At 35.0% G+C, this 51,535-nt stretch carries 53 protein-coding genes and 1 tRNA gene; 39 read left to right on the forward strand and 15 right to left on the reverse strand.

What is annotated here, in order from left to right; genetic code table 11:
* The 6 genes from RST01_RS16075 to RST01_RS15030 form a co-directional block, all read left to right on the forward strand.
* Positions 1 to 1,147: hypothetical protein (locus tag RST01_RS16075; protein ID WP_186806992.1), on the forward strand; the 1,147-nt coding region annotated here is incomplete at its 5' end.
* A gap of 363 nt (positions 1,148 to 1,510) precedes the next feature.
* Complete coding sequence (locus RST01_RS15010) at positions 1,511 to 1,816, forward strand: hypothetical protein (protein ID WP_147198054.1); 306 nt, start codon at positions 1,511 to 1,513, stop codon at positions 1,814 to 1,816.
* Between the two features lie 553 nt (positions 1,817 to 2,369).
* Positions 2,370 to 2,606, forward strand: coding sequence for a hypothetical protein (locus RST01_RS15015; RefSeq protein ID WP_147198056.1), 237 nt, complete (start codon positions 2,370 to 2,372; stop codon positions 2,604 to 2,606).
* 608 nt (positions 2,607 to 3,214) lie between these two features.
* Positions 3,215 to 3,493 (forward strand): hypothetical protein, encoded by a 279-nt coding sequence (locus RST01_RS15020; RefSeq protein WP_066787858.1) that lies wholly within the window; start codon positions 3,215 to 3,217, stop codon positions 3,491 to 3,493.
* A gap of 189 nt (positions 3,494 to 3,682) precedes the next feature.
* On the forward strand, positions 3,683 to 3,883 hold the full coding sequence (locus RST01_RS15025; protein WP_147198058.1) for a cold-shock protein: 201 nt from the start codon (positions 3,683 to 3,685) through the stop codon (positions 3,881 to 3,883).
* Positions 3,884 to 4,122: 239 nt separating this feature from the next.
* On the forward strand, positions 4,123 to 4,830 hold the full coding sequence (locus RST01_RS15030; protein WP_147198061.1) for a CPBP family intramembrane glutamic endopeptidase: 708 nt from the start codon (positions 4,123 to 4,125) through the stop codon (positions 4,828 to 4,830).
* A 318-nt stretch (positions 4,831 to 5,148) separates the two neighbouring features.
* Here RST01_RS15030 and RST01_RS15035 read toward each other — a convergent pair whose 3' ends face one another.
* On the reverse strand, positions 5,149 to 5,541 hold the full coding sequence (locus RST01_RS15035) for a DUF1259 domain-containing protein (RefSeq protein ID WP_147198063.1): 393 nt from the start codon (positions 5,539 to 5,541) through the stop codon (positions 5,149 to 5,151).
* 169 nt (positions 5,542 to 5,710) lie between these two features.
* On the opposite strand from RST01_RS15035, the gene RST01_RS15040 reads away from it, so the two are divergent.
* From RST01_RS15040 to RST01_RS15055, 4 genes are read left to right on the forward strand one after another with little or no spacing between them, the layout of a single operon-like run.
* A complete protein-coding gene (locus RST01_RS15040; protein ID WP_147198065.1) occupies positions 5,711 to 6,322 on the forward strand; it encodes a histidine phosphatase family protein in 612 nt (203 codons plus the stop codon).
* Positions 6,323 to 6,378: 56 nt separating this feature from the next.
* A complete protein-coding gene (locus tag RST01_RS15045; protein WP_147198067.1) occupies positions 6,379 to 6,996 on the forward strand; it encodes an NUDIX hydrolase in 618 nt (205 codons plus the stop codon).
* Between the two features lie 30 nt (positions 6,997 to 7,026).
* The gene (locus RST01_RS15050; RefSeq protein ID WP_147198069.1) at positions 7,027 to 7,374 is read left to right on the forward strand and encodes a DUF6176 family protein; all 348 of its coding nucleotides are present in this window, start codon (positions 7,027 to 7,029) and stop codon (positions 7,372 to 7,374) included.
* A gap of 56 nt (positions 7,375 to 7,430) precedes the next feature.
* Positions 7,431 to 8,054 (forward strand): kinase, encoded by a 624-nt coding sequence (locus tag RST01_RS15055; RefSeq protein ID WP_147198071.1) that lies wholly within the window; start codon positions 7,431 to 7,433, stop codon positions 8,052 to 8,054.
* 383 nt (positions 8,055 to 8,437) lie between these two features.
* Here RST01_RS15055 and RST01_RS15065 read toward each other — a convergent pair whose 3' ends face one another.
* The gene (locus RST01_RS15065; RefSeq protein WP_147198073.1) at positions 8,438 to 9,382 is read right to left on the reverse strand and encodes a bile acid:sodium symporter family protein; all 945 of its coding nucleotides are present in this window, start codon (positions 9,380 to 9,382) and stop codon (positions 8,438 to 8,440) included.
* Between the two features lie 175 nt (positions 9,383 to 9,557).
* Here RST01_RS15065 and RST01_RS15070 point away from each other — a divergent pair, with 175 nt between their 5' ends.
* The 4 genes from RST01_RS15070 to RST01_RS15085 all read left to right on the forward strand — a co-directional run bounded on the left by RST01_RS15070 (position 9,558) and on the right by RST01_RS15085 (position 12,109).
* Positions 9,558 to 9,917, forward strand: a complete 360-nt coding sequence (locus RST01_RS15070; protein WP_147198075.1) for a YnfA family protein — start codon at positions 9,558 to 9,560, stop codon at positions 9,915 to 9,917.
* Between the two features lie 150 nt (positions 9,918 to 10,067).
* A complete protein-coding gene (locus RST01_RS15075; protein ID WP_147198077.1) occupies positions 10,068 to 10,958 on the forward strand; it encodes a LysR family transcriptional regulator in 891 nt (296 codons plus the stop codon).
* Positions 10,959 to 11,042: 84 nt separating this feature from the next.
* Positions 11,043 to 11,408, forward strand: coding sequence for a CidA/LrgA family protein (locus RST01_RS15080; protein WP_223823546.1), 366 nt, complete (start codon positions 11,043 to 11,045; stop codon positions 11,406 to 11,408).
* A complete protein-coding gene (locus tag RST01_RS15085; protein WP_147198082.1) occupies positions 11,408 to 12,109 on the forward strand; it encodes an LrgB family protein in 702 nt (233 codons plus the stop codon). Before RST01_RS15080 ends, RST01_RS15085 begins: the two co-directional genes overlap by 1 nt.
* 51 nt (positions 12,110 to 12,160) lie before the next feature.
* Here the strand turns inward: RST01_RS15085 and RST01_RS15090 are convergent, their stop codons facing one another.
* Complete coding sequence (locus RST01_RS15090) at positions 12,161 to 12,907, reverse strand: glucosaminidase domain-containing protein (protein ID WP_147198084.1); 747 nt, start codon at positions 12,905 to 12,907, stop codon at positions 12,161 to 12,163.
* Positions 12,908 to 13,088: 181 nt separating this feature from the next.
* On the opposite strand from RST01_RS15090, the gene hutG reads away from it, so the two are divergent.
* The 4 genes from hutG to RST01_RS15110 all read left to right on the forward strand — a co-directional run bounded on the left by hutG (position 13,089) and on the right by RST01_RS15110 (position 16,299).
* The gene (gene hutG / locus RST01_RS15095) at positions 13,089 to 14,036 is read left to right on the forward strand and encodes a formimidoylglutamase (protein WP_147198085.1); all 948 of its coding nucleotides are present in this window, start codon (positions 13,089 to 13,091) and stop codon (positions 14,034 to 14,036) included.
* A gap of 63 nt (positions 14,037 to 14,099) precedes the next feature.
* On the forward strand, positions 14,100 to 15,068 hold the full coding sequence (locus RST01_RS15100; RefSeq protein ID WP_147198086.1) for an SDR family oxidoreductase: 969 nt from the start codon (positions 14,100 to 14,102) through the stop codon (positions 15,066 to 15,068).
* A 17-nt stretch (positions 15,069 to 15,085) separates the two neighbouring features.
* Positions 15,086 to 15,601 carry a DUF4871 domain-containing protein gene (locus RST01_RS15105; protein ID WP_147198087.1) on the forward strand — a complete coding sequence of 172 codons (516 nt, stop codon included), beginning with the start codon at positions 15,086 to 15,088 and terminating at the stop codon, positions 15,599 to 15,601.
* A gap of 74 nt (positions 15,602 to 15,675) precedes the next feature.
* Positions 15,676 to 16,299 (forward strand): NUDIX hydrolase, encoded by a 624-nt coding sequence (locus RST01_RS15110; RefSeq protein WP_147198088.1) that lies wholly within the window; start codon positions 15,676 to 15,678, stop codon positions 16,297 to 16,299.
* Positions 16,300 to 16,403: 104 nt separating this feature from the next.
* On the opposite strand, the gene RST01_RS15115 is transcribed toward RST01_RS15110, so the two are convergent.
* Complete coding sequence (locus tag RST01_RS15115) at positions 16,404 to 17,285, reverse strand: SDR family oxidoreductase (protein WP_147198145.1); 882 nt, start codon at positions 17,283 to 17,285, stop codon at positions 16,404 to 16,406.
* A 175-nt stretch (positions 17,286 to 17,460) separates the two neighbouring features.
* On the opposite strand from RST01_RS15115, the gene RST01_RS16080 reads away from it, so the two are divergent.
* Positions 17,461 to 17,628: a hypothetical protein gene (locus tag RST01_RS16080; RefSeq protein WP_184117467.1), complete on the forward strand. Its 168-nt coding sequence runs from the start codon at positions 17,461 to 17,463 to the stop codon at positions 17,626 to 17,628.
* Positions 17,629 to 17,744: 116 nt separating this feature from the next.
* Here RST01_RS16080 and RST01_RS15120 read toward each other — a convergent pair whose 3' ends face one another.
* Positions 17,745 to 18,140, reverse strand: a complete 396-nt coding sequence (locus RST01_RS15120) for a hypothetical protein (RefSeq protein ID WP_066787817.1) — start codon at positions 18,138 to 18,140, stop codon at positions 17,745 to 17,747.
* Positions 18,141 to 18,443: 303 nt separating this feature from the next.
* On the opposite strand from RST01_RS15120, the gene dsdA reads away from it, so the two are divergent.
* Entirely contained in the window at positions 18,444 to 19,682 is a 1,239-nt protein-coding gene (gene dsdA, locus RST01_RS15125; RefSeq protein ID WP_147198090.1) for a D-serine ammonia-lyase, read from the forward strand.
* Positions 19,683 to 20,001: 319 nt separating this feature from the next.
* Positions 20,002 to 21,195: a NupC/NupG family nucleoside CNT transporter gene (locus tag RST01_RS15130; protein WP_147198094.1), complete on the forward strand. Its 1,194-nt coding sequence runs from the start codon at positions 20,002 to 20,004 to the stop codon at positions 21,193 to 21,195.
* Positions 21,196 to 21,270: 75 nt separating this feature from the next.
* On the opposite strand, the gene RST01_RS16085 is transcribed toward RST01_RS15130, so the two are convergent.
* Positions 21,271 to 21,435 carry a hypothetical protein gene (locus RST01_RS16085; RefSeq protein ID WP_158512583.1) on the reverse strand — a complete coding sequence of 55 codons (165 nt, stop codon included), beginning with the start codon at positions 21,433 to 21,435 and terminating at the stop codon, positions 21,271 to 21,273.
* A 111-nt stretch (positions 21,436 to 21,546) separates the two neighbouring features.
* On the opposite strand from RST01_RS16085, the gene RST01_RS16090 reads away from it, so the two are divergent.
* The 5 genes from RST01_RS16090 to RST01_RS15150 all read left to right on the forward strand — a co-directional run bounded on the left by RST01_RS16090 (position 21,547) and on the right by RST01_RS15150 (position 28,038).
* Complete coding sequence (locus RST01_RS16090; RefSeq protein ID WP_184117468.1) at positions 21,547 to 21,720, forward strand: hypothetical protein; 174 nt, start codon at positions 21,547 to 21,549, stop codon at positions 21,718 to 21,720.
* A 184-nt stretch (positions 21,721 to 21,904) separates the two neighbouring features.
* Positions 21,905 to 25,624 (forward strand): PDDEXK-like endonuclease domain-containing protein, encoded by a 3,720-nt coding sequence (locus tag RST01_RS15135; RefSeq protein ID WP_147198096.1) that lies wholly within the window; start codon positions 21,905 to 21,907, stop codon positions 25,622 to 25,624.
* 323 nt (positions 25,625 to 25,947) lie between these two features.
* Positions 25,948 to 26,502: a short-chain dehydrogenase gene (locus RST01_RS15140; protein WP_147198098.1), complete on the forward strand. Its 555-nt coding sequence runs from the start codon at positions 25,948 to 25,950 to the stop codon at positions 26,500 to 26,502.
* Positions 26,503 to 26,613: 111 nt separating this feature from the next.
* Positions 26,614 to 27,138, forward strand: a complete 525-nt coding sequence (locus RST01_RS15145) for a hypothetical protein (RefSeq protein ID WP_147198100.1) — start codon at positions 26,614 to 26,616, stop codon at positions 27,136 to 27,138.
* Positions 27,139 to 27,639: 501 nt separating this feature from the next.
* A complete protein-coding gene (locus tag RST01_RS15150) occupies positions 27,640 to 28,038 on the forward strand; it encodes a DUF2283 domain-containing protein (RefSeq protein ID WP_147198103.1) in 399 nt (132 codons plus the stop codon).
* A 385-nt stretch (positions 28,039 to 28,423) separates the two neighbouring features.
* Here RST01_RS15150 and RST01_RS15155 read toward each other — a convergent pair whose 3' ends face one another.
* On the reverse strand, positions 28,424 to 28,915 hold the full coding sequence (locus RST01_RS15155; RefSeq protein ID WP_147198104.1) for a GNAT family N-acetyltransferase: 492 nt from the start codon (positions 28,913 to 28,915) through the stop codon (positions 28,424 to 28,426).
* A 78-nt stretch (positions 28,916 to 28,993) separates the two neighbouring features.
* On the reverse strand, positions 28,994 to 29,512 hold the full coding sequence (locus RST01_RS15160) for a DinB family protein (RefSeq protein ID WP_147198106.1): 519 nt from the start codon (positions 29,510 to 29,512) through the stop codon (positions 28,994 to 28,996).
* A gap of 736 nt (positions 29,513 to 30,248) precedes the next feature.
* On the opposite strand from RST01_RS15160, the gene RST01_RS15165 reads away from it, so the two are divergent.
* A complete protein-coding gene (locus RST01_RS15165) occupies positions 30,249 to 30,677 on the forward strand; it encodes an ester cyclase (RefSeq protein ID WP_147198108.1) in 429 nt (142 codons plus the stop codon).
* A gap of 133 nt (positions 30,678 to 30,810) precedes the next feature.
* Here the strand turns inward: RST01_RS15165 and RST01_RS15170 are convergent.
* Positions 30,811 to 30,884: transfer RNA gene (locus RST01_RS15170), tRNA-Arg, on the reverse strand.
* Positions 30,885 to 30,996: 112 nt separating this feature from the next.
* Positions 30,997 to 31,464, reverse strand: a complete 468-nt coding sequence (locus RST01_RS15175; protein WP_147198110.1) for a PTS sugar transporter subunit IIA — start codon at positions 31,462 to 31,464, stop codon at positions 30,997 to 30,999.
* A gap of 83 nt (positions 31,465 to 31,547) precedes the next feature.
* Between RST01_RS15175 and RST01_RS15180 the strand changes: the two genes are divergently transcribed.
* The 4 genes from RST01_RS15180 (at position 31,548) to RST01_RS15195 (ending at position 36,608) form a co-directional block, all read left to right on the forward strand.
* The gene (locus tag RST01_RS15180) at positions 31,548 to 32,531 is read left to right on the forward strand and encodes a LacI family DNA-binding transcriptional regulator (RefSeq protein ID WP_147198112.1); all 984 of its coding nucleotides are present in this window, start codon (positions 31,548 to 31,550) and stop codon (positions 32,529 to 32,531) included.
* 173 nt (positions 32,532 to 32,704) lie between these two features.
* Positions 32,705 to 34,108, forward strand: a complete 1,404-nt coding sequence (locus RST01_RS15185) for a sucrose-specific PTS transporter subunit IIBC (protein WP_147198114.1) — start codon at positions 32,705 to 32,707, stop codon at positions 34,106 to 34,108.
* A gap of 71 nt (positions 34,109 to 34,179) precedes the next feature.
* Positions 34,180 to 35,667 carry a glycoside hydrolase family 32 protein gene (locus tag RST01_RS15190; RefSeq protein ID WP_147198116.1) on the forward strand — a complete coding sequence of 496 codons (1,488 nt, stop codon included), beginning with the start codon at positions 34,180 to 34,182 and terminating at the stop codon, positions 35,665 to 35,667.
* Positions 35,664 to 36,608, forward strand: coding sequence for a carbohydrate kinase family protein (locus RST01_RS15195; RefSeq protein WP_147198118.1), 945 nt, complete (start codon positions 35,664 to 35,666; stop codon positions 36,606 to 36,608). The genes RST01_RS15190 and RST01_RS15195 overlap by 4 nt, the downstream gene beginning before the upstream one ends.
* A gap of 93 nt (positions 36,609 to 36,701) precedes the next feature.
* Here RST01_RS15195 and RST01_RS15200 read toward each other — a convergent pair whose 3' ends face one another.
* The 3 genes from RST01_RS15200 to RST01_RS15205 all read right to left on the reverse strand — a co-directional run bounded on the left by RST01_RS15200 (position 36,702) and on the right by RST01_RS15205 (position 39,225).
* Entirely contained in the window at positions 36,702 to 36,890 is a 189-nt protein-coding gene (locus RST01_RS15200; protein ID WP_147198120.1) for an H-type small acid-soluble spore protein, read from the reverse strand.
* 17 nt (positions 36,891 to 36,907) lie between these two features.
* A complete protein-coding gene (locus RST01_RS16095; RefSeq protein ID WP_184117469.1) occupies positions 36,908 to 37,081 on the reverse strand; it encodes a hypothetical protein in 174 nt (57 codons plus the stop codon).
* Between the two features lie 119 nt (positions 37,082 to 37,200).
* Positions 37,201 to 39,225, reverse strand: a complete 2,025-nt coding sequence (locus RST01_RS15205; protein ID WP_147198122.1) for a bifunctional 2',3'-cyclic-nucleotide 2'-phosphodiesterase/3'-nucleotidase — start codon at positions 39,223 to 39,225, stop codon at positions 37,201 to 37,203.
* 493 nt (positions 39,226 to 39,718) lie between these two features.
* On the opposite strand from RST01_RS15205, the gene RST01_RS15210 reads away from it, so the two are divergent.
* The 6 genes from RST01_RS15210 (at position 39,719) to RST01_RS15235 (ending at position 44,794) form a co-directional block, all read left to right on the forward strand.
* Entirely contained in the window at positions 39,719 to 41,827 is a 2,109-nt protein-coding gene (locus RST01_RS15210) for a bifunctional diguanylate cyclase/phosphodiesterase (protein ID WP_184117470.1), read from the forward strand.
* A gap of 194 nt (positions 41,828 to 42,021) precedes the next feature.
* Positions 42,022 to 42,624 carry a hypothetical protein gene (locus tag RST01_RS15215; protein WP_147198126.1) on the forward strand — a complete coding sequence of 201 codons (603 nt, stop codon included), beginning with the start codon at positions 42,022 to 42,024 and terminating at the stop codon, positions 42,622 to 42,624.
* Between the two features lie 82 nt (positions 42,625 to 42,706).
* On the forward strand, positions 42,707 to 42,922 hold the full coding sequence (locus tag RST01_RS15220) for a DUF1540 domain-containing protein (RefSeq protein ID WP_147198128.1): 216 nt from the start codon (positions 42,707 to 42,709) through the stop codon (positions 42,920 to 42,922).
* A gap of 148 nt (positions 42,923 to 43,070) precedes the next feature.
* Entirely contained in the window at positions 43,071 to 43,292 is a 222-nt protein-coding gene (locus RST01_RS15225) for a DUF2829 domain-containing protein (RefSeq protein ID WP_147198130.1), read from the forward strand.
* Positions 43,293 to 43,384: 92 nt separating this feature from the next.
* Positions 43,385 to 44,137, forward strand: a complete 753-nt coding sequence (locus RST01_RS15230; protein WP_147198132.1) for a 3-oxoacyl-ACP reductase — start codon at positions 43,385 to 43,387, stop codon at positions 44,135 to 44,137.
* Between the two features lie 147 nt (positions 44,138 to 44,284).
* Complete coding sequence (locus tag RST01_RS15235) at positions 44,285 to 44,794, forward strand: QueT transporter family protein (protein WP_147198135.1); 510 nt, start codon at positions 44,285 to 44,287, stop codon at positions 44,792 to 44,794.
* An 84-nt stretch (positions 44,795 to 44,878) separates the two neighbouring features.
* Here RST01_RS15235 and RST01_RS15240 read toward each other — a convergent pair whose 3' ends face one another.
* Together RST01_RS15240 and RST01_RS15245 are read right to left on the reverse strand one after the other, a co-directional pair.
* Positions 44,879 to 47,095: an MMPL family transporter gene (locus RST01_RS15240; RefSeq protein ID WP_147198137.1), complete on the reverse strand. Its 2,217-nt coding sequence runs from the start codon at positions 47,093 to 47,095 to the stop codon at positions 44,879 to 44,881.
* A gap of 163 nt (positions 47,096 to 47,258) precedes the next feature.
* Positions 47,259 to 47,885, reverse strand: a complete 627-nt coding sequence (locus RST01_RS15245; protein ID WP_147198139.1) for a TetR/AcrR family transcriptional regulator — start codon at positions 47,883 to 47,885, stop codon at positions 47,259 to 47,261.
* A 395-nt stretch (positions 47,886 to 48,280) separates the two neighbouring features.
* On the opposite strand from RST01_RS15245, the gene RST01_RS15250 reads away from it, so the two are divergent.
* Both RST01_RS15250 and RST01_RS15255 read left to right on the forward strand, forming a co-directional pair.
* Positions 48,281 to 50,887 (forward strand): cation-translocating P-type ATPase, encoded by a 2,607-nt coding sequence (locus RST01_RS15250; protein ID WP_147198141.1) that lies wholly within the window; start codon positions 48,281 to 48,283, stop codon positions 50,885 to 50,887.
* A gap of 153 nt (positions 50,888 to 51,040) precedes the next feature.
* Positions 51,041 to 51,424 (forward strand): RidA family protein, encoded by a 384-nt coding sequence (locus tag RST01_RS15255; protein WP_147198143.1) that lies wholly within the window; start codon positions 51,041 to 51,043, stop codon positions 51,422 to 51,424.
* Positions 51,425 to 51,535: the final 111 nt, after the last annotated feature.

The raw sequence follows: 51,535 nt of genomic DNA on the forward strand, positions 1-51,535 counted from the left end.
AATGGCAAATTTAACAGATTTAGAAAAATCTTTTGTGACAAGCCAAGACATAGAAAAGCTTGAAGCAGCAGAAGCGAAAATTGCGGAATTGAACAGAACATACGGCGACGCAGCAGCAAAAGCGCAAGAAGTAAGAGCGCTTATCCATGCTTTGCCAGAAGACATCACACTTGGTAATGAAAAGGCTGTAAAAGCAGCTCGTAAGGCATTAGAAGATTTAACAGATTTAGAAAAATCATATGTGACAAATCAAGACGTAGAAAAGCTTGAAGCAGCAGAAGTGAAAATTGTGGAATTGAACAAGATATTCAGTAACATCTCTTTAAACTTAATTGATGGAAAAATCACAGGCACGACTGAAAATATGGAATACAGCTTAGATAACGGTGTTCATTGGACAACCTGTGAAAATGAATCTACAAATTTATCTTTAGCTATCGGAAATCATATTTTAGTTAGGGAAAAAACAATCATAAGTAATTTTGTGAATTTAGGTAGTGTTGCGGTTGGCGAAACGGGTATAGAAGCATCATATTCAATTGCTCAAGGGAGTGCTGGTGTAAAACAAGTTGAAACAGCAACTGTAACTGGAGGGGCAACTACTGATGGAAGTCTTATAGTTAATATGCTTGGTTTGAGTTGGGCTGTACCTTCAATAAAAGTGGGTGATACAGCAGCACAAGTAGCGGATAAAATTGTGGGAACTTTTTATTATACGGCTAAACAAAAAGGATATGATTTAGTTGCTTCAGGATCAAAAGTTATATTAACTAAGCAAGTTGTGGATGTTAACGATCCAAATCTAAATATTTCAATTCAAGGACACGGAACGGGTGTACCAGATGCCGTAACTTCGGATAATACACAAGTTGGTTCAGTAGTATCAACCGAAACAGCAACTATTAATTTCACTACTGGTGCTAGAGCTGATGGCATTATTGTTGTAAGACTGGGTGAAAGTCCTTATTTAGTTCAAGTTTCTTCTGGAGATACAGCTTCTGATGTGGCTGGAAAAGTTAGAGCAGTATTAAGTTCTAAATTAGTCAGTGGATACGAAATTGAGGGCACTGGAGCTACAATTAATCTAACTTCTATAATAGAAAAACAGGATATAACTCCTGATTTGTCTTATTCTATGAACAACTAAAAGATATAAGAATAGCTTCCTAGTTTGCAGGAATAGAAATCCAAACAATTTTAATGATAAGCTACAAGTTAAATCTCAATCTCTCATTTATAGAGGTTGGGATTTTTCCCTCTCTAAAGCATTTTTTGCTATATTAATGTAGAAACAATCAAATACCTTTTTCATATCATCTGCTCTTTTTTTAGATTCGAAAATATGCTATATTAAGTCTACAATGTATGTAATTTTTTATTCAGTCTTACCCATGCGGGGAAGGTAAATTAAAAGCACTTTGTAAAGGTGTTCAAACTGTTTTTTCAGTCTGGAAATCTTTGGGAAGTGCTTTTTTATGTGCATTTTTAAAGATAAAAGGGAGATGAGGCAATGGAGAAACTTTGGATCAATTTTGAAGAGAAAAGTGAAGTGGGGCAAGATTTCGATATTATGAAAACCATATATTTTTCCCCATGTACAACGCTGGGAGAAATAAGAAAAGAATTCGATTCATGGAGTCTTGATGACTTAGTTTCTTTGAGTACAGAAGTCTACTTTATGGAAACCGAAGATATATACAGGGAATTCGGAGTCATGGAGCATCAATCTTACACTGCATTTTCAGAATGTGGAGCTTCAGTTGAAATGCCAAGTCATATTTGGAATACCTGTAATAAAAAGAAGAAATTCTTTTAAATAAAACTTTTTTAAGGAGATTGATTAATATGATTTACATGGAATAAGGGGATAAAGAATCGATACAACAAACATTGGATCACCTGATTATTGCAAAACAAATTGAGAATATGGGTTATCAATTACCAGATGACTTTTGTTTTTACAGTAATGGATATGATCCTTATTATAGTGAATCTCCTGTCGAGGTAATTGAATTTTTTATCACGAAACAAAAATGCGTACATTAAAATACTTTGATCAATTTAAAGAATACGACCAAACAATATCAATTCATTTATATTGTTTAGACGAACTATTTCGCTTTAAGTTGAATCCAGACCACAAAGAAAAATTAATGAATATTTACAAACAATATAGTCCAGTTGAGAACTATGGAATTGATTTTCTTCTATTAGAAGGCTTTTCAAGGTTCATAGGATGCTATCTATATATAGGATTATTTGCTTGCTATGGGTACCTTCATGAGTTGACCGACAGCTTAATTAGATTTGTTATAAATGTTGAAGAATTAACAGAACAAGTAAAACTTGATTTAAAGGGAGAATAAATTATGAAAATTGTTACTATAATTGAGGAATTCAATAAGATAAATGTTCAACGTATAGAAAATGGAATGGTTGCAGGAAAAAGAACTATTGCATTTTCAGATTATGTAGAGTCATTAATGAATGTACAACCTATTGATAATATAGTTGCTCATTTTGCATCGAGAATAGAAGATATGAAGGATTTCTTTGAACATATTGAAACAGACTCAAATTTGCAAACCTTCTTCATGCCCTTGTAAATATACAAAATCAATAGGGAAGTATAATGAGACAGGACGCTTCATTACTAGTAAAACAAATAAAGAGATGAGTTAAAAAGACTTAAATATACACCATTCCAAATCATTTGTTCTGCTGAGCCAGATAGAAGATCTGCTGTCGTACCAATTGCTAGTGTGTCTAAAATAAATATACCTGTAATGTTAAACTGTTTATCTATAATTAAGCTATAAATGGTATATACAAATCCCGGAATAGTTGTAATTAGCATTGCTATATAATTACCAAAAGGTTCCCTACCGAATTTCCAAATAATATATGGTTAAGCTGCATAAAAAATAAGATCCATTAAAATAGACTTTTTGTTTGACTGCTGTTTTTTAACCATATTCCCTCTAAATCTTCAAATTAATTTCTAATACACATTAAAAAATATTAACATAAATATCCATACAAGACTTATCTTATAATAACAAATCTTCAGATTTTTTGTAAATAAATTTTTAGTTTAGATCATTTGATGTGCCGGAGCGAAAGTATTATAGGATAAAGAATGGCTTTATCGGCATGAACAAACAAAGTATGTTATAATATAAATTGTAATTACTACTATTTAGGGGAGATAAACATGCTAACTAAAATTAAAAAAGTTAAGTTTCAACCCGAATTTAAAAATCCAGTTTATGAGGTAATTCTTGATTGCCCAGAAGAAAATAAACTCTACATTAAATTTGATTATAAATATAAAAATAAGACTTTTATGCCTTCTCGTGTAAATTATAATAAAGAAGATAAGGGTGTAAAGCTTGCTTGGTATACTCAAAAAGTTGAGAAAATGACCGTACAAGAGTTTTTAGGTCAAATTGCTCGAAAGGTAAATAAAAAGTACAATTTCCAATTTAAATAAAACAAAATTTATTTTGATAAAAATAATGTTAGACAAATGAGGATTTACAGTATATAATTTAGTTAATAGGAAAAAAGTTGAATTCGCATATTACAAAAAGTAATCGTGTCTGTTCGGTACTTTTTGTAATATGTGAATTTTTTCTTTTAAAAGCTTATATATTAATAATTTATAATGGAGGTCATTTAAATGACACAAGGTACAGTAAAATGGTTTAACTCAGAAAAAGGTTTCGGTTTCATCGAAGTTGAAGGCGGAGCAGACGTATTCGCTCACTTCTCAGCAATCCAAGGTGAAGGATTCAAATCTTTAGAAGAAGGCCAAAAAGTTGAATTTGAAGTTGAAGAAGGCCAACGCGGACCACAAGCAGCAAACATTGTAAAACTTTAATCTTTAATTTAGATTAAATTACAATAATTAGAGAAATCCTTTCGAGGATTTCTCTTTTTTTGAATAATATTACATATATATACATAATATACATAAAAAATTATTTTAATAGTGTTGATATGTTATTTTAGTTAGATTTATATACTCTAAACTGATTATCAAAGAAAGGAAGAACTAAATGGGGTTAATCAAAAAATGTACCAATTTTTATATCAATATTGTTCGCATTAGGAATATTAATGTTTTACATATTAGGAGGAGTTATTACACAGGTATTAAAAATGAATGAAATTAACTCCTTACTTGTTAATGGGATTTGTGTATGGTTATCTATCATAATTGCTTTAATATACATCTGGAAATCTAATTTTCGATTTAGCGATATAGGATTTAGAAGTATTGAAAAAAAATCAAAGAATAAAATTTTATTTTATTTTCCAGTAATTATTATAGAAGTAATTGGATTTTTTGTTGGAGTTCGCAATGTTAGTGAAGACTACATATTTGCTGCTGTATTTTTTACTTTAGCGGTCGGGTTTGCGGAGGAAATTTATTTTAGAGGTTTGATTTTAAAAACTTTAGAAGGTGTAGGAATAAAAAAGGCTATTATTATCTCTTCCTGTATTTTTGGTGTAACACATTTAGGGAATTTAGCAGGTGGTGCAAATATTTTTTATACGATTATTCAAGTAATATTTGCATTTACAATTGGTATCGTCTTTGCAGAAATTTTTTACCTTACAAAGAGCTTAATTCCAGTTATCCTATGGCATTTTTTCCATGATGCTTTTGGTTTTTTACAAAAACAGCCTCAAATTAACGAGACAATTTTATTTGCAGGGATTCAGACTGTAATTTTAATTTTATATGCGCTTTATATGTGGAAAATGATTAAAGAAGAAAATAAAAAAAGGTTAAATTGGGAATATAATAGAGCAGCTAGTTAATTAAAAATCGTAAAATGCTGTACAAATTCATGTGAATTAGTACAGCATTTATGTTGTTCTTTTTTATTTTAATTTGACATTATGTTTATTTAAGATAAAAAAATCTGATTTGGTTTTAAATACCTTTAAAACATTGTTTCCGTTGCCTTATCTTAGAATCTGAATGGATTCGTAAAAGAATAGGGGGGAAGTGCATTTTTCTTAATAGTGATTGTTTAATAGCATGACATTCGGAAGTTAATCGATACATACCGAAAATAAGGGGAGTCGCTTGAATCAAACCATTACGCATTAAGATTTTATGGAACTGATAGTAAATTAATGTTTTAAAACGCGAAATGCTTCTGCCACTTTATTAGCAAACGATAAGGGATTTTCTACAGATTGGAAATGAACATATAAAATAGTCGGATTCGTAAAAATCCAATGATTATGAATAGCGCTTATGGTTAAATTGTTTCGAACCAATAAATTAACAAAGGCAGGGAGTTCTTCTTCTAATACAACAACTTCTCCAAGGTTCAGTGCATTGCCATTTTGGTCTAATGATTCAAACGTTATTCCTGCGTGGAGTACACTCTTACTGGGACGGCCTTGAATCGTCACAAGAAGATTTCGGGCAATTTCTACTGAACAAACTCCATGTTTCATGTTTGCTTGCCCATCAACAATTTGAGCATATTGTTGGCATAAATATTGAAAGTTCGCCATACCAAACACCTCATTTCCTCTAAATATTATGAAGCATCATTAAAGGCTAGAACACTAGGCCAACGATTAATCTGACAAATTGAAATATCTATTATCTTAAAAGTTTAAAAGTAAAAGCAATTCCGATTTTACTGTTTTTACTTTATCATGAGAGTAGGGGGAGATTATATTGAGTCAAACACTATACCTGCTTCGACATGGAGAAACAGAATATAACACGCAAGGTCGTTATCAAGGAGAATTGGATTCTTCGTTAACCGACGATGGTAAATTTCAAGTAAAGCAAAATGCAAAAATGCTAAAAAGTATTATTGGAGATCCAAATGAGTGGAGGATTATTTCGAGTCCACTTGGGAGGGCAATTCAAAGTACAGAAATTATCTGTGAAGCAATCGGTTTTGATGTTAGTAAAGTAGTGATTGATCATCGCTTAAGCGAGGTTGCTGTAGGATCGTGGGCTGGTTTAACAACAAAGGAAATTGAAAAGACTTGGCCGCATCTTATTAATAATAACGATTTATATAGTTGGTATTTTAATTCACCAGATGGAGAGAGTTATGATTCGGTTGTAAATCGTTTAACGGATTGGCTTGAATCTATCAAAAAAGAACCTAAAGTAATTGCGGTGTCACACGGATTAACCGGGAGAATATTGCGTGGAATATATGCGGGGATATTAAAAGAGGATGCTTTAAAACTAGAAGTATCTCAATCAGTATTCTTTAAATTATCGAATAAAGAGATACATAAAATTAGTCTAGAATTCGATGACTTTTATTAGATTTCTAAGCTCATTTTAATATTCTATAAACAATTTAATTGGTGGTGGCATAATATTTGGAACTTAAATGGCTAGATTGGGCGAAGCAGCTTCAATCCATTGCACAGGCAGGGCTAACCTATTCTAAAGATGCTTATGACATGGAAAGATTTGAATTGATCAGAAATATTAGCGTTGAAATTTTAGCAAAGCATACAAATCTTGAAAGCGAATTGATAAAAGAGCTTTTTGCCAATGAAACGGGTTATCAAACGCCCAAAGTTGATATAAGGGCAGTAGTGTTTAGGGAAAACAAAATATTAATGGTTAGAGAAAACACCGATGGACATTGGGCATTACCTGGCGGCTGGGGTGATATCGGATTAACGCCAAGTGAAGTTGCGATAAAAGAAGTAAAAGAAGAATCGGGGTTCGATGTTAAAGCAACAAAATTAATAGCTGTACTAGACAAGAAGTGTTATCCACATCCTCCTTCGCTATATCATGTTTACAAAATGTTTATTCAATGCGAAATTATTGGAGGAGAGCCCCAAGATGGTATTGAAACAAGTGCAGTTGAGTTTTTTGAAGAAGATGAATTGCCATCTTTATCAACAGCAAGGAATACAGAAACACAGATTCATTTAGCTTTCAAGCATTTGCACAATCCTCTAGAACCTGTTTCTTTTGATTAAAAATTATCTAGAATATTGAGGTGAGAGAATATGAATATTGAGCTGACTAGATTTAAGGTAAAGGAAGGAAAAACAGAAGTAGTAGATGAATGGTTAAAATTTTTGAATGAAAATATGAAAGATGTACTAGTTACACTAGAAGGCGAAAGAATGTATGTTGAAACGATTTTCAGAGAAACACTTAATGGAGATGATTACTTGTATTGGTATTCCGTTCAAGGTGAGGGTGGCCAAGATGTCTATGAGTCAGAGCATTGGATTGACAAAAAGCATTTACAGTACTGGGATGAATGTATAGATACAAATTTCAAACCTGTTGACCTTACTACAGAGGTTGTTATGATACCTGAGAAAATTAGAAGTGTTATGACCGTTTGAAATGTTGATGTGAACGTTCATATGAAAATAGATAATTAACATGGAGGGATGCATCCATGTCTATTAAAGAACTGGCAGAAAAGGTATCATCTCAATTTCTAACACGTTTAAATAAAGATCGTCCTTTCATAATTGGGATAGACGGACTGAGTGGGGCAGGGAAAACTACATTAGTGAAAGAACTTGCACGAGAATTGGATAATCAAAAGTATAACCTTACTACTTTTCATCTAGATGACCATATTGTTGAAAAAAATAAGCGTTACCTAACAGGGCAAGAAGAATGGTATGAATATTATTATTTACAATGGGATATAGAATGTTTAAGGAGCAATTTATTTGAACAACTACATGAGGATAGTGAAATATTATCTCTATCGTTCTATGATAAATATACTGATCATTCTTCAATTAAACAGATTAGATTATTAACCAACAGTATTGTCTTAATTGAAGGAATATTTTTGCAAAGAGCAGAGTGGAGAAGCTACTTTGACTTTATTTTTTATTTGGACTGCCCTCGTGAATTAAGATACAAAAGAGTATTAAATCGTGATTCATATATTGGAGATTACCAGGCACGACTCAATAAATATAAAAAAAGATATTGGTTAGGTGAAAACCATTATCTCGATAAAATAGATCCCATTAGAAAAGCAGATATAGTTATAAAGGGGTAAATAAAAATGGTAGTACGATTAATAAAAGGTTAAAAGAGGGGGCAGTATGCCACCCTCTTTTAAGTTATCTAATTCTATGATAATTTAATCGTCGGTCTAACTATGTTCTTAATAAAAATCATTAATTCTTTCAATAAAAGGCTTACCATCAACAATCCCATTGTTAAATAGTTCTTGTGCTGTTGCAAACATTTGTGTGTAAGAGTCTTTAGAACGTGTAAGTAGGAAGCTTTTTTCTACTCCGTATAATCTACTTACCCACCACTCCGCTTCATCTTTATAATATAATAAAATCTCCTGATGTTCATCTTCAATCGCTTTTCTAACTTCTTCCCATGATTACAAATCCATTTTCTTTCCCCTTTTCTAAATTAACTATTTTCCTAAGTTTCTTGTGATATTTCACTGTTCATAACCAATTTACTAAAAACGGATGCTAAGACTTGTTGAAATAACATGCCAAATACAACGGGCATGGCTACCTTGCTTGGAAAGTATGTGGTGGCAACAATAACGCCAACTGCAATGTTTCTCATCCCCCCCGTAAATACTAAAGAAGTCATCTGAGGATGATTTTTTAAAATATAACGTCCGATCAGTAAAGCAAACATATATCCAGAGACAGCAATAAATAGGACTAGAAGCAGGACTGAAACGAGATGAGAATCAAAGTTTTTCAGGTAAGGAGCGATTGCACCACTATTAATCATGACAACAGAAAATAAACACAGCTTAGATAAAGGAGCAAGTTTCTGGCCAAATTTCTTAGGTATTTCCCCCTTAGAAAGTTCATTCGCTAAGATTCCTAAGATTGTAGGCAATACAATCATTAAAAGTAAATTAATGATCAAAGACGCAACATTTAATTGAATCTTTTCACCTGAGACAAAATGCAGAATAGAGGGAATGATAAATGGCGAAAGCAACGTATCAATCAAAATAACGGATAACCCTAAAGGTAAATTACCCCTACATATATTGATCCAAATAACACTTGTTACACCAGTTGGAACTGCAACAGAGAGTACAAAGCCGACAGTCAATAAATGATCATCGAATATGACAGTTGATAATAGATAAGCCCATAAAGGCATCAAAATGTGTAGAAATGCAATAGAGAATAAGATAATGGCAGGATGCTTAACAAAAATTTTTACATCTTTAAATTTCATATTTAAGCTTCCCGCGAATGTCATAAAAGCAAACAGCCATGAGACAAGGAATAATAGATGATGTCCAATATGCTCTAGCAAAACACCTAGGACTAAACTTAATGGTGTCAAAATAGCAATGTATTTTTGAAGAAATACATTTAGTTTTTCTAACATGCAAAAGACCTTCTTTTTTTATAATATATTATTATTTTAACTTAATTAACTCACCAAGGGAAAAATCTGTAGAAAGGAGGAACAGACTATTCAAGTTTCTCTTCTTTGATTAGCAGATGCATAACAGTAAGATAAGCTTTACTATTATCAATTACTAGATTTACAGTATGGTATGATGAACTCTGGGACAATTGAAGAAGAGGAAGTGAGTACCATTTCAATTTTTCTATTTATTTTAGCGGGGCTTGCTGAAATTGGCGGAGGATATTTAATATGGCAATGGTTGAGAGAGGGTAGGCCTTTGTCGTTTGGGATAATCGGTGGAGTTATTTTATTCTTATATGGCGTTCTTGCTACTTTCCAATCCTTTTCAAGCTTCGGAAGAGTATACGCTGCTTATGGTGGAATTTTTATTTTTCTGTCCGTTTTATGGGGATGGGGAGTTGATCATAAGACACCTGACTTGTATGACTGGATAGGTGCGGGGATTTGTTTAGTTGGAGTTGCAGTGATGCTCTTTGCACCGAGACATTAAAAAGCAGACACAAAATTTTGCCCGTAAAATACGTTTAAACTACCTAGAGTGCTCATCTTAGGTTGACCGGAATGGGCAATTGCACCGATTTTAGCATATACTATAAGAAGTGAGTTTCTAGCCATAACAGCAGTTTGAGGAGTTGAATTTATGGAGCTTAGAGAGTTAAAGTATTTTATTGCGGTTGTGAAAAATAAAAGTTTTACTAAAGCGGCTGAAGATTTGCATGTGACACAACCGACACTTAGCAAAGTAGTGAAGTCGCTCGAAAGCGAATTTGATGCGGCTTTATTTTATCGCTATCCAAGGCATATCGAATTGACCGATGTTGGTGAAATTGTCTATGCCCAAGCACTAAAAATGCTAAGCATAGTTGAAGAATTGGATACTGCATTGGAAGATGTATTACAAATGAAGAAAGGTACGATTAAAATTGGTATGCCACCGCTAATTGGCATTCTTTATTTGCCGAAGCTTTTAAAAGGATTTCAGGAACGATATCCTCATATTAGCATTGAACTTGTGGAACGTGGGGCAAATATTATTAAAGAATTGGTAGCAGATGGTGTTTTAGATATTGGCTTTGTAATGCTACCAGCCGATGAAAGTGACTTTCAGGTGATTCCCTTTGCATCACAGAATCTTATGCTAATTATCAATAAGTCGCATCATTTGGCAGGAAGTAAGGAGATTAGCTTAAGGGAACTGACTAATGAAAAAATGCTTTTATTTAGCCAAGATTTCACGCTCCACGATCGTATAAAGCAAGAATGTGAGCAGGCGGGTTTTACTCCTCAAATTGCTTATGAAAGTTCACAGTGGGATATCATAAGCCAGATGGTAGAATACAATTTAGGCGTTGCAATGTTCCCAAAATCATTTGCTGAGAAAATTAATCAAGAAAAAGTGAAAGCCATCCCAATTGTTAAGCCTCAAATACCCTGGGAGCTTGTACTGATTGCAAAGAAAGATCGTTATATGTCACATGCAACTAGAGGATTAATTGGCTTTATTACATCCAACCATTCCAATTTGGAATAGTAAACATAAAAAAACGATATTTTACGAATGGTGATATGTGAGGTAAAGTGTTCTTATAAGTTGAGCTTAGAAAAGGTGAGCAAAGTGAAAAAAATAAGTAAAATAATTATTCAAATAGTGTTCCTTTATGGGATTCTTTTGATAGGAGAGGGCATTTCAGCTGTACTGCATTTGCCAATTCCGGGAAGCATCATAGGTCTCGTACTATTATTTTTAGCACTTAAATTTAATATAATTAAATTAGAGTGGGTTGACCTTGGAGCTGGATTATTGACTGGGGAACTTGCTCTATTCTTTATTCCTTCTGCCGTAGGTGTCATCCAATATGATCAAATTTTTGGCGTTGTCGGCATTAAATTGGTGACTGTAATTATTTTAAGCACCATTCTTGTTATGATCTGTACGGGAGCAGTGGCAGATTATTTACATAAAAAGGATGTGAAAGAATAATGAATGTTTTTATTGCGTTCATCAGCCTCATTGCCACGATTGCTATCTTTCTAGTAAGTAAGAAAGCATATCAGAAAACGCATCGGCTCTTGCTTTCTCCACTAATTGTCAGCCCCTTGTTCCTTGTTATTCTATTACTTTTAACAAGAACTTCATATGAACAATATAATCTAGGAGGTTCAGTGCTAACAAAATTATTAGGTCCTGCAACAGTTGCATTTGCTGTGCCAATATATAAAAATCTAGAATTGATAAAGAAACATGCAAAGATTATCGTAGCAAGCTTATTTACAGGTTCATTGGTTGCTATTCTATCATCCTTCTTTTTTGCAGTATGGATTGGATTGTCAGCAGATATGATAACTAGCTTAGTTCCGCGTTCCATTACAACACCGATTGCCATGGATATTTCTAAAATGATCGGTGGCGAACCATCTATGACGGCCGTATTTGTTATTGTCACAGGTTTGACAGGCAGCATTACAGGTGCGATCATAATTCGATTATTCCGTATCAAAACAACTGCTGCAAAAGGGTTGATGCTAGGAATGGGAGCGCATGGTTTAGGGACTTCAAAAGCCTTCGAAATGGGGGAATTAGAAGGGACTTTTTCAAGTGTAGCAATGGTAATAGCTGCTTTGATAAGTATCCTTTTGTCTGAAACCTTTTTTCCACTACTCCGCTTGTGTTTTGCTATGTAAAAAAACTCACTTTTTACTTCTGTGAAAAGTGAGTTTTTTTGTAATTTTATTTTATTGGTAAATCTTTAACTTTTGACCATTGTCCAAATCATTGGTGTCCAATTGATTCCATTGTTTAATAGAGGTAACTGCAACGCCATATTTATTGGAAAGAGAACGTAATGTTTCTCCATTTTTAACGATTACCTGTTTTTGGTTTTTTGGTGAATGATCATACTGCGTAAGATGGAATTCCTTAATCAACGCATTTAATTTTTGGTGATAGCGTGTATCTGTTGCATAGGTACCAGTGAGATACTTTGTTGCATCTTTATAGGATTTCGTTTTGCTCTTAAATGTTTTTTGATAGTATTTTGTGTTCCAAGAAGTCCCGTTATGCAGTAGCTCAGCGTAGTCTTCTAAAGACGCTTTATAGTTTGGATATTTTCGGAATTTTGCTTTAATCTGATGCATTTCGCCTTTGCCATTATCTTCTGATGTGGTCATCTTTACTGCTTGTCTTTGATATGTTCCTTTTATGCCAAAGAGATTATGATTTGGCGGAGAGCTTAAACCACTTTTGCCGCCGTTGCTTTCGAGTACCGCTTGGGCAATCATAACGGAAGCATATAAATCATGTTCTTTTGCAATATCACGAGCATCATCAGAGATTAATCCGATAAAACTTTCAATACTTTGTTCTTTTGGAGAAGGCTTTGGCGTCTCTTCAATTGAATTATTGTACTGAGAAATGATAATGAAAATTGAAGTCGCAAATAGAATGGTCGCAAATAAAGTGAATAAGAATGTTTTTTTCATTATTTAACGGTTCTCTAATAACCTTCCTCCTTTTTATAGGATGATATCTCTTAGTTTAACAAAAGTATAGAGAGTTTTCTATTAGATTGTTTATCCTGAAAGTTTCTAATTGAATTATATTGTCATAATCTTTTGTATACGTTAGATTAATGGTAACTAGGAAAGAAAAGAGGGTGTATGAATGTTTAAAAAAACAGATGATGCAATTTGGGACGGACGTCTGGATGATTCGGAAAACAGAGAAAGCTTTCGTTATCATCAAGTGGTGAATTGCCAGGTTTTAGATGGAACTGAAGAAAATGTAGAGGATATGGTAACGCTTATTGGATTTGCTTGTGATGAAGGGGTAAGAAGGAATCACGGTAGAGTCGGGGCAAAGAAAGCGCCAGATGAAATTCGCGCACAATTAGCAAGTATGCCGTTCAGAGGTCCTTTAAATGCAACTGTAATAGATGCAGGCACGATTGTTTGTGAAGAAAATGAATTGGAAGCTGCACAAGAAGAATTAGGGAAAACAGTTGCAACAGCGTTAAATGAGGACGTGCCTTGCATTGTACTAGGAGGAGGCCATGAAACCCTTTATGGTCAGTATCTTGGGGTAAGAGAACACGCCGGCAAGGAAGCCAAAATTGGTTTACTTAATATCGATGCTCATTTTGATATGAGGCCTTATGATGAACAACCATCCTCTGGCACGATGTTTAAGCAAATATTGGATCAGGATCCAAATGCGAAATATTTTGTCTGTGGTATTCAACGTTATGGTAATACGACAGAGCTATTCCGACGTGCAGATGAGCTGGGTGTTACTTATCTGTTTGAAGATGAGATGACAGATGAAGCGACGAAATCTTCAATCAAAGCTTTCGTCAATGATTGTGATGTAGTCTTGCTGACATTATGCATGGATGCAATCAGTGCAGCACATGCACCAGGTGTGAGCGCGCCTGCTCCTTTTGGGTTGGACCCACTAACCGTACGCACACTGATCCGTGAGATATGCAAAGAGAAGAAAGTGACTAGTTTTAGCTTATGTGAAGTAAATCCGGTAGTTGATGAAAATAATCGTACGTCAAAATTGGCTGCCCATATTATAAATGAAGCAACGATGTCTTTTTGGGGAAGATAGGGCTTCTTAGGTGTGTGAAGGGTTCGTTAAATTGGGGTTTTTACTTTGTTAGGAGGTAATACTATGGCAACATGTCTTGTATTTGGTGGTACACAATTTGTAGGGAAAGCTATGGCAAAACGTTTGATTCGTGAGGGACATGAAGTCTATGTCTTAAATCGAGGAACAAGGGAAGCTCCTCAAGGCAGTAAAGCTTTAATTGCAGATCGTAACAATATAAACGAATTATCAGCAGTTCTATATAGTAAAACGTTTGATTATGTATATGATATCTCTGCGTATACACCTGAGCAAACAAGGAACGCCATCCAACTCCTAAAGGGAAAAACAAAGCACTTTATTCATATAAGTAGTGCATCGGTTTATTTAGCTACAAATGATTATCCACTTCATGAAACGAGTAAGACAGGTATTAACCCAATTTGGGGTGATTACGGGGCAAATAAATATCTTTGTGAGCAAGAGTTAATGAAAGAATACAACCAAAGTAAATTTCCTTGCACAATCGTACGGCCTTTTTATATCTATGGGCCAGGAAATAACCTAGACCGTGAAACATATATCTTTAAACGTCTGTTAAATAATTCTCCTATTATCATTCCGGGCAAAGGTGAAAACGTAATACAGTTTGGGCATATAGATGACTTGGGGGAGACTTTAATTCGAATGTCTGGAAACAGTAAAAGTTTCGGGCAAATATACAATGTTGGGGATGGCAGCTCTATTTCGCTAGAGGGTTGGGTAAAAATGTGCGCCCAAATTATTGGGGTGGAGCCGAGCATTGTTTTAGTGGAAGCAAAAGAAACGGGTTACTTGTCAAGGGAGTGGTTTCCATTCAGAGATGTCTCGCTATACGGATCTACTGAGAAGCTGTTGAATGATTTCAGTGCAAACCAAAAATTTTCATTGTTTGAAGGACTAAAACAAACATTCACTCACTTATCAAAAGAGGAATTAATAGATTCTTACACAATGTCAAATGTAGAAAAGGATATCCTTGAAAGAAGAGGATACAGTATTAATGTTAGATAAGTGGAATTGCATAAATAATGAAATATTGTTATCAGTATAATAATGTACTTATAAAAGTGAGGAGGATTTTTACCATAAAAAAAGTAAGTACTTTCGCTGGTTTATTTTTGCTGATAATCGCTTTATTTGGCTGCAGTAACAAGAATGAAACTAGTCAACAATGGAAAGAGAGTGATATTTTCGAGTCAGGCAATTATAAAATGATTGGTATAAAAGGGCGGGTAGGTTTTATATATGATAAAAAGAACATGCCTATCGTGGAAGGGCAGCAAAACAAATATATGTGGCATTTATGGGGAGAAAAAAATCAACTAGAAAAGAAGTTTAAAGTACTAGGTACGCATGAAGGAAGTAAAAATGACGTAAGCATTGTTCCTGAGACAACAAATAACTTACAAATAAGTCCTAATAATAGTGCCGATGTTAGTATTCCAACTAGCATGGATTTCAAGAAAAGTGGAATGTGGAAACTTGATGTTTTCTTGGACGGTAAACTCTTCGATACTATTTATGTAAAGGTGAATAATAAATAAACACTCAATCGAATTTAGAAGCTATTCACCTTGAATAAAAATAATATAAGGATAATTTATAATGAGGAAAAAAGATGGAAAATGAATTTTTTAAAATATTTGATGAGGAAAGAAATATAATAGGGGTTGCTTCGCGTAAGGATGTCCATGAGCTTGGGTATTGGCACGAAACCTTTCATTGTTGGTTTATCACGAATATTGAGGGAAAAGATTATATCTATCTTCAGTTACGCAGTGATACTAAACAAGACTATCCGAACCTATTGGACATTACTGTAGCCGGACATTTAATGGCTGATGAAACTGCCCGTGAAGGTGTTAGAGAGATAAAAGAGGAAGTAGGTATTGATATACCCTTTCATGATTTAGTGCCATTAGGACTCATTAATTATTGTGTTATAAGTGGGAATTTCATTGATAAAGAATTAGCACACCTCTTTTTGTATAAAAGTGCGCATAATCTTAATGACTTAACTATTCAACCGGATGAAGTTTCAGGTATGGTCTTAGTGGAATTTAATGATTTTAGTAAGCTTTGGTTAGACGAAAAACAGGAAATCAAAGCTAGCGGTTTTAAAATTGATAAAGAGAATAATAGAGTCGACTTCGTTGAGTATATCGGTAAGAATCAATTTGTCCCTCACCAAATTTCGTACTATTTAGAAGTTATAAATAAAATAAAAGACCAAATTTTATGATTGCAAGAGAATTGTAGCTCCAGGCAACATTGTTTCTGAGCAAATGAAGTCCATTAATCAAGCCTGTGATATTAGAATAAAGGAAACGGGATATTCCCTTTCCTTTATCCAAAAATCTGACCGCCGTTGACATGCAATGTTTGGCCTGTGACAAATCGAGAATCATTCGAAGCCAGGTAAACAAACGTTGGTGCCACTTCAAACGGCTGCCCTTGACGGTCCATTGGGTTTCCTGCAAGCACCACCTGATCTGGGGAGAAGCTTGATGGAATAAGTGGCGTCCAAATTCGTCCTGGAGCAATAGCATTTACACGAATGCCTTTTGTAACTAAGTTTTTGGCTAATGAGCGAGTAAAGCCAATGATAGCTCCTTTTGTCGCACTATAATCAATTAATTGTTCATGGCCATCAAATGCTACGACTGAAGATGTATTAATAATGGATGCGCCAGGTTGTAAATAAGCAAGCGCTGCACGGGTTGTGTAAAAAAAAGAATATATATTTACTTTAAATGTATCTTCGAACTGTTCGTCTGATATATCCTCTAGATGGTTTTGTTGAAATTGAATACCAACATGATTACAAAGAATATCTAGTTTTCCAAATGTGCTTACTGTTTTTTCGACAATAAGACGGCATTGTTCTTTTTGACGGAGATCACCTGGCAATAACAGCACTTGACGGCCTAATTCTTCTATTCTTTTTTTCGTGCGTTCAGCATCCTCATGTTCATTTAAATAGGAAATAGCAACATTTGCTCCTTCTTTTGCAAAAGCTATAGCCGCTGCTGCACCCATACCACTGTCACCGCCAGTGATTAATGCTACTTTTCCTTCTAATTTTCCGCTCCCTTTATCATTAGGATTTTCAATGATGGGTTGTGGTACCATAAGCTTTTCGACGCCTGGCTGTCGAAATTGCCGTTGCTCTGGTACTGTAATGGCAACATCTTGATACTGCGTAATCTTACCGTAATTTGGATTCATTGGGTATGTTGACTCATTTGTTTCACGGTGGTCCAATTATCATTTCCCCCTCTAATTTACAAACTAACTATTCAAAGTACAGTATGAGAGACTGATTCAAAAGGTGCTTACTGTGAGGCACCAATATACAGTGACTTTGAATAAGATAGAATGAATACAATGAGGAGATGATGGATTGGATAATTATTATTTTAATGAGCATGTAAAATTTTTATTAATTAATGAATCGGATGAAAAGATAGAAGTAGCATATGAAGAGTCCGTTTTTGAATTACCTTTAATTGGGCCAAGACCTCCATTTTATGCTCATCCACGCTATACGGAAGAATATCCGTTGCTTTAAAGGGATGAATAAGAGCTGTACACAATTTGTGCAGCTCTTTCATACGTAACTGTGGAACGAGTGGATGGAGTCTCTGCAAGGGGGGAGGAAAGAGAAGAGCAAAAGCATACGAGCTATTACTCTGCTTGAGGGAGAGTGTTTTTTCCATATTCCATTGAATCAATTGCTTTGATTAGTTTGTCAGTGAAATGCTCTGTTTTAAGCTGATAACGGTGAAGCTTTTGATTTAATTGTAAAATCTTTTCAGTAGATGCATACAGATTAGATTCAGTATCATCAAAGTAGGATGTGATTGCATCTAAATCAAAAATTGCTTCCTGATCAGCTACAAAACCAGCATTTTCAATGAGCTGTTGATAAATCTCTCTTGTTTGCTCTTGTTCGACAGAAATAAAATCCACTAAGTTTTTACGAATGGACGAGATCATTTCTGATGTGTTTTGGAATTTATATATAATTTGTTTCATTTCATTTAATTGGTTAGTATAATTATTTGTTACTTTTTGAGTCATTCTATCGTTTCCTTTCGTGGTCTAAATTTACTATATAATATTGTATACCCATTCTGCAAAAGAATACACAAATGTAACGAAAATGTAATATTTAGAATTTGTATGGAAGCGTTTCAAAAAGATAAACATCTAGAAATAATAGATGAACCCTTATTCTAAAGGCTTTCAAGTTATTTGTAACTAGACAGAATATTTATAGGATTATAAAAAGGTATATATAAAATAAATGTTACATTAATTAAGTCTTTTTGCTTATAAATGATTATTTTTTTCTTTACGTAAAAGATGAAAGGAGATTACAAGATGACTAAAAATTTTTCTTTACCCCCAGAATTAAGGGATTCGTTAATAGCTGCAAGTCCTGTTGTATGGCTTAATCCCCAAAAAAATGAATCCTATTCAATTGATCACGCTATGATCGAAGAAGCCGAAAAGAGATTGATTCGTTTTGCTCCTTACATTCAAAGAGAATTTCCAGAAACATTATCTCTAAACGGGTTCATTGAATCACCACTGCAGCCAATGCTACAACTAAAAAAAGAAACGCTTATAAAAGGTAATATCTTTATTAAAAGAGATGATGGATTGCCAATCAGCGGCTCAATTAAAGCCCGAGGTGGTATACATGAAGTGTTATATTTAGCTGAAAAAGTCGCTTTAAAACATCATTTAATAAGTATGGAGGATGACTACTCTATCTTTGCTGAGCAAAGAATGAAAAACATACTGAGCAAATACAAGATTGTCGTAGCATCAACAGGAAATCTAGGCTTGAGCATTGGCATTATGAGCCGGAAACTTGGCTTTGATGTGATTGTACATATGTCGCATGATGCAAAAGAATGGAAAAAAAGCAAGTTAAGAGCGGTTGGAGCGCAAGTTATAGAACATGCTGGGGATTATAGTTTAGCTGTTGCTAGGGGCAGAGACGAAGCAGAGCGAGAAGCGAACAGCTATTTTATTGATGATGAAAACTCTAAACACCTATTTGCAGGCTATGCTGTAGCAGGACGCCGACTAAAAAAACAGCTAGACGAGCAAGGCATTAAAGTGGACGCCAACCATCCGTTATGTGTTTACATCCCATGTGGAGTAGGTGGGGGACCAGGAGGCGTATGCTACGGCTTAAAAGAGTCCTTTGGAGAAAATGTATATTGTTATTTCGTAGAGCCAACTCAATCTCCTTGCATGCTGCTAGGTATGGCTACAGGCCAGCATGATCAGATATCTGTATATGATCTAGGCTTGACCAATAAAACTATTGCCGATGGTCTTGCGGTTGGGCGGCCTTCTTCTTTTGCAGGTAAATTATTAGAGCCCTTATTGGATGGGATCCTCACTGTAAGCGATGAAGAGTTAATTACCTATTTAAAAGAACTTTATCAAACAGAAGGTATTTTAATTGAACCTTCGGCGGCAGCGAGTATGAAGGGCCTATTTGCTTCATTACCATCCTCTGCTAATAAAGAAACAACACATATTATTTGGGCAACAGGTGGAAGTATGGTGCCTCAAGAGGAACAGAAAAACTATATTGAGTAACAATAAATAAACCTAGTCAAAGCAGCTAGGTTTTTTATTTTTCCGTAAATTAGACAAGAGTCATGCTTTTGAATAATAATTTGAAATGTTTATGATAATTTTAGTATTTTGAATGTATCTATAGATATTGATTTATGATATCACGAATAGTAATATCATTTTTATGATTAACCAGTAAATAAATTATCAGAAATGTTTAAGAATATTGCCTGTAGAAATTTATGAAAACGTTTTGATTAGATGGATAGTAGTTTGGGCATGACTATTTAATATATTTGTGATGGTTTGATTGCTGATCTTTATGCTAGGAGTTGCCTATATGTTTTTCATGTTAAATATTTTAGGAGTCATTATTGTAATGGGCATTGTTTATTTATGTTCGCCCCGCAAAAAAGAAGTAGCATGGAGAGCGATCGCTACCTTGTTAGTGCTTGAAATACTAATTACGTGGTTTATGTTAAAAACCACTATCGGCGGCTGGATTATTAATAAAATTGCCTCATTCTTTACATGGCTGATTGATTGTGCAAATGAGGGGATTGCATTTGTCTTCCCGAGTGCCTTGGCGAATGATACAGTCGACTTTTTCTTCAGCGCGTTATTGCCGATCATCTTTATAGTTACCTTCTTTGATATTTTATCTTACTTTGGAATACTGCCTTGGATCATTGATAAAGTCGGCTGGCTAATATCGAAAGCATCAGGTTTGCCAAAGTTGGAAAGTTTCTACTCTATTCAAATGATGTTTTTAGGGAATACGGAGGCGCTTGCAGTAATTCGTGGACAATTGGCGAATCTAAAAGAGCACCGTTTACTAACGTTTGGTATTATGAGTATGAGTTGTATTAGCGGATCGATTGTAGGGGCATATCTGTCTCTCGTGCCTGCAGAATATGTATTTTGTGCTATACCGCTAAACTGCCTGAACGCTTTGCTTGTTGTAAATATGTTGAATCCTGTGAAAATTTCTAAAGAAGAAGATATTATTTATCAACCAGCAAAAGAGGAGAAAAAGGACTTCTTCTCAACTATTTCGAATAGTATGTTAATCGGCATGAATATGGTCATTGTTATTGCTGCTATGCTCGTTGGTTATGTAGCTTTAACAGCTGCAGTGAATGGCTTATTAGGAATTTTCGTTCAAGGGCTGACCATTCAGAAAATTTTCTCTTATATTTTCAGTCCTTTTGCTTATTTACTTGGTTTACCGACTAAAGATGCGCTTTATGTTGCTCAGTTGATGGGTACAAAGCTTGCTACGAACGAATTTGTGGCTATGATGGATCTAAAGAAACATTTAAGTTCATTAGCTCCTCATACAGTTGCAGTAGCCGCTACCTTCTTAACGTCATTTGCAAACTTTAGTACAATCGGAATGATTTATGGTGCTTTCAGCTCTCTTTTATCTGAAGAAAAATCAGCGATTATCGGTAAAAATGTTTGGAAATTATTGATAAGTGGTATTGCCGTTTCACTTTTGAGCGCTATGCTTGTAGGTTTATTTGTTTGGTAATAGATGAGTTCCTATTCCTTTGGGGTAGGAACTTTTTTGATAAATCAATAATGGATAAAAAAAGATGGATTCAGATTAAATAATCTGTCCATCTACAATGATTTGACCTGTTTTTTGGTCATATTCCACTTCGCCCATAGCACCGAGATTAATGCCCTTTGGCAACTCTCTAGTTTCTACCATTTGTCTTTCGTTAATAATTGCTAAGTATTCACCATTTACCAGAACTACTTTCGTCATATTAATCCAACTCCTTAAATGTTTTGTTAATTAAGAATACCCGTTCGATAGAAAGTTAAACATGCAAATATAAAAGAGAGACACTATAATGAAAAATAACAGGAGGAATGAATGATGAAAAAACTAAAACTAGAAGATATAGAATTTATGCTACAAGAAGCAAAGGGAAGCTTAAAAGAATTACAAGAAGTTGATTTGATTGATGAGCAAACAAAAGAATTAATTTTACTTACAAAGGAACAAATTGAAGACTTAGAAGAAATGAAAAAAGAAGCTTTAGAATAAGGTAGCTAAGTTAAGGTATCATATAACTCAGTAAAGAAAGTTAGTGAAAAATGAAACGCGGAGTTTTTTTATTGTTTTAACATACTTTTAACTCAGAATAAATGAATACAATCTTTTTATTAGGAATAGTCTACCTCCTCCTACATATATATTATAAATAGGTCTTGCTGGAGGAGGAATATTCTTGAATGAACAATTAACAAAACGTGCAAAGCACTTTTTTAAATATGTTGAAGAATTTACGGCTTTGGAAAATCCTGCTGTCCGTTCGATAAAAGATTACAAACAATTTTGGAATATCAATGATTTATACTTGTACGAATTGCTAGATTCAAAAGTGCAGCTAAAGCAGCGAGCAGAGATACATAAACCTATTCTAGAGCAAACATTTCTGGTCGCACCCAAGCCATATCCCGAAATATCCCCAAAAATTGCCCTTATTTATAAAAAGGAACATACCGCACCTGTGTATAAACACGCTTTCCAACTAGAAGAGAATTTATTACAAAAAGAAGGAGCTAACCGGAATCGCCATTCTAAAACTATAGAATGGACTAAGTGGGTTGTTAGAAAAAAGAATTACGATAAAGCCTCCAGCCTTTATAATGAGCTTTGTGAATGGGTTGAAAAACTCAAAGGAGATAGCGATTTAGAGGTTGTATTGGCAAAAGGCTTATTTAATTGGCAGGATGGAGAGCACGTGATTGAATTGCCTGTATTCACACAATCACTTGTTCTAAATAAGAATAAGGATACCATTACAATTAATACAAAAGACGCCATTTATTCCTTTGATCAACATTTATTGGAGAATTTTTCTGAAGAGCAACAAACACAGGTTGCAGCTTTGTTAGATAATATAGTACCTGACAAATTCTTTAATGATGAGTCTGAAATTCTAAATAAAATTGCCCCCTATTGCCATCCCGAAGCTGAGGTAGGGGATCAAGCACATGAGAAGAAACCAATATTAATCGATGAATCTTTCATTATCATCCGCAACAAAAATCAAATTCGTTTAAAAAAGGACTTACAGAACTTAGTACAAGACCTTGAACATAAAAATAGTGCACCAACTGAAGCACTTTATTCAGTATTGGGCTTATCACAGAAAAAAAGAGAAAGCAGCAGCGGAGCCAAAGGACAACTCTTTTTGCCGCTAGATGTACCAGAGGAACAAAAGCAAGTAGTAAAAAAGTTAGAACAAATGAGTGCTATCAGTGTCCGAACGAGCAATAATTTTTCTAAGGCAGAAGCTATTAAGAACTTAATCGCCCATTACTTAGCTAATGGAAAAAAAGTGTTGGTAGCTACAAATCATGAAGAACTAGCCACAATTAAGAATGAATTGCCCAAACATCTTCATCCGTTATGTGTTCACATAACAAGCGACGTAAAAAACTCAAAAGAACAAATTGAGCAATCCATTCAAGTAGTAGGGGAACGGCTTGATAATACCAATATGCGAAAAGGGTTTGAAAAGGTAAAACAAAAGCAACTAAGACTTCAAATGAGTGTCGAGCAAGAGCAAGCTAGCTTAAATGAGCTACGGCAATATCATTTGTCAGAAGGAAAGCCTTTCCTATTCGAGAATAAAGAATGGTATAAACATGACGTAGCCAAATATTTAGCCACTGACCCAAAACCATTTGAGTGGATCCGAGATGATTTGCCACTTGTTATGAAATTCCCGCTTACTCATGAAGAATGGAAAGAATTTGGTCGTATTCATAATTCTCTTACAAAAGAGGATACCATTTTGCTCCATACGACTGTTCCATCTCCTGGTGAAATGATGAATGAAGCTACCTTTAAAATATTGTTAGAAGAAGAACACAAACTAGAAGAATCAATTGACGTACGCCATATCCTGCCGATCGAGTTAGAATCCTCAAAAAAATCATCATTGCTCATTATGCAAGCTTATGTGGATGATATTCTAACAAATTATGAAATAGTGGACGATGAAAGTGTTCATGGGTTCTTGGAAGATGTGTTAGGTGACGAAAAAAGGAAAGATGATTGGAAGAAGGTAATTGAACAAATTAAAGCATTAAATAAGAAAGCTTTAGAGATGTATCATGAAATAAGTCATCATCAAATAAGACTACCTAAGAAATTAACGGTTGATATTAAAAAAGATTTAAGAATGGTTAGAGACCGTATGCTTGCCGGAAAGAAGCCAAATGCACTTTTTATGTTTGGTAAAGGCAAAGCTACGCGATACTTATTTGAAACGCCTGTATTGAATGGAAAACCACTTCGCAATTTTGAGGATGTAGCAATTATGCTACGCTATATTGAATACCGGATGTTAATTACACAGCTATCTAGAATGTATAATGGCAAAATCAGTGAAGTGAGATTCCCGCAAATTGATATTAGGCACCCGCAATTCCCTCTAATTTTGCATGAAAAAATAGAATTGCTGGAACATCTTATAAATATTGCTGATACAGATATGGCCTTATCCCAAAAATTGGCAGCAGAGAAGTTGGAGAAAACTAATCTATTTGATCAACTAAGTTACGAAAAATTAAAAATAGAAATCTCACATACACTAGCTTATTTAAAATATGAAAAATGGCAAGAAAATTTCTTTGATAAAACCCAACAGCTTCGTGCAAAAGCTCAAATTAAACATATGCATCCAATATATAATGCTTTCCTTAATGCAATGGTAGAAAAGGATGCTTTGAAATGGAAAGAACTTTTAACTGAGTTGAAAATACAACGGATTTTGCAGCATGATATTCATAGGTGGAAGCAATATATAGATATATTATCTCACAGTCTACCGCTAACCGCAGGTGATTTAATTGATCTTCTTGGTGAAGCGAAAGTGCCAGAAGACGATGCTATTGAATCTTTTGTGCTGAAAAAGATGGCGACATGGCTATCAGGTAGCAGACACTTGCAGCCGAATATATTACATGCAAAGTTGAAACAGGAAAGAGTACTTCAAAAGAAATTAACGGAAGAATTAATACAGCCAGTCTCTTGGCTGTCGACGCTTAAACAAATTACTCCAGCAGAAAAAACAGCAATCACAAATTGGCGATTTTATAATAAAAAAATGAAAAAAGACAGAGCTAAATTTGCGCCGCATTTTAAACAGGAAGCAGACAATATTCTTAAACAAGCGCAATCAGCTATTCCAGTATGGTTAATGCCAATATCAGAGGTAACTAAGTATTGGTCTGTTCCAGGGAATTATTTTGATGTTGTGATTGTCGACGGAATGGGAAGCCTTTCAGATCTCCAAGTATTATTGCGAGGTGAAAAAGCTATTATCTTTGGAGATGAGGCTACTTCTAAAAAATTGTCATCCAAATTAAGCCAAGAGGAAATTGCGGTATTAATGAACAATTACATTAAAAATTTCCCGAATTACTCGTTGTATGACGGAACAATGTCTATGTTTGAAATTGCTCAACATCAATTACCGGACAAAGCAAAAATAGAATTGCCGAATACTACATCCTTTATTCTATCGACCGAGGACCATGCGACAACATCTACCTTTGTAGCAGACTTGCAGAATGAACTGATGATGAGAGGGTATCGTTTCATGCCTACTATTAAAACGGGACCATTGACAATTGACTTGGCATTAGAGAGTTCTCATGGACGCTTAGCGATCATATGTGGAGGAAGAAAGTGGACTAATCAATCAGAAATTGATGAGTTAGAATGTTGCCAACATCAGATGGAGCAGGCTGGTTGGACATTCTGGCATATAAGCGGTAGAGAATACTACTTAGATCATTCAAAAACAATGGAAAAATTACTAAGTCTTATAAACTTCATGAAAATCAAACCGCAGAGTCTGGTTCAAAATCAACCAACTCCCAGTCTCCACTTTCAAATTAATCAAAAGCCTACTTCAGTGGACCAAAATTAAATGGTGAACTGATGATAATAGCTTTAAAGGAATATAGTGTTAAGCGTATAAGCATTTTGACTATGGGGTTTTCTTAGTCAAAATGCTTTTTTGACCACTTAACACATTTTTTGCTTTCATTAGATATTACATAATGATTAATTTTACAAGCTAAAGTGGAAGTCTTTTCAGTCTTGTAAAAGGGGGGCTGTTTACATATATATTTATTTAGGACATTATAAGAATGTGAGAGAAGGTTGAACAGGTTAAAGTCAAACAACATTGTGTAGCTGTTCTGTTTGGATTATGTACGCGTTTAACTTATATAAGAGAGGTGTAGATAAATGACGCATGCGTTGATTGTTGGAGGAACAGGGATGTTATCAAACACATCTCTTTGGTTAGTGAGTAAAGGATATCAAGTATCTGTAATTGGACGGGATGCTAAACGAATGGAAAGCTTAATTAGCAAATCAATCGATTCATCACTCATGACACCTGTATTAGTGGACTATAATGACGAAACTCTTTTAACTACGAAACTAAGAGAAACAATAAAATGTAATGGGCCAATTGATTTAGTCATAGCCTGGATACATTCGTATGCTGAAAGCGCATTAGAAGTAATTGCAAATGAAATCTCAAATCAAAGCGACCGATACTGGCAACTATTTCATATACTAGGGAGTAGTAAAAACTTAAGTGAAGTAAAAGGGAAATTTAGTTTGCCTCACTCAACTCGTTATCGCCAGATACAGCTTGGATTCATCCTTGAAAATGATCAATCGAGATGGCTTACAAATGATGAGATTTCACAAGGAGTAATTGATTCTATAAAAAGCGGTAAATCTATTAATATCATAGGAACGGTTGAACCTTGGGGTAAACTCCCTATTTAGCATTTTTGACATGGTATTCTGTTTTTAAAGACAACTATCTAAAGAGCTTATAAGTTCAAGGATAAATATGAATCAAAACATCATGTAATTCATATTTAAAGGAGTATATTTGTGATTAACCGGAAGTTAAAAGATGTAGATACATTAGAAAATCAAGGGAAATGGAATGAAGCTAAATCAATATTAATAAAATTGTGTAAAGATAACCCTTTAGAACCGAAATACTTTATTAGACTAGGTTTTTTATGCTGGTATCTATTAGTTGAAGGTCATACGCTAGATGGAGAAAGGGTCAATTCAAAAGAATTGGTTATTACTTTAGAGGAAGTTACTAGTTTCGGATTAGAAAATTTTAATGATAATGAAAATTTTCTTTGGTGTTTTGGTTATATGATTTTTCAGTTTCCTTATTATTTTGGTGACTATGATTCTTGGGAGAAGAAAGGATGTAAAATGTTGGAACGAGCTTACAGATTATGCCCTAATGATCCAATTTTTAAATATTCTTATTTAGGCTCTTTTCCTAATACTTATAAGAAGTTTACCGTTGAACTTTTAAACGTACAAGCTGTATTAGATCATAGATTTCAAGGAACAGGATTGTTATCACAGTATTTTAAAGATATATGGAGTTAATACAATACATATTGCTTATAAATGTTGATACCTAAAACGAATTCAATGTAATTAACATTTAGATAATCAAGTAGTTAGATTTAGAAGCGATAAAGAAAGGAATAGCATGGCATTAGCTATTGCCATGCTATGAAATTATAAAAATTGATAGTAAATCTTTTCTTTTTAATTTTATTCTTAATAAGTATAGGAAATATTTTTTATAGTATTAAATTGACAGAGAGGAAATTAAACAAACGGGGTTCGAGCTATGTAAGCGGTGCTGATTTTTGGATTAACTTTATTTGCGGAATAATTGAGCTATTACCCTTTAAATTCAGAAAATATTTTTTTATTACTCAATCAGTCCTGATATTAATCTTATTAATATTTCTATATTATACCTATCTTTCACGTTGAACGACTTTGGTATCCAATTGGCTGCTTAAGTATTGTATATCACACTTACATATTTATTCTGGTCTAAAATAATGAAATTAAATAAAGGTAGGTAAAAATAAAATGAATAGTATTCTAAAAGTCGATAAAGAAGTAGAAATAGCATATATAAATATTTTATCTTCAAGTTTAACTGGTAGAATTATTAAAACTGAAGAACTTGAAGAAAACACAGATTTTCAATTCGATTTAGATGAACAAGACAGGGTAAGAGGGATTGAAATATTTGGAGACACATTTGAAATTTTAAAAGATATGTTGGAAATTAAAAAATTTGAATTAAAAGGTGAGAAATGTTATTGGGGTAAAGAAAAATCAAGCGTAACGCATAATATCTTTTATAACGGAATTGAATTACATTTCGGAAATAATGATTACACTAATTTTATTGGTTTAACCATCATTGATATGGAAAAATATCCATTTACTTATCTAAATGAGGAAAATAATAATTATGCTTAATTTGGAATAAGAGGATTAGGTGTTGCAGTTTTTTGATATACAGTATCTATATTAGTTCTCAGGAGAAATCTATTCTATGGAAAACTATTATGTATGTTGGTATTTTCTTTTTACTAGGCACACATTTATAGTATATTGCCTTGGTAAGTAGTTAAAAGTCTATTTTTAATAATAGGTGTTTGTCTTTTTGTAAGTTGTATTTTACATATCTAAGTTTTATAGTAGTATTCATTGAAAAAGCCGGACTTTTATTGGAAGGCTAATATATCCTTCTATAGTAGTTTGGCTTTCTCAATTTTAAAAGATATTTATCATACATTTCTAAACGTTTGGAGATAGCGGGAAGAGAGTAACCTCAATTATTGAAAGTAGATTTGTACTAATATTACAAATCTCTTTTCATTATCCAAGATCCCCCGGCATCTTCATAAACTTTGATAAATCCGCTCTTTTCATAAAGTCTTAAAGCATTTTGATTTAGAGGATCGACGCTTAACGATATAGCCGGATAACCAATAGAATGGGCAAACTGAATCATATTAAATAACAAATTTTTGCCGATTCCTTTCCCTCTATATTGATTCTTTATTGCCATTCCAAGCTCAGGTGTATTCTCATCCACAAAGCCATAGCCAGCATTATCTTGGTCTAATAACCTTATCCATACTGCTCCTACAGCATTATTTTCTTTATCTATAGCAACTAGTGCATGGTCATTTTCTTTGCCCCAATTTATCAAGTATTTTTCTATATTGGGTTCTTTCAATATATCTAGACTAGGTGCAGGTTGACCTTCAGAAACAAATATAGACTGGTGCAGCATTTCCCATAAGAATGGAATATCTTTTTCCGTAGATGGTTTAATTGAATAATTCATGCTAGTCACTCCTTAAAAATCTAAAAACTAAGTTAAATATTTTTAATTCTTTGTTTAAAAACCTAGATTCGTCAAAAACTATTTTGTAGAGTTTATTTCATATAGATAGAAAACATAATCAGTAGGTACACCTGATAAACCTTGTTGGCGTATCATAGCAGAAAGATTTCCGCGGTGATATGTTCCATGGTTGACTACATGTTGAACCAATTCGGAAAGATGAGTATTTAATTGTCCGAATTGAGGATGTTCAGGGGAAATTTCTTTATCCAAATCACTTTCACTATTAAGAAATCCTTGATATTCCTTTGCTAATTGATAAAACAACTTTTCCATTTCCTGTAGACCTTTATTCTTTGTATGCTCTTGTACTTGAGCGATTGAAGCTTGAATCTCACCCATAGTTTGTTGACGCATTACACCTAGCCAAATGGTATCGACCATATAAATATGATTAAAAGCCGCTGCAAGCGAAGGAAAAATACTTTGAACTTCCTGATTAAAAATTTCCTCAGGCAATTCCTTTAACCTTTCGAATAATTTGTTATTAGCCCAAACGTGATAATCATACAACTGTAATGCATGATGTTTTTTCATTTATATTCCTCCTACAATTTTTCAGTAAGGTAAAAACCTTATCTTTTCATATCGGATGTGGAAGTGGATAGGGATATCCTATATATTCTACTAATTTATTGAAATTCCTTCATATTCAGAAATTAACAGTATAATACATCTCTATTCGCCAATTGCATAATACAAAGTATCGAAAGTAATATGTATTTGACCTTAATTCATTTAATTCTTAATCAATCTACTAATAAAATAGATTTAATTTGAAATAAATAGAAGTATTAAATTATGATGGACTCAAGTATTACTGAACGGGTGGGAAAAGATGAGATATTATTTCCAGAGCTATAAGCATGTGCTGAAAAAAGACATTATGTTAGTTTTAATTGCTTTGGTTTTGTTATTCTTTACATTTGGCTTTTGGTTGGTACTCCCAGTCTATTACGTTAGTCTTACCATTTCAAATATAACCAATAGTATTATTATTAATTATTTATGTATATTATTTTCAGTAGGCTTTTTATTTTCTTTATATTTTTTACCGATAAATTTAAAGGTTGCGAGAAATATAGCAGTTACAATGAAGCATAGTTTTCTTAGCTGTTTTCTAGTGATAGAAGTAATATGGATAGTATTTGCTGCTATTCTTTTTGGAATAGCTATAATAATTTTTTTCATTTAAATTATATATAACTAAGAAAAGTTTAATGAAACCATCTCTACTATGATAGTATTGGATTTATTAAAAGGGGGTATTTAAATGACACCAGAACAAATTGTTAGAGTATTTTTTAAAGAAGTACGATCAGGTAATAATCCTGATTACTCAAATCAACTAATGGCAGAAAAAGTATTGGCACATCAAATTATATCTGAAGAAGAACAAACAGTAGTGAGAACACCTAAAGATTATGCTGAACATGTAAGAGAAATGATTGAAGCATATGGTGATTTTTCCTTAGTGATTCAAGAATTTTTAGTAGATGGAAATAAGGTATATGTACGATGGAAACAAAAAGGTACGCACGTAGGAGAAATCGATGGATATCAACCTACAGGCCTCCCAATATTACAAATGGCAAGTGCGGTATATAGAATAGAAAATGAAAAAATTTCAGAGTATTGGATTCAGATTGATAGGTTAGGTACTCATAAACAGTTAGAATCTAATAAACTCTCGTTCATCTAAGGAGTACATAATTAAGGTATTATAAGCAAGTACAAGTTTCTCTTTGTATAATAAAAGTCTCTTGTGTTGCTCACCTGTTAGACATAAAAAAACAAACCCCTTGATATATCAAGGGGTTTGAAGAGTATCTTAATGCCCTTAACAGGATTCGAACCTGCGACCTAAAGTTTAGGAAACTTTTGCTCTATCCTACTGAGCTATAAGGGCGTAGCGATATATTAACAATCACTATTCTACTATAAAAACTGTAAACGAAAAAGTATTTTTTTCGAAAATCGAAAAAAGCATTGGATTATTGCCTATCCAATGCCTTATTAAATTATTTTTTCTTTATTTCGACTCCGTGTTTTGTGATGGCCACTTTTTCATCATCACTTAAATTAGTGAAAACTACAGAAGAGATAATGGAAGGAACCTTCTTTTTGATTGTATCAAAGTCGACATCCATTAAACGATCACCTTTTTTGACTTTTTGTCCGTCTTTAACAAAGGGAGTAAAGCCAAGTCCGTTTAAAGAGACAGTTTCAAGACCTATATGGAGCAGGATTTCTCTTCCTTGATCGTCTAATAAGTTGATAGCGTGCTTTGTTGGAAAGACACTGATGACCTTCCCATTTACAGGTGATACTACTGTAGAATTTGTAGGAACTATGGCAAAACCATCTCCCATCATTTTTTGTGAGAAAACTGGATCTGGCACTTCTTCTATGGGAATAATTCTTCCTTCCAATGGCATTGTCAATGATGGATCTTCAATGGTATCCTTTTTAAAAAACCCTTTAAACATATTTAAACCGCCTTTCATCTTTTTAACGTCTATATTCCCATTTCTGTTAAAAAGTAAAAGTGTTTTGTAGGAGGAAACAATACGTGACAATTAATGAAATTGCCAAACGAGCGAATGTCTCAAGGACAACCGTCTCTCGTGTTATTAATGGGACTGGTTATGTTCGGGATGAGTTAAAGAAGCGGGTGTTACAGGTAATAGAAGAAACAGGCTATATTCCAAGTGAAAATGCTAAATCATTACGTACAAAAAAGACCAATATTATAGGTGTGATTCTACCAAAAATCAGTACAGAAACATCGAGCCGTTTGATGAATGGTATCGATCAAGTATTGGCACCAAAGGGTTATCAAATACTATTGACTATTACGAATCAAGAACCTGCAAAAGAAATTGATTTTTTGCATTTGTTGAAGGGAAGAAATGTTGATGGCATTATTCTTTCGGCAACTCATATCGATGAACCTTTGCGTGAAGAAATAAAAAAATTAAAAATACCCTTTGTTATGGTTGGTCAAGCAATGGAGGGAACAGCGGGCGTTGTTTTAGACGACTTTCAAGCAACATACGATTTGGTGAAACTATTCATTGAGAGAGGTCATAAAGAAATTGGTTTTATTGGAGTTACGGAAGAGGATCGAGCAGTGGGTTACCTCCGCAAATTGGGCTACATGAAAGCTTTGAAAGATAAAGGGCTGGAAATAAAACACCATTGGATGCAAGAAGGGAATTTTGATGCTGCTTCTGGTTTTCAAGCGACCGAAAACATGGCTGAAGAAGGAGAGCTTCCATCGGCTATTATAGCAGTAACGGATCGTTTGGCTATTGGTGCAATGCAATATGCGAAGGGACAGGGGCTATCAATCCCAAGCCAATTGGCAATAGCTGGTATGGGTGCTTCTGAAATCTCTACTTATATAGAGCCACAATTAACAACAGTCGATTTCTCACAAGTTGATGCTGGGGTAGAGGCTGCTAGCATTTTATTGGAGCAACTTAGTGGCCAGAAAACAGACACAGTAACAGTCAAAAATAATTATAGAATTCTTGTAAGAGAAAGTATATAATGTGGGGGTAATTGTACAAGCCCTCTTTTTTTCATTTATAAGGAATCGATTCCATAACTAACAACATAAGATGGAAATGAAAGCGTTGAACTCGTTACAGAGATGACAATATAAGATGTTTAATATTGTAAAAAGAGTGGAATCGTTTTCAATAAGAAAAAAGGGGTGGGTATATGTCTGAAAATCGGCAAATTGCTGAGGAAGTAATAGAAGCAGTTGGGGGAAAGGATAATATTGAATCTGTTGCTCACTGTGCAACTCGGTTGCGCTTAATGGTGGCAGACAAAAGTAAAATTGACCAAGAAAAAGTGGAGTCAATTGCAAAAGTAAAGGGTGCCTTTTTTAATTCTGGCCAGTATCAAATTATTTTTGGGACTGGTACAGTCAATCGTATTTATGATGAAGTGACTCAGTTTGGCTTTACGACACGATCTGCTTCTGAGCAGAAAAAAGAAGCAAGGAAAAAAGGATCTCGACTACAACGTATGATTCGAACATTTGGTGATGTTTTTGTCCCTATTATTCCAGTACTTGTAGCTACAGGATTGTTTATGGGTGTGCGTGGACTTGTCATGCAAGAGCAAATAATGGGGCTCTTTGGCATGAAGCCTGACGATGTTTCGGAGAATTTCATTTTATATACACAGGTTTTAACGGATACTGCATTTATATTTTTACCTGCATTGGTTGCATGGTCTACATTCAAAGTATTTGGCGGTACACCGATCATTGGACTTGTGCTAGGGTTAATGCTTGTCAGCCCTTCATTACCGAATGCCTGGGATGTTGCAGGTGGCGATGTAAAGCCGATACACTTTTTCGGATTTATTCCAGTAGTTGGCTACCAAGCTTCTGTAATTCCTGCATTTATAGCTGGGCTCATCGGTGCAAAGCTTGAAAAGTTTTTGCGTAAGCGCATACCCGAGATTCTAGACCTTATTTTAACGCCGTTCTTAACTTTGCTTGTAATGAGTGTTTTATCACTGCTCATTATCGGCCCAATTTTCCACTCTGTTGAGCAATGGATTTTATCAGCAGCGACTGTTATATTATCTTGGCCATATGGAATTAGTGGAATTTTGCTTGGTGGGCTCAATCAGTTAATCGTTATAACTGGTGTACACCATATATTCAATATGCTTGAAATTCAACTATTATCGAAGTATCATGATAATCCCTACAATGCAATCGTGACCTGCGCCGCTGCTGCTCAAGCTGGCGCAACATTAGCAGTTGCTTTAAAAACCAAATCGGCTAAATTAAAGGCTCTTGCTTTGCCTTCGTCACTATCTGCTTTTTTAGGGATTACGGAACCTGCTATTTTTGGCGTCAACTTGCGTTACGGTAAGCCCTTCCTTATGGGATTAATCGGCGGAGCGGTAGGAGGATTTTTCTCATCCTTACTCGGCTTAAAGGGAACAGGGATGGCTATTACAGTATTGCCTGGAACGCTGCTGTATTTAAATGGTCAGGTATTCCAATATATCTTTGTAAACTTACTGGCCGTTGCGGTAGCCTTCATCTTGACATGGTGGTTCGGCTATTCCGATGATGCCAAAGAAGAAAGTAATGAATAGATTAGTAGTGAGGCAAGGTTTCTTTTGTTCTCACTTTAAAAATATATCGTAGTACGGAGGTTCGTTTTGCCATGTCAGAACAATTTGGCCACCTGATTAATCGAGCTTATGACGAAGTAAAAAAATATAAAGAATTAGTGCTAAGTGATCCTTATCGTTTATCCTATCATTTAATGCCATCTGTCGGATTTTTAAATGATCCTAATGGGTTAATACAATACAAAGGTTTTTACCACGTTTTTTACCAATGGAATCCATTCGGTACTATGCATGGTTCAAAGTTTTGGGGACATTTCTCATCACCAGACCTAGTGCATTGGCAAGAGGAGCCTATAGCTCTTGCGCCTACAGAATGGTATGACAAAGACGGCTGCTATTCAGGAAGCGCTGTTTGTGATAATGGCCAACTTTACCTCATTTATACTGGTAATGTTAAAGGCGAAAATGGTGAAAGGGAAACGTACCAATGCTTAGCAGTTTCGACAGATGGCGTGAATTTTGAAAAAAAAGGTCCCATTCTTCGAGTGCCTGAGGGATATACAGCACATTTCAGAGATCCAAAAGTTTGGAAACACGAAGGACAATGGTATATGATACTAGGTGCTCAAAATCTGGAGGAAAAGGGCTCTGCTGTATTATTTACTTCACCTGATCTTTATCAATGGGAAATGATTGGTGGCATAGCAGGTGCTGGTATAAATGGTTTGGAGGAGTTGGGATATATGTGGGAATGTCCGGATTTATTCCCACTCAATGACCAGCATATTCTATTGATTTCTCCACAGTCTCTAATAAAAAATGGAGAAATGGCTCAAGAGTTGTTCCAATCAGGCTATTTTAATGGTGAGTTTTTGTATGAAACCCATCAATTCAAGCATGGTCCTTTTAAGTTATTGGACTATGGATTTGATTTTTATGCTCCGCAAACTTTTAAGGATATACACGGAAGAACAATCCTTTTTGGTTGGATGGGTATTACCAATGAGATAGAACAGCTCCAGCCAACTATAACCAATAAGTGGCTGCATGCTTTAACAATGCCAAGGGAGCTTCAGTGGAGAAATGGACGCATATTCCAAAGACCACTGGAGGAGTTGCAACTGTTGCGTAACAATGAAGTGTTGTATAAGGATATACAGATGAAACAGCAAGCTATTCAATTCGAGGGGATTCAAGGCACTTCTGCTGAGCTATTTATAGAGTTCTCCCCAAGAGACTGCCACGATTTCCAGATTGACCTACGCCATGAAGCAAGGTTGACCTATGATGATCAAACAAAAGAAGTAACGCTATATAGAAGGAATATTGATAATAGTGGAGAGCAATCTAGAAAGTGTAAAATTGAAGGTCTGTCCAATCTTCATTTCTTTATGGATGAGTCGTCTATAGAAATATTTATTAACGATGGCGGTGAAGTGATGACAGCCCGCTATTTCCCAAAACCTGAGGATCACTCTATTACTTTTGAAGGTGATGCTACATTTAGTATTACTAAATGGGATCTTCTCCAACATAAGAATGAAGAGTCCTCACCTCAACAGGAGTTGATATTTGCATGAATGGTGTTCTATGTTTCGGCGAAGCGCTTATCGATTTTATACCGTTAAATGAAGATAATATAACCTATCACAAAGCTCCAGGAGGTGCCCCTGCCAATGTTTCAGTAGGTATTGCTAAACTTGGCGGGCATGCTACATTCTTAGGTAAGGTAGGGGAGGATGTATTAGGTCGATTTTTGCAAGAGACATTAACAGACTACAAAGTGAATACGAAATCCTTAATGTTTTCAGCAGAAGCTAGGACAGGATTGACTTTCGTGACATTAGAACCTTCCGGTGAGCGACATTTTAGTTTTTATATTCAACCAAGCGCAGATCAGCTGATTACAAAAGATGAAATTAGTGCAGAGCTCTTTGTAAATCATAATATTTTCCACTTTGGATCTATTTCACAAATCAATGAACCATCCAAATCAGCCACAATGCAAGCAATACAGTTAGCTAAAGATAATAATATGACTATTTCTTATGATCCTAATTATCGTGAAAGTCTATGGCTACATGAAAATGATGCAAGAGAAATAATCTTATCTACAATCCCATTGGTGGATGTGTTGAAAGTATCCGATGAGGAGCTAACATTTTTAACTGGCTGCAAGACAATTGAAGAAGGGATAAAACGGTTACCGAATATCCCTTTGGTCTTGATAACAATGGGGAGCAATGGTTGTATGTATTCTTTTAAAGAACAATTAGGCCATATATCTGCGATAAAAGCGAAGGTGATTGATACGACTGGTGCTGGAGATGCATTTGTATCGGGCATACTCTATTCCTTATATACCTCACAACAGCCGCTACAGCAATTAGCTGTAGAAGAATTGGAAGCAATGATTCGTTTTGCAAGTATATCTGGTGGCTTGGCTACAATGAAAAAAGGGGCGATGTCTGGATTGCCCACATTAGAAGAGATTCAATCCTATCAATTAGATGTTGATTAGTACTACCCCCATTAGAGTATTCAACAACCAAATATGTGTGAATTGCGAATGAAAGGAATGCCCACTGGCCAATCTAACCAGTGGGCAGTTTTTTTATTGAAGTGTTTTGGCTTCTTTTAACTCAGCGATATCAACCTCTGAACGCTCTTCTAATGAACGTCTTAAATGGACTGTTGCTGTTTTTTCATTTACTAATTTGTCTATCCAGACAGAAACACCGTTATATGTTACTTCAAATTCCTGCGGAGAGGCGACTATTTCTTGTGCTCGTTGATAATCCAAAGTAATATCCCCCTAGTCTATAATGTAGGTTTTGTTGCATTTTTTGTTTTGTGTTTATAGGCTTTCTCAAGCTCCAATAATTCTTCTGCCGTTTCTTCTTTGACTTGTCTAGGTGCAATAAGTTGATTTTTAGGCGTTTGAGCCATACGTCCTGAATTGTGGCTTCTTCCTTGCTTATTGTCTCTTCCCATTTTGGCATTCTCCTTCCTTTTATAAAAGCATTCTTAATATGGCATGTTGTTTTTGCTTTTATCCATAAAGGCTACGGGGAATAGAAAAACCGCAGCAAATAAATGCCGCGGCGATAAGATTAACGATTTAAATTTAGTTGGAAAATGCCAAATCCTCTTACATCAGTTTTACCTGTATAAGTGAATAAGCTTCCTTCTTTAATATAATCCACAGCTTGCGGAGAAGTTGTGAATGTTACATTTACTTTTTGAGCAATTGGCGCGATGGACCAGTTATTGTCTGCTGTAGGTGTAATTTCTTTAACTTCAGAAATATAGTCCATGAGAATTTGACGGTTTTCATCTGCTGAGTCTACTACTAATTCACTCTCTGAAATGCCAGGGAAATGACCGCCGCCGCTTGCACGATAGTTGTTTGTTACCACAATGAATTCTTGATTTGGATCAATTGGTTTTCCATCATACGTTAAGTTGACGATACGGCTTGAAGTAGGATTTTCCAACTGTCCAGTAGTTGAGTACTTCGCAGGCTTTGTAACATCGATTTGATATTGTACGCCATCGATTACATCAAAGTTGTATACAGGGAAGGTTGGATTTAATAATGATTGTTCTGTTGTTTTAGATGTATCAATCGTATTGAATGCACCTGCAACCATTTCTAGCCATTCTTTTACATTAGAGCCTTTCACTTTTAAAGCTTTAAGCGTGTTGTCATATAAATACAAATCGCCGGCACTACGTATTGTTAAGTCGCCTTTTTTGATATCTGTGTATTCGTCTTTACCATTACGGCCTGCTTTAAATGGTGCACCAACAGATAAAATTGGCAAATCTTTTAACTCTGGTTTATTTAAAGCCACATATTTTTCAACAAACCATTTTTGTGCACTTGTTACAACTTGGATAGATGGATCATCTTGGACTAGTGCGAAATAGCTGTATATATCGTCAGTTGTTTTGCCGATTGGTGTGTTGATATATTTAAGTGTTGCTTCATGGTCTTTTAAGATAGCTTTTTTAATCTTTTCATCTGCTTTTTCTTCAAGGACTGATCGTGTTTGCGCTTGTGATTTAGATTTTGTAATCGCCCATTTTCCTTTGATCTTCTTCAAAGTTAAGTCGATAATTCCTAATGCGCCGCCACCAAAGCCAGCTTGTACTGCAGGTACACCGTTAATTGTTCCTTTTTTGTTATCTACACCTTTCGCAGCATTGCCTTGTTCATCCTTAAAGATAGAGTCCAAACTAGCAATATCCTTTGCTGGGAAGACTTTATGCGTATGTGAGAAAGTTATAGCATCGATTCCTTTTACTTTGCTTAATGCATAGATTGTATCTTCTGTATTTGTCACATCTTTGTTAAAGCCGGAGTGAGGCATTGCGATGACTACATCTGCGCCTTTCTTTTTCATGATCGGTACATATTTCTTTGCAGTCTCAACAATTCCCTTTACAATTACTTTGTTATTTAGATTTGCTTTATCCCATTCGCTGATTTGAGGCGGTACAAAGCCGATATAACCAACTTTGATGGTTTGTGTTTTCCCTGATTCGTCTTTTACTTTTTTGTTGACGATTTTGTATGGTGTAAATTGATTTTTATCATTATTCGGATTATTATCGTGATCATCTTTGTATACATTTGCATTTACAAAACCAAATGTGGCATCATTATAAACTTCTTTTAGGAAATTTAGACCGAAGTTGAATTCATGATTTCCAAGTGAAGCCATGTCATATTTCATAATGTTCATTGCTTTTATCATTGGATGGACTTCATTCTTTTTCAATGGATCGATTGTTGCTTTGTATGTTCCAAGCGGTGTTCCTTGAATAAGGTCTCCATTATCTACCAATACAGAGTTCTTCACTTCTTTACGAGCTTTATTGACAAGCGTTGCTGTTTTCGCTAATCCTAATTGAGGAGCTACGCTATTTTTGTAATAGTCAAAGTCTAATAAGTTCGTATGCACATCCGTTGTTTCCATGATCCGTAGTTTTACCTGTGATTGTACCTTTGTTTTTGCCGTTTTAGCTTGCGCTTCTGTTTCCATTATCGGTGTTAAAGAAGATGCAATTAGGCTTAGAGCAAGTGCGCTTGATAAAACTTTAAGGCCTTGGAACTTTTTTGTTGATTTCATACATTTCACCCATCCCTTTTAATTTTTTAAACCCCTTCAAAATATACCATAGAAAATATACTGATAAATTAGCATTTTTCCTCCAAAACAAAAACAGTAAAATATACATAATAAGCGTTTCTGACTAAACAAGTAAATAGTATCGGAGGACTAAAGTGGGATGTTCGTTTTAAAGAAAAAATAGTTAAAAAAGGTTTAATCAATAGAATATCTTCATTTGAGTTAGGAAGAATTCATAGGAATTATTTTATTTATTAGACAAGCTCCTTCTTATTCTTAATCTTGTGGTAAGTAAAAATAAAACTCATATGACCATTCTATTGGTATTTTTATTCTTTGCTAGAAATTTGTATAATTAGTAGGTATAATGTATCTGAAAGAAGAACTGTTTTTAAAAAAGTATTTTGTAATCTTCCTAACGGACAACTTTTTTCCTATAAAAATTGCTTTAAGAGGAGGGATTTCTATAACAAACTTTGATTATGGAGGCTTCTTGAAAAAATTTCGGTGGCCGATTGGATTGCCTATTTTTTTGCTTGTAATCTCGTTTTTATTTAATAAGCAACTCTACGGTGTATTTGGTGCAGAAAATTATTTATCCATTCATTTAATGGTTGAGATATTTATTATTGTTTTTTCCTTTTCGATTGCTATTCAAGCATGGCTGATCGTACCATATGTTTTATCGAATAAAAGATTATATATTGGAGCCCTTTTTTTATCTTTAGGTTTAACGGAGTTGTTCCATACTTTAACTTATCAAGGGATGCCGTTTTTTCTAGAGAGAAGCTCTAATTACTCAGCTACATGGTTTTATATCATTGGACGCCTGTCATTAGCTGTTGGTTTGTTAAGTATATACCTGTTAAAGCCGAAAAATTCTGTGCTCAAAAATCGCTATATAGTATATGGTTTATCATTAGCCTATACCGTTTGTTGGTTGGGAATTATATACTCTCCCAAAGCATTGTTGCCAAATCTATTTATTGATGGAGTAGGGACTTCTCAGATAAAAAATGGGCTACAATATGCTGCTGCTTTTATACAACTTTTCTTTGTGGCTTATATTTTTAAAAGCAAAAATAATGTACAGAAAAAAGAAGTTGAAATGCTGGTACTTGGTTCTTTTTATTTAATATTAGGAGACCTAGTGTTCACCACCTATATCAATGTCTATGATTTCAGAGCTATGATTGGCCATTTATTTCAACTAACAAGCTATTACTTTTTTATGAAAGCACTTCATCATACTTCAGTTGAAGAACCATTTGAGTTGTTAATGGAAACTCAGGAGGAGCTGGAAAGTTCTCAGGATTCTTTAAGATACACGATGGATCATGATGAGCTCACGGGTTTGCCTAAACTGCACTATATAGAAACTAAACTAGCAGAAATGTTAAATATTCATAAAAAAGCTGCTGTTTTAATGATGGAAGTAGATCGTATAAAGGTTATAAATGAATCGTTTGGTAGTAGGTTTGCTGATCAAATTATTCAAGGAGTTTCTAAAAGATTGAATTGTGTAGAATCGCAGAAGAGGGTACTAGGCAAAGGAAATAACGGTGAATTTATTCTTATTGTTCCAACTGTGTCAAATAGAGAAGAAGTCACCGCCATTTGTGAAAAAATTACACAATTAATGGAAGTTCATTTTCCCGTCCAGCATCATCAAGTGAAAGTAGATTTAAATATCGGAATTGCTATTTATCCAGAGCATGGCAGAAATGCAAGCGATCTATTTAGACATGCTCAAGTTGCTATGCATCAAGCAAAACATCAAATAAACCGAGTACTTTTTTACGAAAAAAATATGGAAAAATGTTCAGAACAAAAAATGTTGCTAGAGCATGATTTACACAAAGCACTTGAAAATCAAGAACTCTTCCTTGATTATCAGCCACAGATTGATGTAAGAACAGGAGAAATAGTATCTGTTGAGGCATTACTCAGATGGAAGCATCCAACAAAGGGGATTATTTCTCCTGCTGATTTTATTCCGATAGCAGAAGAATCAGGGCTAATTGTGCCAATAGGTGAATGGGTGCTTCAACAAGCATGTAGCCAAGTGAAAAAATGCCAGGAGGATTGCCAGCTAACGATTGGTGTATCGGTAAATTTATCGATCCGCCAATTCTTCCAGCATAATTTAGCTCATACAGTCAAAAGGGTTCTGGCAGAGACACAGCTTCATCCTGCTTGTCTAGAACTTGAAATTACTGAAAGTATGACGATGGATAGAAAACATGCAGTCGAAACGTTATGCGAGTTAAAAGAATTAGGAATTAAAATTGCGATTGATGATTTTGGAACAGGATACTCATCTATCGCCTATCTGAAAGATTTGCCAATTGATACATTGAAAATAGATCGTTCATTTGTTATGCAAATACCAACAGGGGATACTGTTCTTATTTCGATGATTATTTCTCTGGCAAAACATCTACATTTAACAATTATTGCAGAAGGAGTGGAAGAAGAGCTCCAGTGGGAATTTCTTTCAAGAGAAGGATGCAATCTTATTCAAGGTTACTTATGTGGAAGGCCGATGCCGCTCCATCAAATTATAGAAACAATTCATTTTCAACAAGCTGCCCAAATTTAAGTAAGCAGCTTGTTTATTTTTTTGAAAAGAAGGTATTATGTTTGAGGGAAAAATATGATTTGAGAACTCGGTTTGTAAAACCATCCGACTATCAGGTAAATTCCATATTAGAGATAAAATATCAATTTTTGCAACGATTCTTTTTTAATGGGGTATTTATGCTACGATTAATAAAACAACTTGGAGGTTATAGTATGAAAAATTTAGTCAAAAAATTTGTAAAAGGTACAATCGCGACTAGTGTACTTGCATCTGGTTTATTAATTGGTACAGCGTCTTTCGAAACGAGTGAATTAGCAGGTACTCAGACTGTTCAAGCAGCTAGCAAAAAAGTTTCGAAAAAAGGGGTTTTTACACTTTCAAAGGGATTTACACTAAAAGAAGCCCAAAATGAATTAAGACCTGAAGCTGCAAGATTAATCCGTATTTACGGCGAATCAAACAGAACAGGAAAAACAACAACATTTAATAAATATGCAAAGAATCATATAGCACCTAAAACTGATACAAACTATTTACTAGGCTATAAATATTCAACGGATAGATACAAAGAAAGAATAAAGCTCAATCGTAAATCTAATAGCAAAAAAATCATTCATCTTTACGGCAAAAATTTAAAGCTGGCAACAACCTCAAAAGTAAAAAACTATGACTCAAGAAAAGGGACAGGTTGGGCAAATATTCGATATCAATTCCAGCCTAAAGATTTTAACGCAATGGGTAACGTATCGGTAACTCTTAAGTTTACCAAAGTGAAGAGCGGTAAATATGTACTTGAAGATATTCATTTCTATTAAGCCTTATAAATGATTATGGCTTGGGCATGCTAATCCAGAGCAATAAACATTGTTCACTTCATAAATATGAGGAGGATAGCCCATGCCAAATGTACAAGTGAATTGTTCTGTTTCCGATTGTTTTTTCCATAAGGTTGGTAATGTTTGTTGTGCATCAGCGATTAATGTCGATATGGATTACCACTCCAGAGATAAGGATACAGAGTTTGCAACAGAGTTTGATTTTGACAAGATTTCCGAAAAAGCTAACACTTCTAAGGATACTTGCTGTAAAACTTTTAAACCAAAAGAAAAGTAAAAGATAACTCATGAACAATTGGCAGCTATGCGATTCATAGCATTAGGGATTCCACTATAACGTGGGTCCCTTTTTTTAGTCATTTGATTTCCATAATATAATCTCGTATACTTTTTTCTGTATAACTAAAGAGTAAAGGAGACGCGTCATGACATTTGAAGAAATACTACCGCGTATGAAAGCAGGAGAAAAAGTCATAAGAAAAGGATTTAATGGAGCTGAATTATACATAAAATTAGTAGGGGAAAGCACGCATGATGGTGAAAAGCTAAATCCGTATTTTTTAATTAATGTATCTGGTGAAGGCTACACTATGTTCACGCCGACAGTTTGTGATTTATTAGCCGAAGACTGGGAAATTGTCGAATAAGACACTTCTCACTAGATGAGTGGAAATGTATTATATATGAATATAATTGAGAGTCCATGGATTGCCATGGGCTTTTGTAATGAGGTGCAAAAATGAAATTTGATTTTAAAGGCAAAACTGTTTTTGTTACGGGAGCAGCGTCTGGAATTGGGCACGCACAAGCAAGGGCGTTTCTTGAAAGTGGAGCGATGGTATTTGCGATGGATTTAGACGAAGAGGGATTGAATTCTATAGCGAATGAATATAAGCAAAATTTTGCTTATTCAGTAGGTAGCGTAGCGGATAATAGTCAGGTAGTGAAAGCTGTCCAAAAGGCCATTTCGCTTTTTTCTAAAATTGATATCTTGCTAAATACAGCTGGCATTTTAGATGGCTATGCAAAGACATTAGATACAGATGAGGCTTTGTGGGATGCTATTTTAAATACAAACCTTAAAGGAACATATTTAGTAACGAATGCAATTCTACCACAAATGATTGAGATAAAATCAGGGGTCATTATCAATATGGCTTCCATTGCAGGCCTTGTAGCAGGGGGAGGCGGAGCAGCATATACAGCTTCTAAACATGCAATTGTCGGTTACACTAAACAGCTAGATTTAGATTATAGTAAAATGGGTATTCGTGCTAATGCGATTGCTCCAGGTGCTATTCAAACACCTATGAACAAAGCGGATTTCCAAGGCGATGGAGAGATGGCAAAATGGGTGGCAAGAGAGACACCTGCAGGTAGATGGGCCCAACCAAGTGAAGTGGCAAACCTTACACTGTTTTTAGCACATGACGCCTCAGACTATATACATGCTGCAGTCGTCCCAATTGATGGAGGTTGGATTGCAAAATAATGTTTTCTATTTAACAACTATTTGATATACTTTTCAAGTAAGCAAATTTGCTTGCACTGCGGCACTTTTGGTTAGGCATAGTCTAATCTCCTTTGGTCGCAGTTATGACTAAAATAGCTTTTGGCTATTTTACAAAGGAGAATGAAAATGAATAAAACGTTTTACAATGTATCTACACGTACCTCTGTTACAGAGATCACCAAAACAGCCCTCGTTGCCGCCCTTTATGTTGCGGTCACCACCGTTTTAGCTGTCGTCAGTTTTGGCGCCATCCAATTTCGTTTAGCTGAAATGTTTAACTATCTAGCACTTTATCATAAACGTTACATAGTAGCCGTCACTCTCGGTGTTATTATTGCTAATTTTATGTCTCCGACATGGCCAATCGATGTGCCAGTTGGTGGGCTTGCTACATTTTTAGTCATTCTTTTATGCCGAGCGGTAACGAAAAAAATCAAGAATGATATTACAAAAATGGCAGTCACTGCTTTAATTTTTGCTTTCTCTATGTTCACGGTTGCTGGGCAATTATCTATTCTTTATCATCTTCCTTTTTTCTATACATGGTATACAGTTGCGCTTGGTGAGCTGCTTTCGATGGCAGTAGGTGGCGTAATTATGAATATATTGAAAAAGAAAATTGATTTTACAAAATAAAAGCTTCACTAAAAATGCTCTTCTCAATTTAATGAGAAGAGCATTTTTTTATAGTAAATGTTTTCTTTTTTATGTCCCAACAAGTTATTCTTCTTCACTATCCTTCATTTTCCATCTATGCCCTGGCCAGTATGCATAACGGCCAAGCACAGCAGTGATAGCAGGAACAAGGAGAGGACGAACAACAAATGTGTCTAATAATACGCCGATTGCTGTCACGATCCCAAATTGCAGGAGTACTTGAATAGGCAAGGTAGCCAAGACTGCAAAAGTTCCAGCTAGAATTAAACCTGCAGAAGTAATCACGCTGCTTGTTTCACTGACCCCATTTGCGATGGCTAATCGATTACTTTGTTTATTTTTGTTTTTCCAAATACTTGATATCATAAAAATATTATAATCTTCACCTAATGCAACTAAGAAAACGAATGAGTATAAAGGAATTAAGCCCTGAATTGCTGAAATGCCTAATACATCGTGTACCAGTATCCAACCAGCGCCCAACGCAGATAAATAAGAAAGCAAGACTGTTAGGATCAGGTATACCATCGCCACAATAGATCGCAAGTACATTAACAACAATGCAGCTATAATAACGATTACTGTTGGTACAATTACTTTCATATCTCGTTCGGTTGTCTTCACTGTGTCATATTGCTTAGAAGTTTCGCCACCTATCCAGAGATGATCCTGTGGTTGCACACCTGAGTCTTTTAGTATGGTAGAAACCTTCTTGTTTAATTTTGGTATAGTATCAACAGCTTCCATACTGTAAGGGTCTTCTTTTAAAGTAATATCATAAGAATGATATTCTTTGTTTTTAACCCCTTCTTTTTTCTCTGAAACTTCTTCGATATAGGATAGCTTGCTCAGCTGATCTTTAATCTCAACTTTTTTACCTTCTGTATTGATGATTAATTGTAAAGGTGCTAGCTTTCCTTGTGAAAAATGTTCGGACATTAAATCAAAACCTTCTCTAGAAGGCATATCTTTTGGAAACGATTCTATTAAATCCTGTGTATATTGAATACGCGGAACGAAGGATGCTAATGCGCCTAATAGGACAACACTTAAAATAATGACAGTCCACGGTTTTCTTGTCACCCAATTGCCAATTTTTCTGCTGAACTTTCCGTGGGGAGCGATTCTTCTGACTTTTTTTCCTTTCTTTTCTTCTAGTTTCTTTGACATTTCCTCTGTTCTTGGGATGAAAGGGTAAAATGCTGCACGCCCAAGAATACCTAACAAAGCAGGTAACAGTGTTAATGCCGCCATACCCATAATGAGGATAACTAAACTAAATGGAACTGCGAAGCGATGGAAGGATCCATATTGTGCAAGCAGCAAAGTACTTAGGCTAAGCACGACGGTTAATGCACTTACTAAGATAGCTCCGCCTGAATGTTTAATGGCATGTTCTAAGGCTGTAAATTTATCCTCTTCCTCTAATAAACATTCTCTGTATTTGGACACTAAGAATAAACAATAATCTGTTCCTGCGCCGAATAATAATACGGTCATAATGGATACGGCTTGTGAATCAACTGTAATAAAGCCTTCTTTAGCGAGAAATCCTAAAAGAGGATTCGTCACACCATAAGCAAATCCTACACCTATCAATGGCACTAACGCTAAGAGTGGGGAGCGATATAACAGCACAAGCAATATTAATACTAATAAAACCGTACCAATCAGTAGCGTTACATCTGCTTTACTGAATAAGGCAGTAGCATCTGTAGAAATTCCTACAGGACCAGTAAAACGAACATGTAAGCCTGAGTCACTAATTTTACGATCAAATAAAGATTTAGAGTCTACTTTAGATAAATGTTTTTTTAATGTAGACAAATTACTATCTAATTCCTCGGTTGCTGCTTTTTTATCCATGAATATAGGCGTTACAATTGTTTGGCCATCTTCAGATGCAGATGCTTGTAAACCTTGCGGTGGAAGCTTTCCAAGCGGAGGAAGAAAATTTTGAGCTGATAAAGGATGTTTTTCTAGATGTTGATATAATGATGAAATCTTTTGGTAATCTTGGGTGGTCAACCCGTCTGTCCGATGCCATACAATTAACAATGGTGTACCTGTATTATCAGGGTATTGTTCTTTTGCAATTTTTTCTGCTTTTACTGACATAGCATTGTCAGGCAAATTAGCGGCACCATTATCTGTTTCTTTGTTTACGCTTGGAAAAACGGCTGTAAGTATGGCTACTAAAAGAACCCAAACTGCCAAAGTAATCCATCTTCCTTTTTTACTTGAGACAGCTGTTACAAATTCGATAAAAAACTTTTTCATTAAGAAGAGCCCCTTTCGGAAGGATTTAATTTAATTATATATACTGGTCAGTTAATTATCAAATCTATTTTCTTATTAATATATGATGACCTAATATCCTAGTATGTAAACATACGTTAAGATAAAAAATTCCCGCTATAAAAACTAGCGGGATAAGCCTATATTAATTTTTAAAGAAGCCATTCCAAAAAACATCTAATATTTGAACAGCGGATGTCTCAGTTGACTCGAATATGGAAAGCCCATCTGCTTGCTTATAATTCCCCACCCGAATAAGTGCAAGATAGGCATGCGCTGCAAATTTTGTATTTACATGAGGTATTTCTCCCGAGTCTATCGCTTTTTTAAATTCATTTTCAATCCCTTCGTACATTTTTTCTTCTGCTTTTTTCATTTCACTCATTTGCTCTTCTGATAAGGATTGTTTAGATTCTCTCATAAACCCATCCAAGTCAAGGGTGGTGGTTGCTTTTAAGTGTGCCGTTGTCACATCTAATAAACGATCATACAAGGGCTTATCTGAAGTGAGCAAAAATAGAATTCGTTCTTGAATTCTTTCCATTAGTGCAACCATTGTTTCTTTAAACAATTCAGCTTTGGTTTCAAAATAGTAATATACGGTTGCTTTAGTCGTTTCAGAATTTCGAGCAATGTCATCCATCGAGACCCTTTGATAGCCATTCTCCAAGAATAACCGTGTAGCAACTTGTAGGATTACTTCCCTTGTCGATATATTATTATCTTTTTGTTTCGGCCTTCCAACAGGGCGACCTCGTTTTTTAGAAGCCATAATCCTTCTCCTTATCTATTTCTACATAGTTTTGAAATCCATCACAAGAATGGCGTTCAAATTTATTTTTCGTAATTTATGTCCACTGATATTTTACCATTGAATTAGCAAGAATTCTAAAGAATAAGTGTAATTAACATTAAGATGACTGCGCCAGTTTTAAGCTTCAATTGTTTAACAGGAGAATTCTTTTTTGAATTGTATGACAAATCTATTCATACAATAAGATTGCTAGGAATACGATAGTAGAAGTTAAAGGTGGAGATGGAGGTTGAGATCATCACAAGTTTAATAGATTTTATTCACCTGGATTCTCATTTTTAAAAACACCCATATGTTTAAAACTCTATTCATTCGCTAAATAAGCTAAAACAATACAAAAAAAGGAGAAAAATATGAAGGAATTCCACCAACAAACATCTGCACAAGTAATGGATTTGCTTTCTGTGACAAAGGAAGGCTTGAATGAACTAGATGTTCAGCAGAGATTAGAAGAATATGGACCGAATGAATTAGAAGAAAGCCAGAAGGTTAGTACAGTAGCTGTGTTCTTTGGCCAGTTCAAGGATTTACTTGTCATTATTTTAATGGTTGCTGCGTCCATCTCATTTCTATTAGGTGAGGTGGAAAGTACAATTGTTATCATGATAGTGGTTATACTGAATGCAGTTTTAGGCACCGTCCAGCATGTCAAAGCTGAACAATCACTAGATAATCTGAAAGCCTTAACTTCGCCTGTGGCAAAGGTATTGAGGAATAATGAAATCATCGAAATATTGTCTGAGGAAATAGTAGTCGGCGATTTGTTATATTTAGAAGCAGGCGATTATATTAGTGCAGACGGTAGGTTAATAGAAAGCTTTAATCTTTTAATTAACGAAAGCTCTCTCACTGGTGAATCGTTGGCTGTTGAAAAAACTACCGATCCTATACTCGATGAAGGTGTGACAACAGCAGATAAAAGAAATATGGTATTCACCGGTAGCTTTGTGACGAATGGACGCGGGACGGTTGTTGTCACATCAACAGGAATGAATACAGAGATTGGCAAGATTGCTAATCTCCTTGGAACAGCAAAAGAGAAGAAGACCCCACTTCAAATTAGTCTTGATCATTTTGGCGAGAAGCTTGCATTAGGCATCACACTCATCTGTTTAGCTATCTTTACGATTGACCTTATACGCGGTCGTGCCTTGGTGGAATCTTTTATGTTTGCTGTTTCGCTGGCAGTAGCTGCTATTCCAGAAGCATTAAGTTCTATTGTGACAATCGTTCTTGCCTTTGGTACTCAAAAAATGGCCAAAGAGAATGCGATTATACGAAAGCTTTTTGCAGTAGAAAGCCTTGGTAGTGTATCTGTCATTTGTTCGGACAAGACCGGTACCTTAACGAAAAATAAAATGATGGTTCAACAAGTTTATATTGATAAAGAAGTACAAGCATTTAATGAACTGAATATGAAAAACAAATTGCATAAACAATTTATTACTCAATCGCTCCTATGCAACGACTCCTTCGTAAGGGAAGAGAAGGAGATTGGGGATCCTACTGAGATTGCACTTGTAAAATTAGGTAAACATTATAAATTGGACGAGCTTATGCTTCGTAAACAACACCCAAGAATGGCCGAAATCCCTTTTGATTCTGACCGAAAATTAATGTCAACCGTAAATGAAGTAAATGGTAAAAGAATGCTTACGACAAAGGGCGCATTAGATGTTCTTTTACAACGGATGAATAAGATAGAGACATCGAATGGCATCGTTGAAATGACAAGTGAGGACAGACAAAGAATTGAAAAAGCCAATCACAACTTTTCAACTAAAGGGCTGCGCGTTTTGGCGATTGCTTATAAAAACGTGAGGCCAAAACAAACAATTGATTTCGAAGATGAACATGATTTAATCTTTCTAGGATTAGTAGCCATGATGGACCCACCAAGAGACGAATCAAAAGCTGCAGTAGAGAGCTGTATTCAGGCAGGCATAAAACCTGTAATGATTACAGGAGATCATAAAATTACTGCAACAGCCATTGCTTCTCAAATTGGCATTTTAAAAGATCCAAGTGAAGCCATTGAAGGGCATGAAATTGAAAAATTAACAGATAAGGAATTACAAGATTATGTGGAGGATTATTCTGTTTATGCCCGTGTGACACCTGAACATAAAATTCGGATCGTTAGAGCATGGCAGGAAAAAGGCAAAGTAGTTGCAATGACCGGGGATGGAGTGAATGATGGTCCCGCTTTAAAGCAAGCAGACATTGGAGTTGCAATGGGCATTACCGGAACAGAAGTGGCGAAAGACGCTTCCTCAATGATTTTAACTGATGACAACTTTTCAACCATTGTCAAAGCAGTCGCGAATGGTAGGAGCCTTTACACCAATATCAAGAATGCTATTCTTTTCTTACTTTCTGGAAATGCCGGTGCTATCTTTGTTGTTTTGTATGCGACCGTCTTTGGGTTATCTGTCCCATTTGCCCCTGTTCATCTTTTATTTATCAACTTGTTGACAGACAGTTTGCCCGCAATAGCCATTGGTCTTGAACCAAATAATAAAAAGCTGATGAAGGATAAGCCGCGAAACATACACGAACCATTGTTAAATAAAAGGTTTACGACACAAGTAGTGCTTGAGGGCTTACTCATCGCTATATCTACTATCATCGCATTTCGGTTAGGTCTTTCAACGGGAAGTACTTTGACTGCCAGTACCATGGCATTTGCGACACTTTGCTTATCTCGTTTGATTCATGGCTTCAACTCACGATCAAAAGAATCTATCTTTGCCATTGGAATCTTTTCAAATAAATATACATGGGTTGCCTTCTTAATTGGGGTGATTAGTTTACACCTTGTTTTATTCCTACCATCCCTAACTACTGTTTTTAAAGTAGCACCATTAAGCGGCTTGCAAATGGGCTATATTTACACGTTATCGAGTCTACCCTTCATAGTGAATCAGTGGTTTAAGGTTTTGTTTGTAAGAAGGAAATAAGTAAATTAACCGATCCTTTGCAGAAAGGGTCGGTTTTATTTGTAAAAATGTAGTAAATGATGTAACAAATATTAAATTTAAATGCCATCGATGGAACTTTTAGAAAGTTTAATATATTATTGTTATATACCTATTTAAAAAGGAGATTTAACAATGCAAAGAAAAGCATATACAGCAAAAAGTGCAACCTCATCAGGGCCATATTCACACGCAATAGACGCGGGAGATTATGTATTTTTCTCGGGTCAGACAGCTAAGAATACACCAACTGCTAAAGATCTAACTGGAGATATTGCTGCACAAACAAAACAATGCTTTGCCAACTTATTAGAAGTCATGGAAGAAGCAGGACTTTCCCATGAAGATGTGGTAAAGGTAAATGTTTATTTAACAGACATGAACAATTTTAATGCCATGAATGAAGTGTATAAAACATATTTCATCGAACCGTATCCTGCAAGAACTTGTGTAGCAGTAGTTGCATTGCCACTAGGCGCAGAAGTAGAAATTGAACTGATCGCTAAAAGATCAAATTAAGAAGAAATGGCCAACAAGCAGCTTAAGCTGTTAGTTGGCTATTTTAATTGGGATAAATCTTAATTAGAGTTTGAAATGCTCTAAATAGAAGTCTTGGTGACCTAAATTGAG

Origin of the sequence: Rummeliibacillus stabekisii (assembly GCF_007988965.1) — a bacterium.
Lineage (GTDB): Bacteria > Bacillota > Bacilli > Bacillales_A > Planococcaceae > Rummeliibacillus > Rummeliibacillus stabekisii.

Bases quoted from the DNA above. Each gene is read 5' to 3' on its own strand.
- RST01_RS15220 (WP_147198128.1), top strand. From the start codon at position 42,707: ATGCCAAATGTACAAGTGAATTGTTCTGTTTCCGATTGTTTTTTCCAT.
- RST01_RS15140 (WP_147198098.1), top strand. From the start codon at position 25,948: ATGACGCATGCGTTGATTGTTGGAGGAACAGGGATGTTATCAAACACA.
- RST01_RS15050 (WP_147198069.1), top strand. From the start codon at position 7,027: ATGAATATTGAGCTGACTAGATTTAAGGTAAAGGAAGGAAAAACAGAA.
- RST01_RS15115 (WP_147198145.1), bottom strand. From the start codon at position 17,285: ATGAATCCAAATTACGGTAAGATTACGCAGTATCAAGATGTTGCCATT.
- RST01_RS15190 (WP_147198116.1), top strand. From the start codon at position 34,180: ATGTCAGAACAATTTGGCCACCTGATTAATCGAGCTTATGACGAAGTA.
- RST01_RS15255 (WP_147198143.1), top strand. From the start codon at position 51,041: ATGCAAAGAAAAGCATATACAGCAAAAAGTGCAACCTCATCAGGGCCA.
- RST01_RS15010 (WP_147198054.1), top strand. From the start codon at position 1,511: ATGGAGAAACTTTGGATCAATTTTGAAGAGAAAAGTGAAGTGGGGCAA.
- RST01_RS16085 (WP_158512583.1), bottom strand. From the start codon at position 21,435: ATGACGAAAGTAGTTCTGGTAAATGGTGAATACTTAGCAATTATTAAC.
- RST01_RS16090 (WP_184117468.1), top strand. From the start codon at position 21,547: ATGATGAAAAAACTAAAACTAGAAGATATAGAATTTATGCTACAAGAA.
- RST01_RS15030 (WP_147198061.1), top strand. From the start codon at position 4,123: ATGTTTTACATATTAGGAGGAGTTATTACACAGGTATTAAAAATGAAT.
- RST01_RS15070 (WP_147198075.1), top strand. From the start codon at position 9,558: ATGAACTCTGGGACAATTGAAGAAGAGGAAGTGAGTACCATTTCAATT.
- RST01_RS15160 (WP_147198106.1), bottom strand. From the start codon at position 29,512: ATGAAAAAACATCATGCATTACAGTTGTATGATTATCACGTTTGGGCT.
- RST01_RS15085 (WP_147198082.1), top strand. From the start codon at position 11,408: ATGAATGTTTTTATTGCGTTCATCAGCCTCATTGCCACGATTGCTATC.
- RST01_RS15175 (WP_147198110.1), bottom strand. From the start codon at position 31,464: ATGTTTAAAGGGTTTTTTAAAAAGGATACCATTGAAGATCCATCATTG.
- RST01_RS15150 (WP_147198103.1), top strand. From the start codon at position 27,640: ATGAATAGTATTCTAAAAGTCGATAAAGAAGTAGAAATAGCATATATA.
- RST01_RS15020 (WP_066787858.1), top strand. From the start codon at position 3,215: ATGCTAACTAAAATTAAAAAAGTTAAGTTTCAACCCGAATTTAAAAAT.
- RST01_RS15110 (WP_147198088.1), top strand. From the start codon at position 15,676: ATGGAAAATGAATTTTTTAAAATATTTGATGAGGAAAGAAATATAATA.
- RST01_RS15185 (WP_147198114.1), top strand. From the start codon at position 32,705: ATGTCTGAAAATCGGCAAATTGCTGAGGAAGTAATAGAAGCAGTTGGG.
- RST01_RS15245 (WP_147198139.1), bottom strand. From the start codon at position 47,885: ATGGCTTCTAAAAAACGAGGTCGCCCTGTTGGAAGGCCGAAACAAAAA.
- RST01_RS15065 (WP_147198073.1), bottom strand. From the start codon at position 9,382: ATGTTAGAAAAACTAAATGTATTTCTTCAAAAATACATTGCTATTTTG.
- RST01_RS15025 (WP_147198058.1), top strand. From the start codon at position 3,683: ATGACACAAGGTACAGTAAAATGGTTTAACTCAGAAAAAGGTTTCGGT.
- hutG (WP_147198085.1), top strand. From the start codon at position 13,089: ATGTTTAAAAAAACAGATGATGCAATTTGGGACGGACGTCTGGATGAT.
- RST01_RS15225 (WP_147198130.1), top strand. From the start codon at position 43,071: ATGACATTTGAAGAAATACTACCGCGTATGAAAGCAGGAGAAAAAGTC.
- RST01_RS15235 (WP_147198135.1), top strand. From the start codon at position 44,285: ATGAATAAAACGTTTTACAATGTATCTACACGTACCTCTGTTACAGAG.
- RST01_RS15230 (WP_147198132.1), top strand. From the start codon at position 43,385: ATGAAATTTGATTTTAAAGGCAAAACTGTTTTTGTTACGGGAGCAGCG.
- RST01_RS15195 (WP_147198118.1), top strand. From the start codon at position 35,664: ATGAATGGTGTTCTATGTTTCGGCGAAGCGCTTATCGATTTTATACCG.
- RST01_RS15215 (WP_147198126.1), top strand. From the start codon at position 42,022: ATGAAAAATTTAGTCAAAAAATTTGTAAAAGGTACAATCGCGACTAGT.
- RST01_RS15165 (WP_147198108.1), top strand. From the start codon at position 30,249: ATGACACCAGAACAAATTGTTAGAGTATTTTTTAAAGAAGTACGATCA.
- RST01_RS15075 (WP_147198077.1), top strand. From the start codon at position 10,068: ATGGAGCTTAGAGAGTTAAAGTATTTTATTGCGGTTGTGAAAAATAAA.
- RST01_RS15100 (WP_147198086.1), top strand. From the start codon at position 14,100: ATGGCAACATGTCTTGTATTTGGTGGTACACAATTTGTAGGGAAAGCT.
- dsdA (WP_147198090.1), top strand. From the start codon at position 18,444: ATGACTAAAAATTTTTCTTTACCCCCAGAATTAAGGGATTCGTTAATA.
- RST01_RS15155 (WP_147198104.1), bottom strand. From the start codon at position 28,915: ATGAATTATTCAATTAAACCATCTACGGAAAAAGATATTCCATTCTTA.
- RST01_RS15055 (WP_147198071.1), top strand. From the start codon at position 7,431: ATGTCTATTAAAGAACTGGCAGAAAAGGTATCATCTCAATTTCTAACA.
- RST01_RS15035 (WP_147198063.1), bottom strand. From the start codon at position 5,541: ATGGCGAACTTTCAATATTTATGCCAACAATATGCTCAAATTGTTGAT.
- RST01_RS15205 (WP_147198122.1), bottom strand. From the start codon at position 39,225: ATGAAATCAACAAAAAAGTTCCAAGGCCTTAAAGTTTTATCAAGCGCA.
- RST01_RS15130 (WP_147198094.1), top strand. From the start codon at position 20,002: ATGTTTTTCATGTTAAATATTTTAGGAGTCATTATTGTAATGGGCATT.
- RST01_RS16095 (WP_184117469.1), bottom strand. From the start codon at position 37,081: ATGGGAAGAGACAATAAGCAAGGAAGAAGCCACAATTCAGGACGTATG.
- RST01_RS15250 (WP_147198141.1), top strand. From the start codon at position 48,281: ATGAAGGAATTCCACCAACAAACATCTGCACAAGTAATGGATTTGCTT.
- RST01_RS15120 (WP_066787817.1), bottom strand. From the start codon at position 18,140: ATGACTCAAAAAGTAACAAATAATTATACTAACCAATTAAATGAAATG.
- RST01_RS15240 (WP_147198137.1), bottom strand. From the start codon at position 47,095: ATGAAAAAGTTTTTTATCGAATTTGTAACAGCTGTCTCAAGTAAAAAA.
- RST01_RS15015 (WP_147198056.1), top strand. From the start codon at position 2,370: ATGAAAATTGTTACTATAATTGAGGAATTCAATAAGATAAATGTTCAA.
- RST01_RS15090 (WP_147198084.1), bottom strand. From the start codon at position 12,907: ATGAAAAAAACATTCTTATTCACTTTATTTGCGACCATTCTATTTGCG.
- RST01_RS15105 (WP_147198087.1), top strand. From the start codon at position 15,086: ATGAAATATTGTTATCAGTATAATAATGTACTTATAAAAGTGAGGAGG.